The sequence below is a fragment of the Pantoea sp. ARC270 genome (assembly GCF_003236725.1).
GTDB lineage: Bacteria > Pseudomonadota > Gammaproteobacteria > Enterobacterales > Enterobacteriaceae > Pantoea > Pantoea anthophila.
In genome coordinates this window covers 113,255-154,719 of record NZ_PUGA01000003.1, presented here as the reverse complement: position 1 = coordinate 154,719, position 41,465 = coordinate 113,255, and the positions used below count along the sequence as shown (strand labels likewise).

At 58.3% G+C, this 41,465-nt stretch carries 42 protein-coding genes and 1 other annotated feature (1 of these 43 cut by a window edge); of the genes, 25 read left to right on the top strand and 17 right to left on the bottom strand.

What is annotated here, in order from left to right; genetic code table 11:
- On the top strand, positions 1 to 455 hold a 455-nt coding region (locus CKF42_RS02960), incomplete at its 5' end, for a uroporphyrinogen-III C-methyltransferase (RefSeq protein WP_233501020.1).
- Between the two features lie 200 nt (positions 456 to 655).
- Here CKF42_RS02960 and CKF42_RS02955 read toward each other — a convergent pair.
- Positions 656 to 1,468: a DeoR/GlpR family DNA-binding transcription regulator gene (locus CKF42_RS02955; protein WP_111207471.1), complete on the bottom strand. Its 813-nt coding sequence runs from the start codon at positions 1,466 to 1,468 to the stop codon at positions 656 to 658.
- Positions 1,469 to 1,820: 352 nt separating this feature from the next.
- Between CKF42_RS02955 and CKF42_RS02950 the strand changes: the two genes are divergently transcribed.
- The 8 genes from CKF42_RS02950 (at position 1,821) to CKF42_RS02915 (ending at position 10,796) form a co-directional block, all read left to right on the top strand.
- A complete protein-coding gene (locus CKF42_RS02950; RefSeq protein ID WP_111207469.1) occupies positions 1,821 to 2,618 on the top strand; it encodes a GolD/DthD family dehydrogenase in 798 nt (265 codons plus the stop codon).
- A 55-nt stretch (positions 2,619 to 2,673) separates the two neighbouring features.
- Complete coding sequence (locus tag CKF42_RS02945) at positions 2,674 to 3,609, top strand: D-ribose ABC transporter substrate-binding protein (RefSeq protein ID WP_046101702.1); 936 nt, start codon at positions 2,674 to 2,676, stop codon at positions 3,607 to 3,609.
- A 45-nt stretch (positions 3,610 to 3,654) separates the two neighbouring features.
- Positions 3,655 to 4,266 (top strand): DUF2291 family protein, encoded by a 612-nt coding sequence (locus tag CKF42_RS02940; protein WP_111207467.1) that lies wholly within the window; start codon positions 3,655 to 3,657, stop codon positions 4,264 to 4,266.
- A 10-nt stretch (positions 4,267 to 4,276) separates the two neighbouring features.
- Positions 4,277 to 5,803: a sugar ABC transporter ATP-binding protein gene (locus CKF42_RS02935; RefSeq protein ID WP_111207465.1), complete on the top strand. Its 1,527-nt coding sequence runs from the start codon at positions 4,277 to 4,279 to the stop codon at positions 5,801 to 5,803.
- A gap of 17 nt (positions 5,804 to 5,820) precedes the next feature.
- A complete protein-coding gene (locus tag CKF42_RS02930; RefSeq protein ID WP_009090581.1) occupies positions 5,821 to 6,888 on the top strand; it encodes an ABC transporter permease in 1,068 nt (355 codons plus the stop codon).
- Positions 6,889 to 6,899: 11 nt separating this feature from the next.
- On the top strand, positions 6,900 to 7,697 hold the full coding sequence (locus CKF42_RS02925) for an SDR family oxidoreductase (protein WP_111207464.1): 798 nt from the start codon (positions 6,900 to 6,902) through the stop codon (positions 7,695 to 7,697).
- Positions 7,698 to 7,868: 171 nt separating this feature from the next.
- Entirely contained in the window at positions 7,869 to 9,296 is a 1,428-nt protein-coding gene (locus tag CKF42_RS02920; RefSeq protein WP_111207462.1) for a YchO/YchP family invasin, read from the top strand.
- Between the two features lie 177 nt (positions 9,297 to 9,473).
- Positions 9,474 to 10,796 carry a PAS domain-containing methyl-accepting chemotaxis protein gene (locus CKF42_RS02915; protein ID WP_111207461.1) on the top strand — a complete coding sequence of 441 codons (1,323 nt, stop codon included), beginning with the start codon at positions 9,474 to 9,476 and terminating at the stop codon, positions 10,794 to 10,796.
- Positions 10,797 to 10,886: 90 nt separating this feature from the next.
- On the opposite strand, the gene CKF42_RS02910 is transcribed toward CKF42_RS02915, so the two are convergent.
- The 3 genes from CKF42_RS02910 to CKF42_RS02900 all read right to left on the bottom strand — a co-directional run bounded on the left by CKF42_RS02910 (position 10,887) and on the right by CKF42_RS02900 (position 13,538).
- Positions 10,887 to 11,087, bottom strand: coding sequence for a hypothetical protein (locus tag CKF42_RS02910; protein WP_111207460.1), 201 nt, complete (start codon positions 11,085 to 11,087; stop codon positions 10,887 to 10,889).
- 102 nt (positions 11,088 to 11,189) lie between these two features.
- Positions 11,190 to 11,672, bottom strand: coding sequence for a MarR family winged helix-turn-helix transcriptional regulator (locus tag CKF42_RS02905; RefSeq protein WP_233501019.1), 483 nt, complete (start codon positions 11,670 to 11,672; stop codon positions 11,190 to 11,192).
- A gap of 321 nt (positions 11,673 to 11,993) precedes the next feature.
- The gene (locus CKF42_RS02900) at positions 11,994 to 13,538 is read right to left on the bottom strand and encodes a methyl-accepting chemotaxis protein (protein ID WP_111207458.1); all 1,545 of its coding nucleotides are present in this window, start codon (positions 13,536 to 13,538) and stop codon (positions 11,994 to 11,996) included.
- 407 nt (positions 13,539 to 13,945) lie between these two features.
- On the opposite strand from CKF42_RS02900, the gene CKF42_RS02895 reads away from it, so the two are divergent.
- A complete protein-coding gene (locus CKF42_RS02895) occupies positions 13,946 to 15,517 on the top strand; it encodes a bifunctional diguanylate cyclase/phosphodiesterase (RefSeq protein WP_046101709.1) in 1,572 nt (523 codons plus the stop codon).
- Positions 15,518 to 15,556: 39 nt separating this feature from the next.
- Here CKF42_RS02895 and CKF42_RS02890 read toward each other — a convergent pair whose 3' ends face one another.
- Positions 15,557 to 16,630, bottom strand: coding sequence for a porin (locus CKF42_RS02890; protein WP_111207456.1), 1,074 nt, complete (start codon positions 16,628 to 16,630; stop codon positions 15,557 to 15,559).
- Between the two features lie 909 nt (positions 16,631 to 17,539).
- Between CKF42_RS02890 and CKF42_RS02885 the strand changes: the two genes are divergently transcribed.
- From CKF42_RS02885 to spy, 6 genes are all read left to right on the top strand, one after another.
- Positions 17,540 to 18,778 (top strand): aspartate aminotransferase family protein, encoded by a 1,239-nt coding sequence (locus CKF42_RS02885; RefSeq protein WP_111207454.1) that lies wholly within the window; start codon positions 17,540 to 17,542, stop codon positions 18,776 to 18,778.
- The gene (astA, locus tag CKF42_RS02880; RefSeq protein WP_009090571.1) at positions 18,775 to 19,806 is read left to right on the top strand and encodes an arginine N-succinyltransferase; all 1,032 of its coding nucleotides are present in this window, start codon (positions 18,775 to 18,777) and stop codon (positions 19,804 to 19,806) included. Before CKF42_RS02885 ends, astA begins: the two co-directional genes overlap by 4 nt.
- Entirely contained in the window at positions 19,803 to 21,272 is a 1,470-nt protein-coding gene (astD, locus tag CKF42_RS02875) for a succinylglutamate-semialdehyde dehydrogenase (RefSeq protein ID WP_111207452.1), read from the top strand. The genes astA and astD overlap by 4 nt, the downstream gene beginning before the upstream one ends.
- Complete coding sequence (astB, locus tag CKF42_RS02870; RefSeq protein WP_111207450.1) at positions 21,269 to 22,597, top strand: N-succinylarginine dihydrolase; 1,329 nt, start codon at positions 21,269 to 21,271, stop codon at positions 22,595 to 22,597. The genes astD and astB overlap by 4 nt, the downstream gene beginning before the upstream one ends.
- A 50-nt stretch (positions 22,598 to 22,647) precedes the next feature.
- Complete coding sequence (astE, locus tag CKF42_RS02865) at positions 22,648 to 23,643, top strand: succinylglutamate desuccinylase (RefSeq protein WP_111207449.1); 996 nt, start codon at positions 22,648 to 22,650, stop codon at positions 23,641 to 23,643.
- Between the two features lie 307 nt (positions 23,644 to 23,950).
- Positions 23,951 to 24,445 carry an ATP-independent periplasmic protein-refolding chaperone Spy gene (gene spy / locus CKF42_RS02860; RefSeq protein ID WP_009090567.1) on the top strand — a complete coding sequence of 165 codons (495 nt, stop codon included), beginning with the start codon at positions 23,951 to 23,953 and terminating at the stop codon, positions 24,443 to 24,445.
- Positions 24,446 to 24,518: 73 nt separating this feature from the next.
- On the opposite strand, the gene cho is transcribed toward spy, so the two are convergent.
- The 4 genes from cho to CKF42_RS02840 all read right to left on the bottom strand — a co-directional run bounded on the left by cho (position 24,519) and on the right by CKF42_RS02840 (position 28,537).
- Complete coding sequence (cho, locus tag CKF42_RS02855) at positions 24,519 to 25,379, bottom strand: excinuclease Cho (RefSeq protein WP_009090566.1); 861 nt, start codon at positions 25,377 to 25,379, stop codon at positions 24,519 to 24,521.
- Positions 25,380 to 25,446: 67 nt separating this feature from the next.
- Positions 25,447 to 26,331 carry an aromatic amino acid DMT transporter YddG gene (gene yddG, locus CKF42_RS02850; RefSeq protein WP_111207448.1) on the bottom strand — a complete coding sequence of 295 codons (885 nt, stop codon included), beginning with the start codon at positions 26,329 to 26,331 and terminating at the stop codon, positions 25,447 to 25,449.
- A gap of 60 nt (positions 26,332 to 26,391) precedes the next feature.
- Positions 26,392 to 27,216, bottom strand: a complete 825-nt coding sequence (gene nadE, locus CKF42_RS02845; protein ID WP_009090562.1) for an ammonia-dependent NAD(+) synthetase — start codon at positions 27,214 to 27,216, stop codon at positions 26,392 to 26,394.
- 118 nt (positions 27,217 to 27,334) lie between these two features.
- Positions 27,335 to 28,537 carry a multidrug effflux MFS transporter gene (locus tag CKF42_RS02840; protein ID WP_111207447.1) on the bottom strand — a complete coding sequence of 401 codons (1,203 nt, stop codon included), beginning with the start codon at positions 28,535 to 28,537 and terminating at the stop codon, positions 27,335 to 27,337.
- A 296-nt stretch (positions 28,538 to 28,833) separates the two neighbouring features.
- Here CKF42_RS02840 and osmE point away from each other — a divergent pair, with 296 nt between their 5' ends.
- Positions 28,834 to 29,169, top strand: coding sequence for an osmotically-inducible lipoprotein OsmE (osmE, locus tag CKF42_RS02835; protein WP_009090559.1), 336 nt, complete (start codon positions 28,834 to 28,836; stop codon positions 29,167 to 29,169).
- Between the two features lie 104 nt (positions 29,170 to 29,273).
- On the opposite strand, the gene CKF42_RS02830 is transcribed toward osmE, so the two are convergent.
- The 6 genes from CKF42_RS02830 to hxpB all read right to left on the bottom strand — a co-directional run bounded on the left by CKF42_RS02830 (position 29,274) and on the right by hxpB (position 34,601).
- A complete protein-coding gene (locus tag CKF42_RS02830) occupies positions 29,274 to 29,684 on the bottom strand; it encodes a DUF6515 family protein (protein WP_111207445.1) in 411 nt (136 codons plus the stop codon).
- Positions 29,685 to 29,871: 187 nt separating this feature from the next.
- Complete coding sequence (locus CKF42_RS02825; RefSeq protein WP_111207443.1) at positions 29,872 to 31,263, bottom strand: L-cystine transporter; 1,392 nt, start codon at positions 31,261 to 31,263, stop codon at positions 29,872 to 29,874.
- A 151-nt stretch (positions 31,264 to 31,414) separates the two neighbouring features.
- Positions 31,415 to 32,005: a metal-dependent hydrolase gene (locus CKF42_RS02820; RefSeq protein WP_009090554.1), complete on the bottom strand. Its 591-nt coding sequence runs from the start codon at positions 32,003 to 32,005 to the stop codon at positions 31,415 to 31,417.
- A gap of 138 nt (positions 32,006 to 32,143) precedes the next feature.
- Positions 32,144 to 32,905, bottom strand: coding sequence for a 2-dehydro-3-deoxy-D-gluconate 5-dehydrogenase KduD (gene kduD / locus CKF42_RS02815; protein ID WP_111207441.1), 762 nt, complete (start codon positions 32,903 to 32,905; stop codon positions 32,144 to 32,146).
- Between the two features lie 16 nt (positions 32,906 to 32,921).
- The gene (kduI, locus tag CKF42_RS02810) at positions 32,922 to 33,758 is read right to left on the bottom strand and encodes a 5-dehydro-4-deoxy-D-glucuronate isomerase (RefSeq protein WP_009090546.1); all 837 of its coding nucleotides are present in this window, start codon (positions 33,756 to 33,758) and stop codon (positions 32,922 to 32,924) included.
- 174 nt (positions 33,759 to 33,932) lie between these two features.
- Positions 33,933 to 34,601 (bottom strand): hexitol phosphatase HxpB, encoded by a 669-nt coding sequence (gene hxpB / locus CKF42_RS02805; RefSeq protein WP_009090544.1) that lies wholly within the window; start codon positions 34,599 to 34,601, stop codon positions 33,933 to 33,935.
- Between the two features lie 144 nt (positions 34,602 to 34,745).
- On the opposite strand from hxpB, the gene CKF42_RS02800 reads away from it, so the two are divergent.
- Entirely contained in the window at positions 34,746 to 35,282 is a 537-nt protein-coding gene (locus CKF42_RS02800) for a YniB family protein (RefSeq protein ID WP_009090542.1), read from the top strand.
- 8 nt (positions 35,283 to 35,290) lie between these two features.
- Here CKF42_RS02800 and CKF42_RS02795 read toward each other — a convergent pair whose 3' ends face one another.
- Complete coding sequence (locus tag CKF42_RS02795) at positions 35,291 to 36,184, bottom strand: fructosamine kinase family protein (RefSeq protein WP_058956575.1); 894 nt, start codon at positions 36,182 to 36,184, stop codon at positions 35,291 to 35,293.
- Positions 36,185 to 36,262: 78 nt separating this feature from the next.
- Positions 36,263 to 36,583, bottom strand: a complete 321-nt coding sequence (gene ghoS / locus CKF42_RS02790; protein ID WP_009090539.1) for a type V toxin-antitoxin system endoribonuclease antitoxin GhoS — start codon at positions 36,581 to 36,583, stop codon at positions 36,263 to 36,265.
- Positions 36,584 to 36,933: 350 nt separating this feature from the next.
- Here ghoS and CKF42_RS02785 point away from each other — a divergent pair, with 350 nt between their 5' ends.
- The 7 genes from CKF42_RS02785 to pheS all read left to right on the top strand — a co-directional run.
- Positions 36,934 to 37,695, top strand: a complete 762-nt coding sequence (locus CKF42_RS02785; protein ID WP_009090538.1) for a YdiY family protein — start codon at positions 36,934 to 36,936, stop codon at positions 37,693 to 37,695.
- A gap of 246 nt (positions 37,696 to 37,941) precedes the next feature.
- Complete coding sequence (gene thrS, locus CKF42_RS02780) at positions 37,942 to 39,870, top strand: threonine--tRNA ligase (protein ID WP_009090537.1); 1,929 nt, start codon at positions 37,942 to 37,944, stop codon at positions 39,868 to 39,870.
- Between the two features lie 3 nt (positions 39,871 to 39,873).
- Positions 39,874 to 40,425 (top strand): translation initiation factor IF-3, encoded by a 552-nt coding sequence (infC, locus tag CKF42_RS02775; RefSeq protein ID WP_033736278.1) that lies wholly within the window; start codon positions 39,874 to 39,876, stop codon positions 40,423 to 40,425.
- Between the two features lie 100 nt (positions 40,426 to 40,525).
- Entirely contained in the window at positions 40,526 to 40,723 is a 198-nt protein-coding gene (gene rpmI / locus CKF42_RS02770; protein ID WP_009090535.1) for a 50S ribosomal protein L35, read from the top strand.
- 40 nt (positions 40,724 to 40,763) lie between these two features.
- The gene (rplT, locus tag CKF42_RS02765) at positions 40,764 to 41,120 is read left to right on the top strand and encodes a 50S ribosomal protein L20 (RefSeq protein ID WP_006118956.1); all 357 of its coding nucleotides are present in this window, start codon (positions 40,764 to 40,766) and stop codon (positions 41,118 to 41,120) included.
- Between the two features lie 117 nt (positions 41,121 to 41,237).
- Positions 41,238 to 41,363: a sequence feature (Phe leader region), on the top strand.
- Positions 41,243 to 41,287: a pheST operon leader peptide PheM gene (pheM, locus tag CKF42_RS21150; RefSeq protein WP_106120997.1), complete on the top strand. Its 45-nt coding sequence runs from the start codon at positions 41,243 to 41,245 to the stop codon at positions 41,285 to 41,287. Its footprint overlaps the feature before it by 45 nt.
- A 71-nt stretch (positions 41,364 to 41,434) precedes the next feature.
- Positions 41,435 to 41,465, top strand: the 5' portion of a protein-coding gene (gene pheS, locus CKF42_RS02760; RefSeq protein WP_009090534.1) for a phenylalanine--tRNA ligase subunit alpha. Its footprint extends 953 nt past the window's final position; 31 of the gene's 984 nt are visible here — the first part of the coding sequence; the start codon lies at positions 41,435 to 41,437; its stop codon lies beyond the right edge, outside the window.

Genomic DNA, 41,465 nt, shown 5'->3' with positions numbered 1-41,465 from the left:
GGATCCGTTGTGAGGTGGTGCCGGGGATCACGGCGGCGGTGGGCTGTGCGGCGGCCAGCGGCATCCCGCTAACGCACCGGGATTGCGCTCAGTCGTTGCGGTTGATTACCGGGCATGGGCGGCTGGGCGAGCCGCAGCTGGATGCGGCTGCGCTGGCGGCGGTGAATGAGACGCTGGTGTTCTATATGGGGCTGAGCTGGAGTGCCTCGATCAGTGCGCAGCTCCAGGCAAACGGGCGCGACAGAGAGACGCCGGTGGCGATTATCGAAAAGGGGACCCGGCCGGATCAGCGGGTGCTGATCACTACCCTGGGCGGGCTGGCGGAGACGGTGGCGCAGGCGCAGCCGGTGTCGCCGTCGCTGCTGATGGTAGGAGACGTCGTGCGGTTTTACCGGGCAGATTTGCAGGAGCAGGGCGTTGTGCGTGCAGCAGGCGCAGGCTGGAGCGGGCTGTGAGGGCGGTGCGTCGTGCAGCAGGGGCAGGCTGTGAGAGCGGTGCGTCGTGCAGGAAAGGCCTGCCTGATCGCAAAGGATTCCCGCCTCCCTGCGGATTGGGCTCGCCCTCCCTGGCTCGCACACTTTGCTCTTCAGGCAGGCCTTACCTGCCCGGCTGACGGCAGTGCTTTCTTTAGCTCAAAACGCTGCGTGCTAATCCGTTACATCGCCCGCTTCATGGGTAGAGGGGCCACCAGCACTTTCACGCCCAGCGCTTCGAACGCGCTGACCTGAGCAGCGCTGATGCCGCTGTCGGTAATCAGATAGTGAATGTGGCTCCAGTCGCAGGGCAGCGCAAACATCGATACTTTGTCGATTTTGCTCGAATCGGCGACCACGTAAACCGTGCTGGCCGATTTGATCATCGCCAGTTTTACCTTGATGTCGGTTTCACTGGGAAAGCTCAGGCCGAGACGCGGCGAGATGCAGGCGGTGGCCAGAAAGAGTTTTTCAGCCAGCACGTTCTCAAAGAAACTGGCCGCTTTTTCGCCAGAGGTGGAGAGCGTCGGAAATTTAAAGGTGCCCCCGGTGAGCAGGATGTTGATCCCCGGCTCGCCACCCAGCTTCAGGGCGATATTCACCGCGGTCGTTACCACGGAGAGACGCCGGATATGGCTGAGGGCATCAGTGATGGCCGTGGTGGTGGTGCCGGAATCGAAAATCACCGTATCCCCATTTTCGATGTGCTGCGCCGCCAGTCGGCCAATTGCCTCTTTCTCTTCCAGATGTGTCTGCCGCTCCAGCAGCATTGCACCGCTGTTCTGTTTACCGGTCATCAGGGTCGCGCCGCCGTGATAGCGCTGTACAAACCCCTGTTTTTGCAGCATACGCAGGTCGCTGCGCAGGGTGGCCTCCGTCAGCCCAAAGGTTTCCGTCAGGGCTTTAACCGTGACGGTGCCATCCTCACGGATCATCTCCAGAATTTTCTCGCGGCGTTGCTGCATGTCAGCGAACTGCTCACTTTTGCTTTTCAATCGAAATGCTCCCTTTTCCAGTGACCTGACGGGTCGGGCAAACAGGCTCTTTGTGGCTGAGTTTAACGCGCCCTTTTTCTGAATGCGAGATAGCCCGGCGCGTCATTGATTTTCGAATGAAAATAAAAAGCAGACAGGTCGTTGAATCTCTCACGCTTTCCGGATCGCGCCTGTCAGGCTTTATTTCACTACTGCAAGCCAGATCACGCCTTTTCAATCAGATAAGCGGCGCGGGCTGTGAGATGGTCGAAATTTGATCTGCTCCACATATCATTTCTTTTCGATAGCATATATTTTTGTTCGAAAATGAGTAAGCCAACGGCATCAGCAAAAATCTGAGGGGAAGAGTGGGATGAGTGGTGAATATGACGTAAACCTGCGCTACGGCGTGGATACCGCCCTGAATCTGGGTGACAAAGTGGCCGTCGTGACCGGCGGGCTGGGCGGGATTGCGATGGCCACCAACGGCATGCTGCTGGAGAAGGGGGCGCGTCTGGCACTGCTCTATCCGCCGTTTGAAGCGGAGAAGGTTGCCAGTCTGCAGAAGGACTTTGCCGCCGACCGGGTCCGGTTTGTCTGCTGTGACGTTACCGACCCCGCCTCTGTCGACGCCGCCTTTGAGACGGTGGTTGCCCACTATGGCCGCATCGACATTCTGGTGAACTGCGCAGGCTACGTGATGCTGCAGCCGGTGGTGGAGACCGACTTTGCCGAGTGGCAGAAGCAGATCGCCGTCAACCTCACCGGGCCTTTTCTCTGCTCGCAGGCGGCTGCACGACTGATGATCCGGGCGGGTGCGGGCGGCAAAATTATCAATATCGCCTCACAGGCTGCCTCGATCGCTATCGACAACCATGTCGCCTACACCTCAGCCAAAGCGGGCCTGCTCGGCATGACCAAAGTCATGGCGAAAGAGTTTGCCCCGCATCGTATCAACGTAAACACCCTGTCGCCCACCGTGGTGCTGACGCCAATGGGCGAAAAAGCGTGGCGCGGCGAGAAGGGCGAGCAGATGAAAAAGCTGATCCCGCTGGGACGCTTTGCCTACACCGACGAGATCGCCGCCGCCGTGCTCTTTTTCGCCAGCAACGGCAGCGACATGATTACCGGCGCGGACCTGATGATCGATGGGGGCTTCACCATCTGGTAACGCCACGCTGACACCCGGGAATGAACACCCTGACATAACGATAAGCGAGAACATCATGAAAAACCGTACCCTGCTGTGTAGTGCCGTGGCTGCCTGTCTGGTTTCGCAGGCGGCGTTTGCCGCCGAAAAAGGCACCATTATGATCCTGGTTAACTCACTCGATAATCCCTATTACGCGTCAGAGGCCAAAGGGGCCAATCTTAAAGCGCAGGAGCTGGGCTACAAAACCACCGTGCTGTCGCATGGTGAAGATGTGAAGAAGCAGAGCGAACTGATCGACGCCGCGATTGGTAAAAAAGTGCAGGGTATCGTGCTCGATAACGCTGACTCCACTGCCAGCGTGGCGGCCATTAAAAAAGCCAAAGATGCCGGGATCCCGGTGGTGCTGATCAACCGTGAAATTCCGGTGGATGACGTGGCGCTGGCCCAGATCACCCACAACAACTTTCAGGCCGGCTCTGACGTGGCCAACGTCTTCGTGGAAAAGATGGGTGAAAAGGGTAAGTACGCCGAACTTGCCTGCAACCTGGCGGATAACAACTGCGTGACACGCTCGAAATCGTTCCATCAGGTGCTGGATCAATATCCCGACATGCAGAGCGTGGCGCGTCAGGATGCCAAAGGCACGCTGATCGACGGCAAGCGCATCATGGACAGCATCCTGCAGGCGCACCCGGATGTAAAAGGGGTCATCTGCGGCAACGGGCCGGTGGCGCTGGGGGCGATTGCGGCACTGAAAGCGGCGGGGCGTGACGACGTGATTGTGGTCGGGATTGACGGCAGCAACGACGAACGCGACGCGGTGAAAGCCGGCACGCTGAAAGCCACCGTCATGCTGCAGGCGCAGGCGATTGCCGCCGAAGGGGTGACCGATCTCGACAACTTTATTCAGAAGGGCGTGAAGCCGGAAAAACAGCGGGTGATGTTCCGCGGCATTCTGATCACCCCGGAGAATGCCAAAGGCGTTCAGGACTTCAACTACAAGTCGTAATTAACCGCTGCCGCGCCTGCGCTGGCGGGCGCCTGGGAGAAGAAGATGTCCCGAAGAGTCTGGCTGACGCTGGTGGTCACGCTGCTGAGTGGCTGCCGAATTGTGTCGCAGCAGGAGCTGGCTGACCTGAAAAATCCCCCTAACCCGAAGATGGCTGATATTGACCAGCTCTGGCAGCAGAAGCTGGTGCCGCAGCTCCAGGCGGAGGCGCGGCCCGTGTCAGCGCTGCTGACCGCAATGCGGTCAGCCAAAGATTTTGACACTGCCTGTCAGACCTACGGCTATCGCACTCAGGCGGAGAATCCCTGCATCTTCAGCGTCTCGGTACAGGGCGATGTGACGGCAGTCAACACCACTTCACGCAGCGGAAAGATGACCGTAAAGGATGAATCAGGTGACAGTGTCACTATTCAGATCGGGCCGATCATCCGTGGCACCGCACTGCGTGATGGCTACCGGGGCGCAGGTTATCAGGATTTTAACGACCAGGTGCTGTTCGGTGACTTCGGCAAGGCGATTAATCAGCACGCCTCGCAGATGATGCAGCAGTTCGCGCCGAAGGTGGGCGATAAGGTGAAGGTGACCGGCGTGTTCAGCAGCTGGGACATTCCGCAACAGCTGCCGGATATCACCCCGGCCGCCATTTCCCGGCAATAAGGAGCGGCAGATGCAGCAACCTCAACAGCCCGGCGATGTGATTATTGAAACGCGCAACCTGTCGCGTCTTTACCCCGGCGTAACCGCACTCGATCAGGTCAACTACCGGGTTTACCGCAACAAAGTGAATGTCCTGATCGGCGAGAACGGCGCCGGGAAGTCCACCATGATGAAGATGCTGGCCGGCGTGGAGACGCCTTCATCGGGCGAGATTCTGCTGGATGGCCGGCCGGTGTCGCTTCACTCCACCCAGCAGGCGGAGAAACAGGGGATCAGCATCATTTTTCAGGAGCTGAACCTGTTTCCAAACATGAACGTCATGGACAACATCTTTATCGCCAACGAGTTTTTCCAGCGTGGGGTGATCAACGAGAAGTATCAGTATGCGCTGGCGAAGTCGCTGCTGGAGCGGCTGCAGCTGGATGTCGATCCCTTTGCGCCGCTGGGCGAGCTGGGTATCGGTCATCAGCAGCTGGTGGAGATTGCCCGGGCGCTCTCCAAGGATACCCGGGTGCTGATCATGGACGAGCCGACCAGCGCGCTCAGCCAGTCGGAGGTGAAAGTGCTGTTCAGCGTCATTGAGCAGCTCAAGCGGCGCGGCGTCACCATTATCTACATCTCCCACCGGCTGGAGGAGCTGATGGAGATCGGCGATCACATCACGATTTTCCGCGATGGCCGCTTTATCAGTGAGCGCGAGGTGCGCGACGCCAGCGTGCCGTGGATTATCGCGCAGATGGTGGGCGACCGGAAAAAACAGTTCGACTTCCAGCCTGCCCCGCAGGGGGAAACCGTGCTGGAGGTGGAGGGGCTGACTGCCCTGCATCAGAACGGAGGCTACAGGCTGAATGCGGTGAGTTTTACGCTGCGCAAGGGGGAGGTAATCGGCATCTATGGCCTGCTCGGCGCTGGTCGGACAGAACTGTTTAAAGGGCTGATTGGCCTGATGCCCTGCCAGTCGGGCCGGGTGCGGCTGGCGGGCCGCGATCTGGCCAGACGCAGCTTCCAGCAGCGGCTGAAAAGCGGCATTGCGCTGGTGCCGGAGGATCGCAAAGGCGAAGGGGTGATTGAACTGATGTCGATCACCGCCAACATGACGCTCTCGGACTTCAGCCTGCGCGGCTTTCGTCGGGCGCTGGGGCGGCTCAACCCGCGTCGCGAGCAGCAGCGGGTCAGTGAGATGATCGGCCATCTGGCGATCAAAGTCAGCGATCCCGACCTGCCGGTCACGTCGCTGAGCGGCGGTAATCAGCAGAAGGTGGTGCTGGGTAAGGCGCTGATGACCGGGCCGCAGGTGGTCCTGCTGGATGAGCCGACACGCGGCATCGACGTGGGCGCGAAGACCGATGTCTATCACCTGATTGGCAATCTGGCGCAGCAGGGGCTGGCGGTGATGTTCTCCTCCTCCGAACTGGATGAGGTGATGGCACTGGCGGACCGGATTTTAGTGATGGCCGATGGCCGGATAACGGCCGATCTGCCCCGCGCAGCGGCCACGCGCGAACACCTTATCGCGGCATCAACCCCGCAGGATTAAGCGGGCCGGAGAATCTGATGAACCAAAAATATCTGCTCTACATGTACCTGCTCAAAGCGCGCACCTTCATTGCGCTGCTGATCGTGGTCTGCTTTTTCAGCGTGATGGTACCGAACTTTCTCACCCCCTCTAATCTGCTGATCATGACGCAGCACGTGGCGATCACCGGGCTGCTGGCGATAGGGATGACGCTGGTGATCCTGACCGGCGGCATAGACCTCTCGGTGGGCGCGGTGGCCGGGATCTGCGGGATGGTGGCGGGCGCGCTGCTGACCAATGGCATTCCGCTATGGGGCGGCAACACGCTGTTTCTCAACGTGCCCGAAGTGATTCTGGTGGTAGCCCTCTTTGGCATCCTGGCCGGACTGATTAACGGCACGGTGATCACCCGGCTGGGCGTGGCGCCCTTTATCTGCACCCTGGGCATGATGTATGTGGCGCGGGGCGCGGCGCTGCTGTTTAACGATGGCGGCACCTACGCCAATCTGGTCGGGCTGCCCGCCCTGGGCAACACCGGCTTTGCCGTGCTGGGGTCCGGCACCCTGCTGGGCGTCTATCTGCCTATCTGGCTGATGCTCGGCTTTTTACTGCTGGGACTCTACCTGACGCGCAAAACGCCGCTGGGGCGCTATATCTATGCCACGGGCGGCAACGAGTCCGCCGCACGGCTGGCAGGGGTGCCGATCATCAAAGTTAAAATCTTTGTCTACGCCTTTTCCGGCCTCTGCGCCGGGCTGGTGGGGCTGGTGGTGGCGTCTCAGCTGCAGACCGCGCACCCGATGACCGGCAACATGTTTGAAATGGACGCCATCGGGGCCACCGTACTGGGCGGCACCGCGCTGGCGGGGGGACGCGGGCGCGTCTCCGGCTCGATTATTGGCGCTTTCGTTATCGTCTTCCTGGCGGATGGCATGGTGATGATGGGCGTCAGCGATTTCTGGCAGATGGTGATTAAAGGGCTGGTGATTGTCACGGCCGTGGTGATTGATCAGTTCCAGCAGCGTCTGCAAAGCAAAGTGGTGCTGCTGCGTCGCCATGAAAAAAAGCCGCAGCCGGCACCCCTCACTGATGTGCGTCACACGTAACAGGAGTAATGATGAACGGAAAACAGCAGGGAAAAACTGTCGTGATCACCGGTGCCTGCCGGGGGATTGGAGCCGGTATCGCCGCGCGGTTCGCCCGCGACGGGGCGCGGCTGGTGATGGTGTCCAATGCGGACCGGGTGTTTGCCACCGCCGACCAGCTGCGGCAGCAGTATGGCAGTGAGATTCTGGCGCTGCAGGCTGACGTGACCGATGAAGCCGCGGTGCAGCAGCTCTATCAGCAGGCCGCCGAACGCTTTGGTCAGATTGATGTGTCGATCCAGAATGCGGGCGTCATCACCATTGACCGGTTCGATACGCTGCCAAAAAGCGACTTTGAGCGGATTCTGGCGGTCAATACCACTGGCGTCTGGCTCTGCTGTCGTGAAGCGGCAAAATATATGGTGACGCAGCGCAGCGGCAGCCTGATCAACACCTCGTCGGGGCAGGGACGGCAGGGCTTTATCTACACGCCGCACTATGCCGCCAGCAAAATGGGGGTGATTGGCATCACGCAGAGCCTGGCGCTGGAGCTGGCCCCGTGGAACATCACGGTCAACGCCTTTTGTCCCGGTATCATTGAGAGTGAGATGTGGGATTATAACGATCGGGTCTGGGGAGCGATCCTCAGCAGCGAAAAGAAAACCTACGGCAAAGGTGAGCTGATGGCGGAGTGGGTCAACAACATTCCGCTGAAGCGCGCCGGACAGCCGGAGGATGTGGCCGGACTGGTGGCCTTTCTGGCCTCCGAGGATGCGCGCTACATCACCGGTCAGACCATTAATGTGGATGGGGGTCTGATCTTCTCCTGACGGCGTCGGACGCGGCTGGCCTGCCGCACAGGCGGGCTTTTTTCAGCCAGACTTTTCTGTTATATGCACATTTTGCCGCTGCTGTCCTGCATCGCCGTCACAATATGTTAAGGTAATGATTGATAATTTGGCTTTTGTTGCAGCAACGAATCAATCAATTTACCAGGTGACATGATACGGAAAACGGGTTTTCTCGCCTTAATCACGCTGTCGCTCTCCGCGATACCCGCCGCGCACGCGTTTCAGACCGACACCGCCGTGTCAGAGACGCCATTCGACGATCCTGCGCGCTACAGCGACGCCCTGCCGACCCTCGGCAGTGCCAGCGATCAGGATGAGGCGTGGAGCAAAAAGCTGGCGGCCGTCGCCAAAAGTATCGGCGAGGCGAGCAAAAACGACAGCAACGTCACGTTTGGCCAGCAGGCGGGCATCTGGGCGTTCAATCATCTGCGGGATGAGGTGGCCGAACGGGTAGAGAGCGAAGGGCAGTCGCTGCTGTCGCCTTACGGCACTGCACAGCTCGATCTGAAAGTGGACATGGACGGAAACTTCACCGGCACCGGCGGCGATCTCTTCAGCGCCCTGGCCGATGAAAACAGCCTGCTCACCTTCAGCCAGCTTGGCCTGCACGAAACTGACGATGGGCTGGTCGGCAACGCCGGACTGGGCCAGCGCTGGGAGGCGGGTAACTGGCTGCTGGGATACAACGGCTTTGTCGACCGCACCTTCAGCAGCGGTCTGCAGCGCGCCTCGGTCGGCACAGAGGCGTGGAGCGATTCGCTGCGCCTCTCCGCCAACTACTATCAGCCTCTCTCCGGCTGGAAAAACCTGAGCGATTCCCGGCAGCAGCGGATGGCGCGCGGCTATGACATCACCAGCCAGAGCTATCTGCCGTTCTACCGGCAGCTCGGCGTCTCCGTCAGCTATCAGCGCTATCTGGGGGAGAATGTCGATCTGTTTAACAGCGGCAACCGCTATCACAACCCTTCCGCCATGTCGTTTGGTCTCTCCTACACGCCGGTGCCTCTGGTGACGCTCTCCGCCACCCACAAAACCAGCAGCGCCGGCGAGAGCCAGGATCAGCTGGGTCTGAAGCTCAACTACCGTTTCGGCGTGGCGCTGCGCCGCCAGCTTGATGCCGATAACGTCGCCGAAGCGCACTCGCTGCGCGGCAGCCGCTACGATACGGTGACCCGCAGTGAGACGCCGGTGCTCGCCTTCCGTCAGCGTAAAACCCTGTCGGTCTTTCTGGCGACCCCGCCCTGGCAGCTCAGCAGTGGCGAGAGTCTGCCGCTGAAGCTGCAGGTGCGCGCCAGTTATGCTATCCGGGCGGTGAGCTGGCAGGGCGATACGCAGGCACTGAGCCTGACACCGCCTGCCAACAATGCCGATCCGCAGGGCTGGAGTGTGATCCTGCCGCAGTGGGACCCGTCACCCGATGCCAGCAACGAATATCGCCTGTCGGTAACGCTGGAGGACAGCAAACAGCAGCGCGTGACCTCGAACTGGATCACTCTGAAGATTGCGCCACCGATGCCGATGGATGACGTGTCGCAGAACGATCGCTTCGATCTGATGGCTCCCGGCGCGGCGCTGTAACCACCTCCGCGGCCTCTGCGGCGGCGTTGTCCCGCCTGCTCTGCCTGAGCCGGGCGGGGGCTGAAAAGCAGTAACATCATGTTGCAATCATCAGCCGCAACTATCGCAGCAATGGATAAGGCGTGACGGGAAAATGCCGATAACTACAGCAGTTCCCACTCCTTTTCGGATTTGCTGATGCGCCTGAATGTACTGAAAACTCTGCTTCCCTCCTTTATCCGTCAGCGTGGCCTGCACGCTGCCGCGTCGTTCACGTCGCTGGGCGGCGCCATGGCCGTGATTGAGTTCACCCCGGCTGGCATTATCCGCCGGGCCAGTCCGCTGTTTCTGGCGACGATGGGATACCGGGCGGAGGAGATCGTGGGTCAGCATCACCGCATGTTCTGTCCGCCTGCGCTGGTGAACTCGGCTGAATATCAGCGTTTCTGGCAGCGCCTCGCGGCAGGGGAGAGCTTCAGCGACAAATATCTGCGGCTGGCTAACGGTATGCGTCCGGTCTGGCTGGAGGCCAGCTATATTCCGGTGACCGATCGACGCGGCCGGGTGTTCAAAATCATCAAGATCGCCGCCGATATCTCAGAGAGGATGCAGTCGTCGCTGGAGAAGGAATCCATCATAAACGCGATCAGCCGCTCGATGGCGATGATCGCTTTCAGCCCTGACGGGATTGTGCTGGAGGCAAACGACAACTTTCTCCAGGCCACCGGCTATCAGGCTGCGGAAGTGGTGGGACAGCATCACCGGCTTTTCTGTTCAGCGGAACTTTCAGGGAGCGAGGAGTACCGTCAGTTCTGGGCGCGGCTGAATCAGGGGGAATTCTTTTCGGGGCAGTTTCCCCGGCTCAACCGGCGGGGCGAACCGCTCTGGCTCAGGGCGACCTACAATCCGGTCTTCAACAGCGACGGGCAGCTCGACAAAATTGTGAAGTTCGCCACCGATGTGACGGAGCAGGTGCTGCGTAATCAGCAGGAATATGACGCGGCGCTGAACGCCTGGAATATGGCGGTTCAGACGCGGGGCAGTGCGCAGGCCGGGGCCAATGTGATTGAAAACAGCATTCAGAAGATCAGCCAGATCGCTCAGGAGATGGGCGATGTGTCGGCCGATGTCTCGCGCCTCAACAGTCAGTCTGCCAGCATCGATGGCATGGTAGAAACCATCCGGCGTTTTGCTATGCAGACCCGACTGATCGCCCTCAATGCCGCCATTGAGGCGGCGCGGGCAGGCGCGTCGGGCCGCAGTTTTGCCGTCGTCGCGGCCGAGGTGCGCACCCTGGCCGCCAGCGTCAGCAGCGCGACCGAGGAGATCGAACGGGTTGTGGCGGGCAATAACGAACTGGCGCGAGAGGTGCTGCGTGGCATTGAAACGTCGCTGGCGAGTACCGGTCAGGGAGTGAGCCTGATGCGTGAGGCAGGCGAGGTTATCGCCAGCATTCAGAAAGATTCGGAGCGGGTTGAGAGCGCCGTGCGTGAGGTTGCCCGGGCGGCACACGGCGAGTAATCGCCCATAAAAGGCGGGCTGAACAGTCCGCCGCAGCAGCGGCCCGGCAGGGCCTGCATCCCGTCAGCCTGTCGTCCGGCAGCGCGTCTGTCAGCGCACGATGGCCATCACCACCCGTAATGCATGGGTATAGATATCTCTCTGGCCGTTGACGGAGCGCGCCTCCTGCTGCCGGAGAAACGCCAGGATCTCCTCCGCGCCCGCTGGCTGGCCAGACCTCAGCAGGCTGGCGACCGCATGGCCGACCACGGCATGCACCTCATCCATGTCGACCGGTTTATTCGTGCTCAAAGGCGACCCCCGCGCAACAGTGTTGCTGAATGTTTTCTGAAAGCGGTCTGCTGAGGCGATGCCGCGAGCCCGGGCTGGCCGCCGCCCTGATGTGTGCGGCCATCATGGCAACGCCTTCACTAATTTGTCCCGCAGCTTAGCGACCTGGGCTGTCAGATCGACGAGTTCATGGCAGGCCGTGTCCATCACCGAAATCATATCTGCCGGCACGCCCGCCGCCGTCACTTTAAGCTGGTGGCCCTGCTCGGTCAGGGAGACCCATACCCGGCGCTCATCCTGGCCGGTATCACGCTGGCGGCAGATCACGCCCGCACTCTCCAGCCGCTTAAGAAGCTGACTGAGCGTGCCGGAGTCGAGCCGGACGCGCGCCCCGATTTCGGAAACGGTCAGGCGATCTTTTTCCCACAGCACCAGCAGCACCAGATACTGCGGATAGGTCAGCCCCAGCGGCTTCAGCCGTGACTGATACAGTTTTGTCATCGCGAGGGAGGCGGAGTAGAGCGCAAAGCAGAGAAACTGATCGATCGTTTCCGGTGCTGCGCCATGCGGCGGCGTTTCACAGATCCCCGTGGTTTCATCGTTCATATGTTTACTCATTCTGAGTCGGGGACGGGGGGCGGCATCCTGATGCGTCTCCGCTGTAAGGGCACCGCAGTTGCTCCGGGTTGGCAACCCTGGCGGCCACCTCGCTTTACGCTGTCAGGCACCCGCTCTGTCGGGGGCCGTTGCGGCGGGAAGAAACCGGTTCCGTTGCCCCCGGATGGAAAGGCAAACCAGTATTGAGTCAAATTAAATTGAAGTCAACCCAACCGGCAGCCACGCCGGGTGCACAACGTGCTGAAGCGGCTGCGCGTTCAGCACGTCTCCACCCGCCACGTTCGGTGCGGCGTGGTCTGCCGGAGAGCGTTAAACCGTAAAGGTCTCGACCATGCCGCGCAGATCGCGCGCCTGGGCCAGCAGTGACTGCGAGGCTGACGAGGACTCCTCCACCAGCGCGGCGTTGTTCTGGGTAACCCCATCCATCTGACTTACCGCAACGCTGACCTGAGAGATACCCTGCATCTGCTCGCTGGAGGAGAGTGAGAGGTTGTCCATCGCATCGGCCAGTTCACCGACGCGGCTGACAATCTTCAGAATACGTTCACCCGTTCCCGCCGCGACGCTCACACCGCCTTCGACCTGCGTCACGGCCTGCTCAATCAGCTGTTTGATGTCACGGGCTGCTGTGGCGCTGCGCTGGGCCAGTGAACGGACCTCACCGGCAACGACCGCAAATCCGCGACCCTCTTCACCGGCGCGCGCCGCTTCCACGGCGGCGTTGAGCGCCAGAATATTGGTCTGGAAAGCGATCCCTTCAATCACCGCGGTGATATCCCGGACCCGGACCGCACTCAGCGAAATCTCCTGCATGGTCTGCGCCAGACGATGCACATCCGCTTCGCCGTCATGGGCCAGCATGGCCGCCTCGCGCGCAGAACCCGCTGTCTGCTGCGCGCCTGCGGCATTACTTTTCACTGTGGCGGTCAGCTGCTCCATACTGGCTGCGGTTTCCTGCAGGGCCGCGGCCTGCTCTTCGGTGCGTGAAGAGAGCTCCGTGTTGCCCTGGGAAATCTCATCGGCCGCCAGCGCAACCGACGCCGAGGCGTCTTTAATCTGCGTGACCATGCCGCGCAGGTGTGTCTGCATGCTGTTCAGTGAGGCGAGCAGGCTTGTCGTGTCACCCGTCCGCAGCGTGACCGGCGAGGTGAGATCACCAGCCGCGATCGCTGCCGCCAGCGTCTGCGCCTGGATCGGTTCACCGCCCAGCTGGCGCATCAGCATCCGCACAATGAATGTGCAGGTGGCGACCGCCGCCAGCAGAGAGATGACCGTCAGGATCATCAGTATGCGGGTGGTGCGACCAATGCTGTTGCCATTCTCCACGACGGTCTCCTGGCTGCTGCGCATCTCAAGCTCGGTCAGCTCGTTTATTGCCTTCAGCAGGCTTTGCTGTGCCGGTCGCGCGACGTTTAACAGATAATCTGTGACCTCCTGCTGACGGTTTTCCAGCCCCAGTTTCCCCGCCGTCATCAGCGTGGAGAGGGCCGCACCCTCGCTGGACTCGATCCGCTCCATCGCTTCCCGCCCGGCCTGCCCGGCGTCCGTCTGCATCATGCGTGCCAGCGCTTCGCGGTTGCTGATGTAAAGCGCCCGCTGTTTCTGCAGGCGTTCCCACTCAGGCTGCATCGCCTTCGGATCGGTCAGCAGGGCAAGATTGCGCACGGCAATCGCCATATCACGGACGCCGCCCCGCATATCGAGCACCGTCTGATACTTTTTCAGCCGCACATTCACCACCTCGTTCATGCCATCGCGGGCACTGTCCAGGGCGTGAATCGCTGTGCCAGCACAGATAACTAACAGCAAAATCAGTAAACCAAAACCTGCACTCAGACGCGTTGAGATTTTCATGTGTTTTTCCGGAAGGGGTCATTAGTTAAGACGGTATCGGCCGTCAGCGGCAATTCTGGAGGGTTGCTATTAACTAAATTGAGCACTATTTATTACCGTGCTATTCAGTGACTTGCCGGGAAGAAACCCCGCAGGGGGATTAATTTATCCGGTCGGACCTGTTAAAACGCCCGCCGCTGCCGATAGATCCCTGACTGGTATGAGTGATCAGTTCTGCCCCTGCCGGTCAGGAGCGATCCTCTGCCTCACTGTCACACAGCCAGTGAGAACGCCTGATTAGTACCAGGCAGAAAAAAAGGGGTCATTATTGTCAGCCACGCGCAGACCGTGTTTAACCATCACGCCCCGGTTTTTTACAGAAAAATTAAAACAACACTCTGACACCTTTCATCACCAGGAATTAACGCATGCGCCTGAAACTTTTCTGGCTCGCAATGCTGAATATTGCGACCATCTTTTTACTTTCCACGTTGTGGGAATATGGGCTTGAGGCGCACCTCGCTCATCTGCTCGGCCTGAGCTATAACCTGGATTTTGAAACCAGCGAACGCTTACGGTTCATCCTGACGTCGACTGCTTTCGCCGGGCTGGCGATGGTGATTCCGGCGCTGCTGATTGCGGGTCTGATCCGCAAAATGCTGCTGGCCGAAAAAAATGCGCTCAGGCTGGCCGGAACCGATGCGCTGACCGGCGTACTCAATCGCCGATCGTTCAATGCGCATATCGCCGCGCTGGATGCCTGTGGGATGCCCTATACCCTGACGCTGCTTAATATCGATGATTTTAAAACTATCAACGATCTCAACGGCCATCGTCAGGGGGACACTATCCTGGTGGCGCTCGCGTCGATGCTGACCGCGTCGGCTGGCACGGAAAGTCAGGTGTTTCGCATCGGTGGCGATGAGTTTGCCCTGGTCATGGCGGCGTCTCAGGCCGAGCAGGCGCTGGTGGAGGCCGGCAGGATCTGTGAGCATGCCTCATCCATCCGCACCGGGCCGCATACCGTTATGCACCTCTCTGCCGGTATTGCCAGTTCTGACTGTCCGGGACAGGAGGATGTGGTGCGGGCCGCCGATCTGGCGCTCTGTGAGGCGAAGCGCAATAAAGAGGCCTGTCTGGCCCGCTTCACGCCGGATATGGCGCTGCGCTTCCTGCAGCGGGAGAAGCTGGAGCATGAGGTCGCCGCTGCCGTGAGCGGGCATGCCATCGTGCCTTTCCTGCAGCCGCTGGTTTCGCTGCGCACCGGCAACATCACCGGGTTTGAGATCCTGGCGCGCTGGATCACCGCCTCCGGTCAGACGGTGGCACCCGCGCAGTTTCTGCCCGTGGTAGAGCGGCTCGGGCTGATGGACAGCCTGACCGTGGCGCTGCTGCAGGATGCCGTCAGCGCCACGCGGGCATGGCCTGCCGGGCTCGGTCTGTCGCTGAATATCACCCCGGAGCAGCTGCTGAGACCTGCGCTGACCAACTGCCTCTCCGCCATTATGCAGCAGGCCGGGCCGGTGATGCTGGAGCTCGAAATCACTGAACAGAACGTGATGGCGATCTCCGACGATGCCCGTCAGGCGATCAGACGCCTCAGGGAGGAGGGGATTGGGGTCGTGCTGGATGATTTCGGCACCGGCTACTCCAACCTGTCGGTGCTGCTGGGGCTGGGGATTACCAAAATCAAAATCGATCAGTCGTTTATTGCCGGGATCGTCACCGGGTCGGAGCAGCGCAAGGTGGTGGAAACCCTGCTGACGCTCTGTCAGGAGCTGAACGTCATTATTACCGCAGAAGGTATTGAGGATGTCTCAACGCTGAGATGGCTGAGAAAGCGCGGTTGTGACTACGGTCAGGGCTATCTCTTCAGTCGTCCGATACCGGCTGAGCAGGCCACACTGCTGCTGGCGTCGGCGGATGCAGAGGGATTCATCCAGGAAGCCGCCGTCTCCGTTATTGAGCCAGACCCGGAGGCTCAGCTGGCACAGCGATAAAAAAACGGGCCCGGCAGCGTGTGCCGGGCCGCACGGGCATCAGAACTGATAGATCAGACCCACGGCCGTAATATCATCCGTGGCCAGTTTAAGCGGGTTGTTGTCTTTCAACAGGTTGATGCGGTATTCGCCATAGACCGACATATTCTTGTTGAAGTAGTAGGTCGCACCCACCGCGGTGTATTTGAAAATGTCGGCGTCGCCGATATTCTCAATCTCTTTACCTTTTGATGAGACGTAACCCACAGACGGACGGAAACCATTCAGGAACTGATACTGAGCAACGGCTTCAAAGTTCTGCGCCTTGTTTGCGAAACCGTTGGTGATCGGCGTGGCGTTCAGGGTTTCACCATACATCGCGGCCAGATAAACCTGGTTCGCATCATATTTCACTGAGGTCGCCCAGTGCTGCGCTTTTTCACCTTCACCGCGTGGGGCGGCGTTCTGCGCCGTTGTGCGATCCAGGCTGGCAAAGGCCCCGGCGAAGCTCAGGCCGAAATCGAAGTCATAAGAGGCAGAGAGGGCAAAGCCATCGCCGTTAGAACGACGAACGCCGTCGGTGTTAGCGCTGCGATCGTTTTTACCCTGATACTGCGCGGCAACGTTTAATCCCTGAACCAGGCCAAAGAAATCGCTGTTACGCCAGGTCAGCACGCCGGTTGAGCGGCCAGAGAGGAAGGCGTCGGTGTAGCCGGAATCGCCGCCAAAGAAGGGCAGCATATCGGTGTAACTCAGCGCGTCATACACCAGGCCGTAGTTACGTCCATAATCCAGCGCACCGGCTTCGCCAAACTTCAGGCCAGCGTAACCCAGGCGGGTACGGTTGCCGCTCTGCGCATCGCTGCCTTCTGAGTTGTGCAGGCTGTACTGATACTGCCAGAAACCGTAGCCGGTCAGCTGATCGGTAATCTTTGTTTCGCCTTTAAAACCCAGGCGGGAATAAGAGGAGGTATCACCGTTGTTCTTATCGTCGTCAGAAAAGAGGTGCGACACGTTAATCTTGCCGACCAGATCCAGCTTATTTCCATCCTTGTTATAAATTTCTGCGGCCTGCACTGAAGAGAGACCGAGCAGTAACGGCATGACAGCCGCCAGTAAAGTGCGCTTCATCATTTATTCATTACCCTGTATTCATTAATTATTATGCCCCCGTTGCGGGGAGAAAAGAAAATGACACAAAAAGTTAAAATCACAAAGCGCAATAAAAGTAACAAAATGTGATATGCATATTCAGTAAAGGAAAATGCGTGTCTGAAAGACGATTAAATTCTGGGGTAATAAGTATTTCTTCTGATTAATTTTACCGGATTTAATAAAAAAATGATGATTATCAGTGGTTAATTTTTAGATGTAGCTTTTCTTCCCCTGGCAGTTTGTACGTTTTTAAATCATCAATCCCGCTGGTTAAATTATGGATAAAGCATTAATGCAAATAAGCGATAAGGGTTTTATTCTAACCATTAGCCTGCGTAGCAATATCTGTTCATCTTTATTTCAAAGATTATTCCGCTGCCAATCATCACGCCGGGAATAATGCAGAAGAAATCGTTTTCATTTTATTTATCCGCTTAAAAAATAATCAGGCCAGACGTCGGTCTGCCCGCTTAAATGAAAAGATTCTGTTAAATCCTGGCATGTCGTCATCCTCTCTCGCTGAATATTCTGCGCCTCATCCTGCACCGTCGCGAGGCAGGCTGCGCTAAAACAGGGCACTCTTCGGGCCTTTTGCGGAGTGATTGTTTATCAGCGATCACAAAAGCGATATTTCATCCCGCGATTGCATAATTCCGCTATTTAAAACCCGGCTCTGCCGCTGCAATCAGACAATTATTCACTATATATGCAAAAAAAGTGAATAGCAGCGGCGTGTAACTTATTGATATTGCGTCATGATGACGACTTTATGCAGTTAATTCTCTGGCTGGCACGTTAACTGCACTCTACAGTAGGGCTGCATTACAACATCCCTTAACAATTTTAAAACAATAGCTTTACCCGACCGGGAAAGCAGGAGAATGGGTTATGGCACTGCACGTTTCACGTCACGATTTCGATCAATGGATGATGCCGGTTTATGCACCCGCGACATTTGTCCCGGTTCGCGCGGAGGGCTCAACCGTCTGGGATCAGAATGGCAAAGACTACGTCGACTTCGCCGGTGGCATCGCCGTGAATGCGTTAGGGCATGCGCATCCGGCATTACAACAGGCGTTGCAGGAGCAGGCCGCCCGTTTATGGCACACCGGCAATGGCTACACCAATGAGCCGATCCTGCGACTGGCAAAGCAGTTAATTGATGCCACCTTTGCTGACCGGGTCTTTTTCTGTAACTCCGGTGCGGAGGCCAACGAAGCGGCGCTGAAGCTGGCGCGCAAAGTGGCCCACGATCGGGTCGGCCCGGAGAAAAGTGGCATTGTGGCATTTAAGAATGCGTTTCATGGCCGCACGCTGTTTACCGTTACCGCCGGGGGACAGCCCGCTTACTCTCAGGATTTTGCCCCGCTGCCACCTGCCATCCAGCACGCCCCGTTTAATGACCTGGCGGCCGCGGCGGAACTCATTAATGACCAGACCTGCGCAGTGATTGTGGAACCCATCCAGGGGGAGGGCGGCGTGCTGCCTGCCGATCCGGCGTTCCTGCGCGGACTGCGTGAACTTTGCGACAGGCATCAGGCCGTGCTGATTTTTGATGAAGTGCAGAGCGGCGTGGGCCGCACCGGTTCGCTTTATGCCTATATGCACTACGGCGTCACACCCGATGTCCTGACCAGCGCCAAAGCGCTCGGCGGTGGCTTCCCGATTGGGGCGATGCTGACGCGCGACGATCTGGCGAGCGTGATGGGTGTCGGCACACACGGCACCACCTATGGCGGTAATCCGCTGGCGGGCGCGGTGGCCGGTAAAGTGATGGAACTGGTCAATCAGCCGGACTTTATGACGGGAGTGACAGAGCGTCACCAGTGGATCGTCTCGGCTCTGGCGGAGATCAACCAGCGTCTGCAGCTGTTTAAAGAGGTGCGCGGCCTGGGCCTGCTGATAGGTGCGGTGCTGAGCGATGCGTATGCCGGCAAAGCCAAAGCGATTAACCTGGCTGCCGCTGAGATGGGCGTCATGGTGCTGATTGCGGGCGCGAACGTGGTGCGTTTTGCCCCGGCCCTGAACATCAGCGAGCAGGAGGTGAAGCTGGGTATGGCACGCTTTGCCGAGGCCTGTGAAAGCCTGGTACGAGGGTCCGCATCATTACGAGGGTCCGCATCATGATGGTAATCCGTCCGGTTGAACGCGATGATTTAAGCCAGCTGATGACGCTGGCAGGCAAAACCGGCGGCGGGCTGACCTCGCTGCCGGTCGATAGCGCCACGCTTCAGGCGCGAATCGATCGATCGCTGCAAACCTGGCAGGATACGCTGCCGCGCGCTGAGCAGGGCTACGTCTTTGTGCTGGCCGACAGTGAAGATAATCGCGCGGTGGGCATCTGCGCCATTGAAGTGGCGGTAGGCCTGCAGGACCCCTGGTATAACTTCCGCGTCGGCACTCAGGTGCACGCGTCGAAAGAGCTGAACGTCTACGCCGCGCTGCCGACCCTGTCGCTGAGTAACGACCACACCGGCAGCAGCGAGCTCTGCACCCTGTTTCTCGACCCTGAGTATCGTGACGGCAAAAATGGCTATCTGCTCTCCAAATCACGCTTCCTGTTTATGGCTAACTTCCGTGACCGTTTTATGGAGCGGGTAGTCGCGGAGATGCGGGGCGTCAGCGATGAGCAGGGCCACTCACCCTTCTGGGAGAGCGTCGGCAGCCGCTTCTTCTCAATGGACTTCAGCAAAGCGGACTTCCTCAGCGGCACCGGCCAGAAAGCCTTTATTGCCGAACTGATGCCGAAACATCCGCTCTACATCGACTATCTGACCCCGGAGGCGCAGGCGGTCATCGGCCAGGTTCACCCGCAGACGGCACCTGCCCGGGCCGTACTGGAAGCGGAGGGCTTCCGCTACCTCAACTATATCGACATCTTTGATGGCGGCCCGACACTGGAGTGCGACATTGACCGCATCCGCGCCATTCGCAAAAGCCGGCTGCGCGGCGCAGAGCGGGGTGAAAATCCGGCGGATGCACCGCTCTGCCTGGTCGCCAATAACCATTACCGCCAGTTCCGTGTGGCGCTGATCCCGGCAGATGCCGACGGTGACAGCATAAAACTGACGGACGAACAGATGCGGGCGCTCCACTGCCAGCCGGGCGACAGCCTGCGGGTGGTGACGCTCTGCAAAGAGGAGAAAACAGCATGACGCACCTGATTAAGGGAGAGTGGCAGAGCGGTGAGGCAGAGCACCTGACGAAAGCGGACCCGGTGAGAGGGGAACCGCTCTGGCAGGGGCAGGCGGCTTCGGCAGAGCAGGTCGCCGCCGCCTGCGAGGCGGCGCGCGCCGCGTTTCCGGGCTGGGCAACCCGCCCGCTGGCGGAGCGCCAGGCGATCATCGAAAAATTTGCGGCCGGTCTGGACGCGCAAAAAGCGGAGCTGGCCGACACCATTGCGCGTGAAACCGGGAAACCGCGCTGGGAAGCGCTGACCGAAGTGGCGGCGATGATCAATAAAATCGGCTTTTCAGTGAAGGCTTACCATAGCCGCACCGGTGAACAGCAGCAGGGCGAAAGTTCCCTGCGCCATCGTCCCCACGGCGTGCTGGCGGTGTTCGGCCCCTATAACTTCCCCGGTCATCTGCCAAACGGCCACATCGTGCCGGCGCTGCTGGCGGGAAACTGCGTGGTCTTCAAACCCAGTGAGCTGACGCCGCTGACCGCCGAAAAAACCGTGCAGATCTGGCTGGCGGCAGGCCTGCCTGCCGGTGTGCTGGGGCTGCTGCAGGGCGGACGTGAAACGGGCCAGGCGCTGGCCAGCTGCAGCCAGATCGACGGCCTGCTGTTTACCGGCAGCGCCCATACCGGCTATCAGCTGCATCGCCAGTTTGCCGGTCAGCCTGAAAAGATGCTGGCGCTGGAGATGGGCGGCAACAATGCCCTGATTGTCGAGGATCCGGCGGACCTGGATGCGGCGGTCAATATCACGCTGCAATCCGCCTTTATTACGGCGGGACAGCGCTGCACCTGCGCCCGTCGCCTGCTGGTGAAGCGCGGAGCGGCGGGAGAGGCGTTTCTGCAGCGGCTGGTGGAGGTTGCAGGCCGGCTGCAGCCGGCGGCCTGGGATGCCGAACCGCCCCCTTTTATGGGCAGCGTGATTTCAACCGGCGCGGCAGAGAAGATCATGGCGGAGTGGCAGCGGCGGGTGGAGGCGGGCGGCGAGGTGCTGCTGGCGATGCGCTGGCCGGATCGCCACAGCGCGATCCTGACGCCCGGCATCATTGATATCACCGGCGTGCAGGGCATTCCGGATGAGGAGGTTTTTGGCCCGCTGCTTAATGTGATCCGTTACGACACCTTTGACGAGGCGATAGCACTGGCGAACCAGACCCGCTACGGCCTGTCGTGTGGCCTGATCTCCCCCCTGCGCGCGCAGTTTGATCAGCTGCTGCTGGAGGCGCGAGCCGGCATCGTCAACTGGAACAAACCGCTCACCGGTGCCGCCAGTACCGCGCCGTTTGGCGGCATTGGGGCCTCGGGTAACCATCGGGCCAGCGCCTGGTACGCGGCAGACTACTGCGCCTGGCCGATGGCCTCGCTGGAGTCGCCGGATCTGACGCTGCCCGCCACGCTCTCACCTGGCCTGGATTTCTCACCCTCGGAGACGTTGCTATGAAGGCCACCGAAGCGAACTTTGACGGTCTGGTGGGGTTGACCCACCACTATGCCGGGCTCTCATTTGGTAATGAAGCTTCAACCCGCAATCAGCTGCAGCCCTCGAATCCCCGTCTGGCGGCAAAGCAGGGGCTGCTGAAGATGAAGGCGCTGGCCGATATGGGGTTTGTGCAGGGGGTGATCCCCCCGCATGAGCGTCCTAATATCGCGGCGCTGCGTCAGCTTGGCTTCCGTGGCAGTGACGAGCAGGTCGTGGCGTCGGCCGGGAAAACCGCGCCGGGCTTACTCTCTGCCGCCAGTTCCGCCTCGGCGATGTGGGTCGCCAATGCGGCCACCGTGTCGCCGTCAGCCGACAGCGGTGATGGCCGGGTTCACCTGACGGTGGCCAACCTGAACAATAAATTTCACCGCGCGATGGAAGCCCCGGAAACCGCCGGGCTGCTGCGCGCCATCTTCCGCGACAGAGACCATTTTGCGGTGCACGATGCGCTGCCTCAGGTGGCGATGTTCGGCGATGAAGGAGCCGCAAATCACAACCGCCTGGGGGGCGACTATGGCGAGCGGGGCGTACAGCTGTTTGTCTATGGCCGTGACAGCAGCCATGAGGGGAAAGCCCCGCAGCGCTATCCGGCGCGCCAGACGCGCGAGGCCAGTGAAGCGGTCGCCCGTCTGCATCAGCTCTCACCTGAACACCTGCTGTTTGCGCAGCAGAATCCGGCGGTTATCGACCAGGGGGTTTTTCATAACGATGTGATCGCGGTGAGTAACCAGCAGATGCTCTTCTGCCATCAGCAGGCGTTTGTCGATCAGCCTGCACTGCTGGCGCAGCTTTGGGCACGCGTGCCCGGATTTGTGGCGCTGGAAGTGCCGGACAATCGGGTGTCGGTAAAAGATGCGGTCGACACCTATCTGTTTAACAGCCAGCTGCTGAGCCGTCCCGACGGCACCATGATGCTGGTGCTGCCGGAAGAGTCGCGTCAGCATCCGGACGTCTGGCGTTACCTGTGCGAGCAGGTGGAAGGGGATGGGCCGCTGAAGGATCTGAAGGTGTTTGATCTGCGTGAAAGTATGTACAACGGCGGTGGGCCAGCCTGCCTGCGTTTGCGGGTGGTGCTGACGCCTCAGGAGCAGCAGGCCGTCAATCCCGCCGTGCTGATGAACGATCGGCTGTTCGCCGCCCTGAACAGCTGGGTTGACCGCCACTACCGCGATCGGCTGACCCAGGCCGACCTGGTGGATCCGCAGCTGCTGCGGGAGGGTCGTGACGCGCTGGATGAACTGACGAAGCTGCTAGACTTAGGAAATGTGTATGCATTTCAGCAGTGAAGGCGATGGCAGCACGGGCTGCCACCTGCCTGAGGCGTAAAGGAGGAACGATGCAGGACTTTTTGCAGCAGACACTGTCCGGTGAGGCACCGCGAAAGCGCAGGGGGGAAACGGCGCATCTTCGCTGGCAGTGGTTGTATCACGGCATCCTGCTGATGGAGCCGGTTGTGCCCGTTAAGCAGGCGCTGGTGCTCTCGGCAGGGATCCACGGCAATGAAACGGCCCCGGTGGAAATCATGAATCAGCTGGTCAATGCGCTGCTTCGCGGCGAAAAGCCGCTACAGCAGCGGATGCTGGTGATTCTGGGCAATCCCTCTGCGCTGCGCACCGGCAAACGCTATGTCCGTTATGATATTAACCGGCTGTTTGGCGGACGCTGGCAGCAGGTGGACGATGGCGATGAGGCGCGCCGCGTGCTGCGGCTGGAGCAGGCGCTGGAGAACTTCTGGCTGCTGGGCGAATGCGATGAGACGCGCTGGCATCTCGATATGCACACGGCGATTCGCGGCTCATACCATCCGCAGTTCGGCGTCATGCCGCAAAACGATCGTCCCTGGCCTTCCGCGTTTCTCGACTGGCTGGCGGCTGCCGGTCTGGAGGCGCTGGTCTTTCATCGCGCACCGGGCGGAACCTTTACCCATTTCAGCTGTGAACATTTCGGTGCGGCCAGCTGCACCCTGGAGCTGGGGAAGGCGCTGCCGTTTGGCGAAAACGACCTGCGCCAGTTTAGTGCCGCACAGCAGGCGCTGGCGGCGCTGCTCTTTGGTGACCCCATGCCCGCCACCCGCGTGAAGCCGCGCCACTATCGGGTTGCGCAGCAGATCACCCGGCTGAGTGAGCACTTCAGGCTGCACATGACGCCGGAGACGCTGAACTTTACCGCCTTTCCTCAGGGCACGCTGCTGGCCGAGGATGGGGATACCCGCTACTACGTGCAGCAGGCGCGGGAATATGTGCTTTTCCCGAATCCTGGCGTTGCTGCCGGGCTGCGTGCCGGCCTGATGCTGATTGAAGAGGGCGAACAGACCCAGGCGCTGCCTCTCTGACGTGGGTAACTGACGGGTTACAGCGATCCGCGCTAAAAATCGGCAGGAAAGCGGGAGATCCTCTTCCGCTTTCCTGCCGAAACCCTTACACTCCTCCACGATTTCTGCGAAATTCGCTGTAAATTCATAAAGTTTTTCAATTCCTCACGCCTTTCTTCTCATTCTCTTCATGATTGCCGGATTTTTGTCTTTTATGCTTTCACGGCTTTACTCAGGCTCTGAGTAGTTGACGTTCAGCGTCGTATTCTTGTTTCCGAAGACGCGACAGAGTGCTGTCGTCATTATCATGAATCATAAGGACACTATTATGCGCAAACTGACTTCCCTGTTACTGGCTTCTTCGCTGGCGTTTGGTGCAGCCAGCGCCGTCCATGCCGCCGCGGATTCCCTGACGCCTCCGCCAGCCGGCAGCGAAAAAGCGATGCATAAGCCGCCAATGCGCCACGGCATGGAGATGATGTTCCACGGTCTGAATCTGACCGACGCGCAGAAAACCCAGATGCGCGACATCATGAAAGAGAGCCACAAAGATATGCAGCGTCCGTCACAGGATGATCGCCGTGCGATGCACGACATCATCGCGGCTGACAGCTTCGATAAGAGCAAAGCCGAAGCGCAGGCAGAGAAGATGTCTGCTAACGGTAAAGAGCATGCGCTGAAGATGCTGGAAACCCAGAACAAACTCTATAACGTGCTGACGCCGGCGCAGAAGAAACAGTACAACGCCAACTTTGAGCAGCGCCTGACCGAAAAAGGCCCGCGCGAAGGCAACATGGCGCCACCGGCACCACCGGCTGAATAATCTGAGCTAAGCGGCGTTTCTGAGACCGCCGGTGCTGTCCACTGCAGGTAAGTGGACAGCACCGGCGGTTTTTTTACAGCGGCAGGATAGGGTAGTCACCCGAGAGGATAGGACGGCAGAGGATTTTGTAGCCGTCGTGATCGAATCCCCCTTTGGGCCGCTGCAGTTTTTTTGCCTCTTCCATGCTGCTGACCGACCCCAGATAGAACCAGTGATCGATGACGTGGATCTGCGTCATCTGTTTGCCTTCTTCCACCAGCCCCACGGCACCCTGCCACGGCCAGCAGAAGACCCGCACGTTCTCCAGCGCTTCCAGCAGCCGATCCTGGTGATCGCTGACCGGCTCTTTACCGCAGCAGGCCCCGGCGCAGCGGCGCAGTGCCGAACGAAAGCAGCCCCGCTGCGGACTCAGGGCTTCCAGACCCAGCAAACCGTGACAGAGCTGATACTCATCGGCGAGTTGCTTGAGCCGTTCCAGCGCAGCAAACCGGCTGCGATAAAGCCCGAAGAGATTAGGTGACTGGCTGAAATCGAGATCCTTTGCGTAGACCACTTCGGGTTTGCCGTGGGTGATCTGCAATGAACAGAGCTGCCGGTTTTTGCGCAGGCGTTTATTAAACAGCGGCTGCTGGGTTTTGATCATCTGTGCTTCCAGCAGCAGCGCGCCGAGATCGCCCGCGGTGGGGATCCAGCTGACGCGTCGCGACTGGCGCAGCATCTTCGCCTCGTCAGGGGTGCGAAAATGGGACATCACCCGCGAGCGCAGATTCACGCTTTTGCCGATATAGAGCGGCAGCGACTCACTCTCGCCGTGGAAGGTGTAGACGCCAGGGTGATTCGGCAGGCCTTCCAGCCACTCACGCAGGTGTTCGGGATATTGATATAGCGCATTCGCGTCGGGTTCGAGGCGATGCGAGGCAGCACGTCTGACCAAAGTGGACTCCATTTACTGGTTGTCCATACAGCATAACAAACCGGTGAAATGATCGCCAGCCGTCTGATCAGCGCGGCCGTGTCGCCAGCCAGCAGATGAGGGAGCCCAGGGTGATCATCGCCACGCCCTGCCAGAAAGCGAGCGGTGGCGTCAGGCCGAGCCACAGCGATCCCAGCAGGGCCGACAGCACCGGCGTAAAGTAGGAGGCCGTCGCCAGCAGCGTCAGGTTTCCCTGCTGAATGCCGTGATTCCAGGCGGAATAGGCGATGGCGGTGGAGAGGCCGACAAACAGGACTTCCAGCAGCGGCAGCGGCGCAAAGGTCAGCGGTGTCGGGTTGACGGCAAATTTCAGCCACAGCGCCAGCGCGGTCAGGATAAAAAAGAGCGTGACGCCGTTGGCACCGCGCGCATAGCGGCGGGTGAAATTGTTATAAAGCGCCCAGGTCAGGGCGGCCAGAAAGGCAAGAGCATAGGCGACGGGATTGCGCAGCATGTTCTGCCACAGCAGCGCCGGCGCGCCACTGCCGCTGCCTTTCATCACCCAGACGATACCCAGCAGCGACAGCAGCAGACCGGGCCACAGCCAGACGCGGAAACGCTGCTGATTAAACGGGATCGCCAGCACGATCGTCAGGCAGGGCCAGAGATAGTTGATCATCCCCAGCTCCAGCGACTGACGGCGATCGCTCGCCAGTCCGATAGCCAGCGCCAGCGCCATCTCATAGCCGACAAAGAGCGCGCCGCCGATCCAGAGATAGATCGCAGGCATCGCCCCTGGCCTGGGCAGACCCCGGGTCAGGCAGAGCAGACAGGCGGTGGTGGTGTAGATCAGCGCCGCGCCGCCGGTGGCACCAAAGGCCTCACTGACACTGCGCAGCAGGCCGACAGTGGTGCTCCAGAGCAGAATGGCGATAAGCCCGATCAGGGTGGCGCGTGAAACGGTGGCAGGCATGTAGCGATCAACAGCGTGAGTGAAAGGAGCCCCCCTTGCCTGTGCAAAGGAGGCGCAGGATTACTTCCAGAAATCGTCGAAAACCGTGATCGGCGGACGACGTTTGTGTTCGGTTTTGAGATACCAGCCTTCAATGATTTTCGCGCTGTCAGGATGAATACTTTTTCCTTCCAGATAGTCATCAATCATCTCGTAGGTGACACCCAGCGCCACTTCATCCTGCAGGCCCGGACGGTCATCTTCCAGGTCGGCGGTCGGCTTCTTCAGATAGAGGTGCTCCGGACAGCCAAGATGTTTCAGCAGCTGCTTGCCCTGACGCTTGTTAAGGCGGAACAGCGGGTTAATGTCGGTGCCGCCGTCGCCATATTTGGTGAAGAAGCCGGTCACCGCTTCCGCGGCGTGATCGGTACCGACTACCACCCCTTTGGTCATGCCGGCGATGCTGTACTGCGCCTTCATGCGCTCACGCGCTTTTTCATTGCCGCGGATAAAATCGGACAGGGTAATCCCGGCCTCTTTCAGCGCGCGCTCGCTGGCCAGAACCGACTCTTTGATGTTAACCACCAGTGAGCGGTCAGGCTGAATAAAGGCCAGCGCGTCCTGGCAATCCTGCTCATCCGCCTGCACCCCATAGGGAAGACGCACGGCAATAAAGGTGTAGTCGTTATCGCCGGTCTCTTCACGCAGCTCCGTAATGGCCCGCTGCGACAGCGCGCCCGCCAGGGTAGAGTCCTGGCCGCCGCTGATCCCCAGCACCAGCGTTTTCAGTCCGCTGTGGCGTTTCAGGTAGGCTTTGAGAAAATCGATGCTGACCCGCACTTCCTGGTCGGCGTCGATAGTGGGCTTCACACCCAGGGCTTCAATAATTTCCTGCTGCAGTGACATGAACTTCTCCTCAGGTCAGTGGCCTGTCGGCTCGATGCGAACGTGTTATTAAAGCTAACGTGCCTTCACGAAAACAACAAGCCAAAGCGCTAACTGATTCGCGCTAACCATTGCGAAATCAGTGAGTTTTTCGCTGAGGTTCGGGTTTTTTCGCCAGCACGGTAAACATTAAAATGGCCAGCATAAAGCAACCGAAGATCGTGCCGCACATGCTCAGCACCGAGGTACCGCCGATGCCGGTGATGGGCACGGTAATCGCCCCCAGCGTGAACATGGTGACACCAATCACCGCAGAGGCGCTGCCAGCGCGATGGCCCTGACTCTGCATCGCCAGTGAGGAGGCGGTCGTGGCAATCACCCCATTGCTGGCGATGGTAAAGAACAGCGCGACCAGCAGCAGCGCCAGCGGTGCCTGAAACAGGGCGCAGAGCAGCAGCAGGCTGGAGGCGACAAAGGCCAGCGTCAGGCCGCCTTTCAGCACCCGATATTCGCCCCACAACGGGCAGAGGCGGGCGCTGGTCTGGGAGGCGATCACCAGACCGATGCCGTTGGCCGCAAAGCAGAAGCTGAACGCCTGCGGCGACAGACCGTAGAGCTGCTGCAGCACGAACGGAGAGGCGCCGATGTAGGCGAACATGCCCGACATCATAAAGCCCTGGGTCAGGCAGAAGCCCATGAAAGGACGATGGGTCACCACCTGGCCGAGCGCGGCGTAAGCGGAGAAGATCGATCCTTTGCTGCGGCGGGCTTCCGGCAGCGTCTCATGCAGCTTCCAGCGCGCCAGCAGGATCAGCAGAATGGCAATGCCGCCCAGCACCATAAAAATGCCGCGCCAGTCGACGATCGTCATCAGCACACCGCCCAGCACCGGTGCGCCGATGGGCGCCAGGCCATTGACCAGCATCAGCAGGGCAAAGAATCGCGTCAGTTCATGACCACTGTACATATCGCGCGCTATCGCCCGTGACAGCACCGCGCCACCGGCCCCGGCTAAGCCTTCGAACAGGCGCGCCACCAGCAGCTGGTGGATATCCTGCGCCAGTGCGCATCCCAGCGAGGCGATAAACAACAGCACCAGCGACAGGGTCAGCGGACGCAGACGGCCGAACTTGTCACTCATCGGGCCAAACAGCAGCTGGCCAACTCCCAGCCCCAGCAGGCCGGCGGTCAGACTCAGCTGAGCCGTGGCGGTTTCGGTGTTGAGGTCCCGCGCCATCTGAGGCAGAGCGGGCAGATAGAGATCGATACAGAGCGGGCCCAGTGCGGCCAGCAGGCCCAGCGTGATGGCATAAACCAGGCGGTTGGAGTGTGCAGGAGTCATTATTCCTCGGGGTCGTCAGCGATGGGGTGAAGAGAAAGCGGGCCAGCCTGCGCCAGAGAGCGTCCGGCAGTGCGGCGGGCACCCTGATCGGCATCCGCGCAGGACAGCGTCACGGAAACGGCGCAAAATCAGAGGGTTCGGATGACGGGGAGTATACGTCTCTGTTGACAGCAAAACAGCCTTCTTTACGGAATCCTGACATTCCGTCTGCCACAAAAAGGCCGCCATAAACTTGATAAACCTGCATTTATGTTCCAGGCTTGATGCCACATGGACAATAAATGAGGAACAACAAGATGAAGAAGGTGATGGGATGTATCGCTGCGGCGCTGACACTGGCGGCACTGTCTGGTTGTACGACTTATGATCGTGCGGAAAGCTACGTGACTAAGCCAGTTGTTAAGGATGTTAAAAAGGGGATGACCCGCGATCAGGTTCGTCAGATCGCCGGTTCGCCTTCAACTGAAATTACCATGGTTCACGCGCGCGGCACCTGCCAGACGTATGTTCTGGGTCAGCGCGACGGTAAAGCACAGACTTACTTCGTGAGCTATAACGACACCGGCCGTGTCATGAACTACGGCTTCCAGAGCTGCGCGGAGTATGACACCGATCCGCAGGTTCAGCAGTAATCGCTGCTTCTGAATGGTAAACGGCCCGTCTTTATGACGGGCCGTTTTTCGTTGGGGCACTGTTTCATGCCCTCCGGCGCGAAGAGTGGGTGGCAAGCCTGCCGTTACAATCCTGCCGGGCGCGGCACCTCGACATAATCGCCGTCAATCTGCCGCTGGTAGTAGTGGCCATCCTGCACATAAAAACGCCTGCCGTTAAAATCCAGCACCCGCATCTCACCGCTGATCCGCGTCTCTGGCGGTGGCGCCACCACCACATACTCCTCACCGTGACGCTGATAATAGTTACCGTTGAGCAGGTAGTAGGTCAGCCCGCCAATCAATACGGCGGTGGCGGCCTCGGGCAGAAAGCGCAACGGACCTGGCCCTCCCCAGCGCGGACCGGGGCCACCGTGCCGGCCCCATCCCTCATGCGGTCCCCATCCTCCCGGCGGGCCCCAGCCGCCGGGATGCGCAGAAGCCAGGGCGGGCGCTAAGAGTGTCAGCGTCAGAAGTGAGGCGATCATTTTTTTCATCGGGCATTCTCCACAGACGAGTGGAGGCAGAATTCGCTTTTTACAGAAGAAAGACAAGCGCTAAAGCGGCGGATTTTCGCCTGTTTACCACGCTTAACGCTTTCTTAACGGCGTCGCCATGAACAGGGAAGATTATGGAGAGCGGGAAGGGATTAACCTGGCGCGGATGCGCCAGGTTGAGCAGAGATTAGCGGTGCGCCAGTTCGGCGTGGTCGTCACTTTCCAGCACGTGCCTGTCGGTCAGGCCTAACCAGCGGCTGGTGAGTGAACCGGCGGTCATGGAGCCATTGACGTTCAGGGCGGTACGGCCCATATCGATCAGCGGCTCGATAGAGATCAGCAGCGCAACCAGGGTCACCGGCAGGCCCATCGCAGGCAGCACAATCAGGGCAGCAAACGTCGCACCGCCGCCGACACCGGCCACACCGGCTGAACTCAGGGTGACGATCCCGACCAGCGTCGCAATCCATAGCGGGTCAAACGGGTTGATGCCAACCGTAGGCGCCACCATCACCGCCAGCATGGTCGGATAGAGACCGGCACAGCCGTTCTGGCCGATCGTGGCACCAAAGGAGGCTGCAAAGCTCGCCACAGACTCTGGCACGCCCAGGCGACGGGTCTGAGTCTCTACGCTCAGCGGAATGCTGGCGGCGCTGGAGCGGCTGGTAAAGGCGAAGGTAATCACCGGCCACACTTTGCGGAAGAAGCGCAGCGGGTTGATGCCGTTTACCGACAGCAGCAGGGCATGAACCGCAAACATTATCGCCAGACCGAGGTAAGAGGCGACCACAAAACTGCCCAGCTTGATGATGTCCTGCAGGTTAGAACCGGCTACGACTTTGGTCATCAGCGCCAGCACGCCATACGGCGTCAGCTTCATCACTAAACGCACCAGCTTCATGACCCACGACTGCAGGGTGTCAATCGCCACCAGCACCCGCTGACCTTTCTCCTGGTCATCTTTCAGCAGTTGCAGAGCGGCCATCCCCAGGAAGGCGGCAAAAATGACCACGCTGATGATGGAGGTCGGATTAGCACCGGTCAGATCGGCAAACGGATTTTTCGGGATAAAGGAGAGCACCAGCTGAGGCACGCTCAGGTCGGAGACCTTGCCGACATAGTTGCTCTGGATCGCACTCAGGCGTGCGGTTTCCTGGACACCCTGCACCAGACCTTCCGCGCTGAGGCCAAACAGACCGGTCACGAAGACGCCGACCAGCGCAGAAATCGCGGTGGTAAAGAGCAGTACGCCAATGGTCAGTACGCTGATTTTTCCCAGCGACGAGGCGTTATGCAGACGGGCGACCGCACTCAGAATCGAAACGAACACCAGCGGCATGACGACCATCTGCAGCAGCTGGACATAGCCATTGCCGACGATGTTAAACCAGCTGATCGACGCTTTGACCACGGCGCTGTTTTCACCGTAGATCAGCTGCAGCACCAGGCCGAACAGTACACCGATCACCAGACCGATCAACACTTTCTTCGACAGGCTCCAGCTATGGCGGCTGAAGCGGGAGAGTAATACCAGCAGCACCACGAAGGCCGCGATATTAAGCGTAAGAGGAAGGTCCATACCGAAACTCCAGAGTAATGCGGCCTGTCGTCCGGGAGAGGCCGCATAATGTTAATCACGAATTAAGACAGCAGGAATGGTAACAGCAGCCGGAGAGGCTGCCTTATATCCAAATGGCATGGTTTATAACTAACTGTTGATTTTTGCGGGTTTATTGCGCGGTGTGACTGGAAATTAACCGTCCGACCCCATTCTGCAGCGTATCGAACAGCTGGGTCGGCCAGCCGTTTGCACCAAAGGAAGGCATTCCCACCGGAAACCAGAGCGCATAGCCCACCAGACCCAGACACAACACCCGCTCAAGCTGATTGCCTTTCTGGCTGCGCAGAATCGGCAGGCGGAAGCGCCAGCGGCAGGGCCACAGCAGTGGCACCCCGGCAGGCGTCAGCATATCGGCCACTATATGGCTGAGGTAGCCCAGGGTCAGACCCTGCAAGACATCAGGTGGTATGGGTGACGACTTGGGCAGGTTAATCTGAAAAAGCCATAAACCGGCGGCCACCGCCAGCAGGCTGTGGGTAAAGCCCCGGTGACCAAAAGCGCGCGCAATCGGCTGTGAGAGCCAGCGCAGCCGCTGTCCCAGCAGGGATTTAGGGTGATCGATGTCGGGCAACAGACATGTCAGCAGGGCTGAGGGAACGAGATGCCACCAGTCGGCCTGCGCCAGAACCGGGGTCAGCTCCGCACGTTTGGCAAAAATAGCGCTGGCAATGGCAAAAATGATGTGGCCTTCGCCCGTCATGATAGAACCTGGATGCTAAGAAACTGTCGATGCATCCAGTATAGGGATTTATCCAGTAAATGAGAACATGTGACGCTGTAACTAACAGTGAATTTTTTTACAGGGCGAGCCGTGGCATGTCACGGCTCACCCCGTCTTCTAGCGGGCCAGCCAGCCGCCATCAACCGCCAGCGTATAACCATTAATATAGTCTGCTGCAGACGAGGCCAGAAAGACCACCGGCCCCATCATGTCATCCGGCACGCCCCAGCGGCCTGCCGGAATACGGTCAAGGATCTCAGCGCTGCGCGCCGCATCTTTGCGCAGGGGTTCGGTATTATCGGTCGCCATGTAACCTGGCGCGATAGCATTAACATTGATGCCATGCCGTCCCCACTCGTTAGCCATCAGACGGGTTAAGCCCATGACAGCGCTTTTTGAGGCGGTGTAAGAGGGGACGCGAATGCCTCCCTGAAACGAGAGCATGGACGCAATATTAATGATTTTGCCGCCGCTTCCCTGCGCGATAAACCGCTGCGCGACCTGCTGTGAGAGGAAAAACACCGTCTTGCAGTTGATATTCATCACATCATCCCAGTCCTGCACGCTGAATTTCAGGGCATCCTCACGACGGATAATCCCGGCATTGTTGACCAGGATATCCACTCTGCCTGCCGCGGCGACCGCCTCTTCCGCGACCTGCGGGATGAGCTCAGGAGACATCAGATCGGCTGAAACGGACCAGAAGCGGCGGCCAAGTGCTTCCACTTTATGCTGCGTGTCAGCCGGTTCGATGCGGTTGATGCCCACTATGTCGCAGCCAGCCTGCGCCAGCCCCAGTGCCATCCCCTGGCCAAGCCCGGTATTACAGCCGGTCACGATGGCGACTTTGCCTGTTAAATCAAATCTGTTCAGTACCATTCGGCTTGTCCTCCGCTTAACGCAGTTCGCTAATCCTGACCGCGTCCATATCATCAAAGACCTGATTCTCACCCACCATCCCCCAGATAAAGGCGTAACGCTGGGTTCCGACACCCGCGTGTATCGACCAGCTGGGTGAGATCACCGCCTGCTCGTTATGAACCAGCAGATGACGGGTTTGCTGCGGCTCTCCCATCATGTGGAAGACGGCGTGATCTTCGCTCATGTCGAAATAGAAATAGACTTCCATGCGGCGTTCGTGGGTGTGACAGGGCATAGTGTTCCAGAGACTGCCCTCATGCAGCCTGGTCAGGCCCATCGTGAGCTGACAGGTAGGCAACACGTCGGGCACGATAAATTTGTGTATGGTGCGGCGATTAGCGCTTGCCGCATCGCCCAGCGTGGCGTTGACCGCCTCCTGCAGCGTGATCTTCCTGTCCGGAAAGGTGGTGTGCGCTGGTGCACTGTTGAAATAAAATTTTGCGGGCTGCGATGCATCGAGGCTGCGAAACAGCAGATCGCGCGCCCCTTTGCCGATATAGAGCGCCTCTTCGTGACCGATTTCCCACGTTTTGCCATCCACCTCCACCAGACCCGGGCCGCCAATATTGATCATGCCCAGTTCACGGCGTTCGAGAAACCAGGCGACGCCCAGCTGTTTGCCCATCTCATCCCCCATCGTGACCGGCTGATTCACCGGCATGACGCCGCCCGTAATGATGCGGTCAATGTGGCTGTAGGTCAGGGTGTAGTGATCGGCGGTAAATATCTTTTCAATCAGAAATGCCTGGCGCAGTGCGTCAGTGTCGAGTTGTTTAGCGTGATCGCTGTGAATGCTCTGGCGAATGTCCATCTCGTGCCCCTCTGGAGTCAGGTTATTCATCCCCCGATCAGGGGACGATGTGGGCATCTTAGGCAGGGTGAGACAGTGATTCAATAAAAATGAAACGCTGTTTTAATTTTTTGAGATTCAGATCAACCGCAGAACGCCTGAGCAAAAAAAAGCCCGCTTAAAGCGGGCGGGGGGTCAGCCTTTCAGATGGGTCGGGCTAAGCTGCGTCAAGGTGTCCAGCCGGACATCCGCCAGCGCCCAGCGCGGATCGTCGCGGTGCTCAGCGGCAGGTACCACAATCGACCGCATGCGGGCCGCTTTAGTGGCGATCATGCCGTTAAACGAATCCTCCAGCGTGACGCAGTTCAGCGGATCGATTCCCAGACTGGCGGCGGCATTGAGATAGACCTGCGGATGGGGCTTGCTGTAGGGCAGGGCTTCTGCGGAGGAGAGCACATCAAAATAGTGACGCAGATTAAAGATCTCCAGCACCTGTTCCAGCATCGCCATCGGAGAGGCGGACGCCAGGCCAATCTTCAGTCCCTGCTCCTGACAGAGTTGCAGCGCGGTTTCCACGCCCGGCAACAGGGGGCGGGTCTGATCCACCAGCGTCATGGCGCGCACGATAATCCGCTCCGTGACCTCCTGCTGCGACGGACCCTGCCACGGCAGCGTTTCGTACCACATCCGCACCGTCTGGTCGATGCGCAAACCCAGCGTGTCGGGCATTTCACTGCGACGTGACAGGTCAACATCCAGCGTTGAAAAGATATCCAGTTCAGCCTGATCCCACAGCGGCTCAGAATCGATCAGTAAACCATCCATATCAAACAGGGCGGCGAGGACAGGGCGGTGATAGGGCATCAGAGGTCTCCTTTTAAAGTCGGTTTTACCAAAGCATCATTCCCGGCTGGCGCACGCTTCGCCCGTCGGCCATGCTTTTTTTGGGAAATTTCTTCATTGGCAGGTAGACTTACGGCAAATCGGATTTCGGGTTCAGGAGATATTATGACCTATCAACAGGCTGGCCGCATCGCCATCCTTAAGCGTGTGGCAGGCTGGGTGCTCTTTCTGGTGGCGCTGCTGTCGACCATTATTTCGGTGCTGAGCTTTATGTTTAAGCACAGTGAGAAGCAGCCAGGTATCGACGCGGTAATGCTCGATTTTGTTCATGTTATCGTCGATATGCTTCGCTTTAACACCCCCTTCCTGAACATCTTCTGGCACAACTCCCCGGTGCCGGAATTTAATGGTCAGATGAACCTGGGATTCTGGCTGATCTACATCCTGATTTTTGTCGGACTGGCCCTGGAGTCATCCGGCGCGCGCATGGGGCGTCAGGCCCGTCATGTCAGAGAGGGTATTGAAGATCAGATGATCCTGGAGCAGGCAAAGGGCAGCGAAGGGCGAAGCCGTCAGCAACTGGAAGAGAAGGTGCGCGTACCCCGTCACACCATCTTCCTGCAGATCTTCCCGCTTTACATCCTGCCCGTGGTCATTGCGGTAGCCGGTTATTTCGTGCTGTCGCTGCTCGGCTTTATCTGAGGGCGTCGTCAGGCCGGTCTGGCCTGACTGGCGCTCAGCGCATCCTCTTCCAGCAACTGGCCGATGGCGAACTGTGCGTCGTCCGGCCAGTGCCCGCCAAAGACGTTAGCCCGGTTCAGCAAATAGTAGAGCTGATAGACCGGCAGACGCTGCGAGAACCCATCCGGTAACGGCCAGACCGACTGATAGCCGTCGTAAATCTGACGCGGCAGGTCGGGGTACCAGCTCAGCATGGCTAAATCGCACTCCCGGTCGCCCCAGTAGCAGGCAGGATCGAACACCCAGGGGCCACTGTGGCTGCTGGCACAGTTGGCTGGCCAGAGGTCGCCATGCAGCAGCGACGGCTGCGGATGATGGGAGGCCAGCACCCGCTGCACGGCAGCAATGATCAGCTCGGTATCCCCGTAGAGCACCCCTTTTTCTGCCGCCAGCTGTAACTGCCAGCCGATGCGCTGCTCAGCAAAAAAGACCGACCAGCGGCGCAGCCAGCTGTTGGGCTGAGGAGTCGTGGTGATATTGTTGTCGAAATCGAGACCGAACTGTGTCTGCTCGCTCCACTGATGAAGGTGCGCCAGCTGCTGCCCGAGCTGCCAGGCACTCTGCTCATCAAGTGGCTGAGGCGGAATATATTCCAGCAGCAGGAAGCTCTCCTCGCGGTGCTGGCCTACACCATAGACCTCGGGCACGCGAACCGTGCCGGTGCGCGCCAGCAGCGCCAGCTGGTCAGCTTCCCAGGTGAAGAGTGAGAGCCTGTCCCGGCTGTTACTTTTGACGAACACGTCGTGATCACCGTAGCGGATACGCCAGGTGGGATGGATGTCGCCGCCGGCCAGGGCGTGACGTTCGGTGATTTCGGCATTGCCTAACTGCTCGCTTAACAGACGACTAATGGCTGACCACATTGGGCTATCCTCGTTATTCGCTGCGTAAGACAGATTGTACTGCGTAAATATTCACCAAAACCAGCCCGATTGCACCTCTTATTCTGGTGCGGAGCGGGTGGGGCGATGTTCAGCGGTGTCGCGCAGAAACGCTTCGAAGGTTGTCACGGTCACGTCCGGCCGCTGACCCAGCACGCTTTCACCCGCCGCAGTGGCCTGCTGCTGCAGCGCTTCAGGCGACAGCGGGCTGACAATACCAAAGCTGTTGGTCCCGAGTTCATGCGGGTGGCCCTCATCGTCAGCCAGGGTGGTGGTGAAACCGGCCGCCGTCATGGCGCTGGTCAGCTCCAGGATGTCGCTTAATCCCGATTCCTGATAATGAAAGGTCACGATATAGCGTGTTAAGGCGTTGTTGCTCATGAGGCACCTCCGGGGAAGGGAAACTGAACTGAGCGTAGACCATGGTGAAAAATCAGGCGAATTATGAAGGGGATGCGCGGTGCATGCCGTGATGCCGGGCGTAAATTCCTGTCAGGCAGGTGCGCGGGGGTGGAAAAATCTTCTGCGGCTACGGCTATCTTTTCCCTTTCGCAGCACTATAATGCGCGACGTTAATCAGATGAGTCCCAATTAACACGTGTTGCAGGGCTGATTCCACGCATTTCGGGTGAGTTAATATTTTTTTACAAAACTTACCGTAAATTGCATTGAATGCCGGGCAAAACGCTTCAGACTCTTCGTTTTTTAAACTGTCGCACGGATCACATTTAATGAAAGCCTATAACAAGCTGTCTGCTGTTCTTCTGCTCTCCGCCGGAGCATTTTGTCACCAGGCACTGGCCGATAACGCCGTATTCACCTCAATGGATGACCCCTCTACGGCGAAAAAGCCGTTCGAAGGCTCAGCTGCTGCGGGATACCTGGCGCAAACCGGTAACACCACCAGTTCATCAATGACCGCTCAGACCAATATGACCTGGTATCAGTCATCAATGGCTTACAGCTTGTGGGGTAACGCGGCCAACACCTCGTCAAACGATGAGCGCTCTTCCGAAACCTACAGCATCGGCGGTCGTTCACGTTACAACGTCAGCAACTATGACTACCTGTTTGGTCAGGCGAGCTGGTTAAGCGATCGTTTCAATGGTTACGATTCGCGCGACGTTCTGACAGCCGGTTACGGTCGTCAGATCCTGAACGGCCCGGTGCATTCACTGCGTGCGGAATTTGGTCCGGGTGTGCGCTACGACGATTTCCACGATGGCGGCCATGAAACCAAAGCGCTGGGCTATGGCGCGGTCAGCTATCAGTGGCAGCTCACTGACACCACCAAATTTGTCCAGGGTGTGTCTGTACTGAGCAGCTTCGGTGAAGATACCACCGTGAACTCTGAAACCGGCCTGCAGGTGGCAATTAACAGCCACTTCGCCCTGAAGCTGGCGTACAACGTGACCTGGAACAACAATCCGCCGGAATCTGCGCCGGATCGCACCGACACCAAAACCTCGGTTATGCTCTCCTACGCGATGTAAGCGCAATTTTAACCGTGGTCTGCCCGGCGGCCTGACACTCTGTCAGGCCGCTTTTTTTTGATCTCTCCACGGCTTAGCAAAAAGGGGATGGTTTTTCTCGACCAGGAAAACTGCTATCATCTGCCCCGCACGGCAATCCTGGCGACATTCCGACAATGTGGGTCTGATGTTACGCCAGGTCACCCATTTTACATGACGTTGCATGTAGGCTTTCGTGTGGCCTACCACTGCAAATAAGGATTAGAAATGCCTGTAATTACGCTTCCTGATGGCAGCCAGCGTGTGTTCGACCGCCCTGTCAGTGTGATGGATATCGCGCTGGACATCGGGCCAGGTCTGGCGAAAGCCTGTATCGCTGGCCGCGTGAACGGTGAACTGGTTGATGCGGTCGATCCCATCACCGAAGACGCCGCCGTGGCGATTATCACTGCAAAAGATGAAGCCGGTCTGGAAATCATCCGTCACTCCTGCGCGCACCTGTTAGGGCATGCCATCAAGCAGCTGTGGCCGGATACGAAAATGGCGATTGGCCCGGTCATTGATAACGGCTTCTATTATGATGTCGACATCGATCGTACGCTGACCCAGGAAGATATCGACCTGCTGGAAAAACGCATGCATCAGCTGGCTGAGACCAACTACGATGTGGTGAAGAAAAAGGTCAGCTGGCAGGAAGCCCGTGACGTCTTTGCGGCGCGCGGCGAAATCTACAAAACCACCATTCTTGATGAAAACATCAGCCACGACGATAAGCCTGGCCTCTATCATCATGAAGAATATGTCGACATGTGCCGCGGTCCGCACGTGCCGAACATGCGGTTCTGCCATCACTTTAAACTGCAGAAGATCTCCGGTGCCTACTGGCGCGGCGACAGCAGCAACAAGATGCTGCAACGCATCTATGGCACCGCATGGGCAGACAAAAAGCAGCTGGCAGCCTATCTGCAGCGTCTGGAAGAGGCGGCAAAGCGTGACCATCGCAAGATTGGTAAGCAGCTGGATCTCTACCACATGCAGGAAGAAGCACCCGGTATGGTCTTCTGGCATAACGACGGCTGGACCATCTTCCGCGAACTGGAAGTGTTTGTCCGCAGCAAGCTGAAAGAGTACCAGTACCAGGAAGTGAAGGGTCCGTTCATGATGGATCGCGTCCTGTGGGAAAAAACCGGGCACTGGGAAAACTATAAAGAAGCGATGTTCACCACCTCGTCTGAGAACCGTGAATATTGCATTAAACCGATGAACTGTCCGGGACACGTTCAGATCTTTAATCAGGGTCTGAAATCGTACCGTGACCTGCCGCTGCGTATGGCCGAGTTCGGCAGCTGTCACCGTAATGAGCCATCAGGTGCGCTGCATGGCCTGATGCGCGTTCGCGGCTTTACCCAGGATGATGCCCACGTCTTCTGTACAGAAGAGCAGGTGCGTGACGAAGTGAACAGCTGTATCCGCATGGTTTATGACATGTACAGCACCTTCGGCTTCGAAAAGATTGTGGTCAAACTCTCTACCCGTCCTGAGAAGCGCATCGGCACCGATGAGATGTGGGACCGCGCCGAGGAAGATCTGGCTGCCGCGCTGAACGAAAACAACATTGAGTTTGAGTTCCAGCCAGGCGAAGGCGCCTTCTACGGCCCGAAAATTGAGTTTACCCTGTACGATTGTCTTGATCGCGCCTGGCAGTGTGGAACCGTTCAGCTAGACTTCTCCCTGCCAAAACGTCTTGAAGCGACGTATGTGGGTGAAAATAACGATCGTCAGACGCCTGTGATGATTCACCGTGCGATTCTGGGATCGATGGAACGCTTCATCGGTATTCTGACCGAAGAATTTGCTGGTTTCTTCCCAACCTGGCTGGCACCACAGCAGGTCGTGGTCATGAATATTACCGATGGACAAGCGGAATATGTTGAGTCTTTAACGCGTAAGCTGCAGAATGCTGGCATTCGTGTGAAGGCAGACTTGAGAAATGAGAAGATAGGCTTTAAAATCCGCGAGCACACATTACGTCGCGTCCCTTATATGCTGGTCTGCGGTGATAAAGAGGTGGAAGCAGGCAAAGTTGCCGTTCGCACCCGCCGTGGTAAAGACCTGGGGTCGATGGATGTCGATCTCTTTGTTGAGAAGTTGCAACAAGAGATTCGCAGCCGAAATCTTCATCAACTGGAGGAATAAAGTATTAAAGGCGGAAAACGAGTACTACCGACGCGTCCGAACAAAATTAACAGCGAAATCCGCGCAACTGAAGTGCGCTTAACGGGCATGGATGGCGAGCCACTTGGCATCGTCTCATTACGCGAAGCTCTGGAAAAAGCCGAGGAATCGGGTGCTGACTTAGTCGAAATTAGCCCGAACGCCGAACCGCCGGTTTGCCGTATTATGGATTACGGCAAGTTCCTCTACGAAAAAAGCAAATCTTCTAAGGAACAGAAGAAGAAGCAAAAAGTTATTCAGGTTAAGGAAATTAAATTCCGTCCTGGAACCGATGATGGCGACTATCAGGTCAAACTACGCAACCTGATTCGCTTTCTGGAAGATGGCGATAAAGCCAAAATCACGCTGCGTTTCCGTGGTCGTGAGATGGCGCACCAGCAGATCGGTATGGAAGTGCTTAACCGCGTCCGTAAAGACCTGTGTGAAGATCTGGATTTGGCCATTGTCGAATCCTTCCCTTCGAAGATCGAAGGCCGCCAGATGATCATGGTGCTCGCTCCTAAGAAGAAACAGTAGGCTTTCAAGTAACATTAACCGCGCAGCGTTCGCGTTGTGCGGTTTTCTGTTCGCCTGTCTGGGTCATGTTATCAACAATGCGAAGTGGATATTTTTAAAAATGCCAAAGATTAAAACTGTACGTGGCGCGGCTAAGCGCTTCAAGAAGACCGCTTCTGGCGGCTTCAAGCGTAAACACGCAAACCTGCGTCATATTCTGACCAAAAAATCTACTAAGCGTAAACGTCACCTGCGCCCTAAAGGCATGGTGTCAAAAGGCGATCTGGGTCTGGTTTCTGCCTGCCTGCCGTACGCATAAGTCCATTTTTTTAAACAGAATATAGAACAGGAGAGCTCACATGGCTCGCGTTAAACGTGGTGTAGTTGCTCGCGCACGTCACAAAAAAATCTTAAAACAAGCTAAAGGCTATTACGGTGCACGTTCACGTGTTTACCGCGTTGCCTTCCAGGCTGTTATCAAAGCTGGTCAGTATGCTTACCGTGACCGTCGTCAGCGTAAGCGTCAGTTCCGTCAGCTGTGGATCGCGCGTATCAACGCAGCGGCTCGTCAGAACGGCATGTCTTACAGCCGTTTCATCAATGGTCTGAAAAAAGCAGCCATTGAGATCGACCGTAAGATCCTGGCCGATATCGCCGTATTCGACAAAGTGGCCTTCACTGCACTGGTCGAAAAAGCGAAATCAGCTCTGGCGTAAGTCAGATGAAAAAGGGAGCTTGCTCCCTTTTTTATTGCCTGTAAGCTGCGCAAAAGATTGACATTTTCGTCTCCGCGCATTTCAATAGTGCCCTCGTAAAGCATGACAAGGTAACTGCAAGCATGAATGCTGCTATTTTCCGTTTCTTTTTTTACTTTAGCGCCTGACATCCGGGGGCTTTTGCGCATAAGAAAAGAAACGAAAAATCGCGCTAAAAGCCTCCCTCGTGGAGGCTTTTTTGTTTCTGGCGTTAGCATACTGGACCGGCAGGTCCCAACAAGAACTGACCAGCCTGACTGGAAAAAGAGGAAATTATGTCCCAACTCGCAGAACTGGTGGCCAGCG

Bases quoted from the DNA above. Each gene is read 5' to 3' on its own strand.
- CKF42_RS02950 (WP_111207469.1), top strand. From the start codon at position 1,821: ATGAGTGGTGAATATGACGTAAACCTGCGCTACGGCGTGGATACCGCC.
- CKF42_RS02945 (WP_046101702.1), top strand. From the start codon at position 2,674: ATGAAAAACCGTACCCTGCTGTGTAGTGCCGTGGCTGCCTGTCTGGTT.
- CKF42_RS02940 (WP_111207467.1), top strand. From the start codon at position 3,655: ATGTCCCGAAGAGTCTGGCTGACGCTGGTGGTCACGCTGCTGAGTGGC.
- CKF42_RS02935 (WP_111207465.1), top strand. From the start codon at position 4,277: ATGCAGCAACCTCAACAGCCCGGCGATGTGATTATTGAAACGCGCAAC.
- CKF42_RS02930 (WP_009090581.1), top strand. From the start codon at position 5,821: ATGAACCAAAAATATCTGCTCTACATGTACCTGCTCAAAGCGCGCACC.
- CKF42_RS02925 (WP_111207464.1), top strand. From the start codon at position 6,900: ATGAACGGAAAACAGCAGGGAAAAACTGTCGTGATCACCGGTGCCTGC.
- CKF42_RS02920 (WP_111207462.1), top strand. From the start codon at position 7,869: ATGATACGGAAAACGGGTTTTCTCGCCTTAATCACGCTGTCGCTCTCC.
- CKF42_RS02915 (WP_111207461.1), top strand. From the start codon at position 9,474: ATGCGCCTGAATGTACTGAAAACTCTGCTTCCCTCCTTTATCCGTCAG.
- CKF42_RS02905 (WP_233501019.1), bottom strand. From the start codon at position 11,672: ATGAACGATGAAACCACGGGGATCTGTGAAACGCCGCCGCATGGCGCA.
- CKF42_RS02900 (WP_111207458.1), bottom strand. From the start codon at position 13,538: ATGAAAATCTCAACGCGTCTGAGTGCAGGTTTTGGTTTACTGATTTTG.
- CKF42_RS02895 (WP_046101709.1), top strand. From the start codon at position 13,946: ATGCGCCTGAAACTTTTCTGGCTCGCAATGCTGAATATTGCGACCATC.
- CKF42_RS02890 (WP_111207456.1), bottom strand. From the start codon at position 16,630: ATGATGAAGCGCACTTTACTGGCGGCTGTCATGCCGTTACTGCTCGGT.
- CKF42_RS02885 (WP_111207454.1), top strand. From the start codon at position 17,540: ATGGCACTGCACGTTTCACGTCACGATTTCGATCAATGGATGATGCCG.
- astA (WP_009090571.1), top strand. From the start codon at position 18,775: ATGATGGTAATCCGTCCGGTTGAACGCGATGATTTAAGCCAGCTGATG.
- astD (WP_111207452.1), top strand. From the start codon at position 19,803: ATGACGCACCTGATTAAGGGAGAGTGGCAGAGCGGTGAGGCAGAGCAC.
- astB (WP_111207450.1), top strand. From the start codon at position 21,269: ATGAAGGCCACCGAAGCGAACTTTGACGGTCTGGTGGGGTTGACCCAC.
- astE (WP_111207449.1), top strand. From the start codon at position 22,648: ATGCAGGACTTTTTGCAGCAGACACTGTCCGGTGAGGCACCGCGAAAG.
- spy (WP_009090567.1), top strand. From the start codon at position 23,951: ATGCGCAAACTGACTTCCCTGTTACTGGCTTCTTCGCTGGCGTTTGGT.
- yddG (WP_111207448.1), bottom strand. From the start codon at position 26,331: ATGCCTGCCACCGTTTCACGCGCCACCCTGATCGGGCTTATCGCCATT.
- nadE (WP_009090562.1), bottom strand. From the start codon at position 27,216: ATGTCACTGCAGCAGGAAATTATTGAAGCCCTGGGTGTGAAGCCCACT.
- CKF42_RS02840 (WP_111207447.1), bottom strand. From the start codon at position 28,537: ATGACTCCTGCACACTCCAACCGCCTGGTTTATGCCATCACGCTGGGC.
- osmE (WP_009090559.1), top strand. From the start codon at position 28,834: ATGAAGAAGGTGATGGGATGTATCGCTGCGGCGCTGACACTGGCGGCA.
- CKF42_RS02830 (WP_111207445.1), bottom strand. From the start codon at position 29,684: ATGAAAAAAATGATCGCCTCACTTCTGACGCTGACACTCTTAGCGCCC.
- CKF42_RS02825 (WP_111207443.1), bottom strand. From the start codon at position 31,263: ATGGACCTTCCTCTTACGCTTAATATCGCGGCCTTCGTGGTGCTGCTG.
- CKF42_RS02820 (WP_009090554.1), bottom strand. From the start codon at position 32,005: ATGACGGGCGAAGGCCACATCATTTTTGCCATTGCCAGCGCTATTTTT.
- kduD (WP_111207441.1), bottom strand. From the start codon at position 32,905: ATGGTACTGAACAGATTTGATTTAACAGGCAAAGTCGCCATCGTGACC.
- kduI (WP_009090546.1), bottom strand. From the start codon at position 33,758: ATGGACATTCGCCAGAGCATTCACAGCGATCACGCTAAACAACTCGAC.
- hxpB (WP_009090544.1), bottom strand. From the start codon at position 34,601: ATGCCCTATCACCGCCCTGTCCTCGCCGCCCTGTTTGATATGGATGGT.
- CKF42_RS02800 (WP_009090542.1), top strand. From the start codon at position 34,746: ATGACCTATCAACAGGCTGGCCGCATCGCCATCCTTAAGCGTGTGGCA.
- CKF42_RS02795 (WP_058956575.1), bottom strand. From the start codon at position 36,184: ATGTGGTCAGCCATTAGTCGTCTGTTAAGCGAGCAGTTAGGCAATGCC.
- ghoS (WP_009090539.1), bottom strand. From the start codon at position 36,583: ATGAGCAACAACGCCTTAACACGCTATATCGTGACCTTTCATTATCAG.
- CKF42_RS02785 (WP_009090538.1), top strand. From the start codon at position 36,934: ATGAAAGCCTATAACAAGCTGTCTGCTGTTCTTCTGCTCTCCGCCGGA.
- thrS (WP_009090537.1), top strand. From the start codon at position 37,942: ATGCCTGTAATTACGCTTCCTGATGGCAGCCAGCGTGTGTTCGACCGC.
- rpmI (WP_009090535.1), top strand. From the start codon at position 40,526: ATGCCAAAGATTAAAACTGTACGTGGCGCGGCTAAGCGCTTCAAGAAG.
- rplT (WP_006118956.1), top strand. From the start codon at position 40,764: ATGGCTCGCGTTAAACGTGGTGTAGTTGCTCGCGCACGTCACAAAAAA.